The sequence below is a fragment of the Jannaschia formosa genome, assembly GCF_003340555.1.
GTDB classification, from domain to species: Bacteria; Pseudomonadota; Alphaproteobacteria; order Rhodobacterales; family Rhodobacteraceae; genus Jannaschia; species Jannaschia formosa.
This window is the reverse complement of the sequence record NZ_QPLJ01000020.1, coordinates 1-55,075: the sequence shown is the minus strand read 5'-3', so window position 1 is coordinate 55,075 and position 55,075 is coordinate 1. Positions and strand designations below refer to the sequence as shown.

The 55,075-nt window shown below is 69.7% G+C and carries 53 protein-coding genes and 5 pseudogenes (1 of these 58 cut by a window edge); 35 read left to right on the top strand and 23 right to left on the bottom strand.

What is annotated here, in order from left to right; translation table 11 throughout:
• From dxr to DR046_RS17180, 5 genes are all read right to left on the bottom strand, one after another.
• Positions 1 to 113, bottom strand: partial view of a 1-deoxy-D-xylulose-5-phosphate reductoisomerase gene (gene dxr / locus DR046_RS17200; RefSeq protein WP_115383613.1) — the start only. Its footprint begins 1,042 nt before the window's first position; 113 of the gene's 1,155 nt are visible here — the first part of the coding sequence; its start codon is at positions 111 to 113; its stop codon lies off the left edge, out of view.
• Positions 113 to 991 carry a phosphatidate cytidylyltransferase gene (locus DR046_RS17195; protein ID WP_245190986.1) on the bottom strand — a complete coding sequence of 293 codons (879 nt, stop codon included), beginning with the start codon at positions 989 to 991 and terminating at the stop codon, positions 113 to 115. The genes dxr and DR046_RS17195 overlap by 1 nt, the downstream gene beginning before the upstream one ends.
• Positions 988 to 1,704 (bottom strand): polyprenyl diphosphate synthase, encoded by a 717-nt coding sequence (uppS, locus tag DR046_RS17190; RefSeq protein ID WP_115383612.1) that lies wholly within the window; start codon positions 1,702 to 1,704, stop codon positions 988 to 990. The genes DR046_RS17195 and uppS overlap by 4 nt, the downstream gene beginning before the upstream one ends.
• A gap of 175 nt (positions 1,705 to 1,879) precedes the next feature.
• On the bottom strand, positions 1,880 to 2,434 hold the full coding sequence (gene frr / locus DR046_RS17185; RefSeq protein ID WP_115383611.1) for a ribosome recycling factor: 555 nt from the start codon (positions 2,432 to 2,434) through the stop codon (positions 1,880 to 1,882).
• A gap of 165 nt (positions 2,435 to 2,599) precedes the next feature.
• Positions 2,600 to 3,433, bottom strand: a complete 834-nt coding sequence (locus DR046_RS17180) for a universal stress protein (protein ID WP_115383610.1) — start codon at positions 3,431 to 3,433, stop codon at positions 2,600 to 2,602.
• 202 nt (positions 3,434 to 3,635) lie between these two features.
• On the opposite strand from DR046_RS17180, the gene thrS reads away from it, so the two are divergent.
• From thrS to DR046_RS17165, 3 genes are all read left to right on the top strand, one after another.
• A complete protein-coding gene (gene thrS / locus DR046_RS17175; RefSeq protein ID WP_115383609.1) occupies positions 3,636 to 5,582 on the top strand; it encodes a threonine--tRNA ligase in 1,947 nt (648 codons plus the stop codon).
• A gap of 166 nt (positions 5,583 to 5,748) precedes the next feature.
• Positions 5,749 to 6,183 (top strand): MarR family winged helix-turn-helix transcriptional regulator, encoded by a 435-nt coding sequence (locus tag DR046_RS17170; protein ID WP_167767153.1) that lies wholly within the window; start codon positions 5,749 to 5,751, stop codon positions 6,181 to 6,183.
• A 53-nt stretch (positions 6,184 to 6,236) separates the two neighbouring features.
• Positions 6,237 to 6,782, top strand: coding sequence for an SRPBCC family protein (locus DR046_RS17165; RefSeq protein WP_115383607.1), 546 nt, complete (start codon positions 6,237 to 6,239; stop codon positions 6,780 to 6,782).
• Positions 6,783 to 7,358: 576 nt separating this feature from the next.
• On the opposite strand, the gene DR046_RS17160 is transcribed toward DR046_RS17165, so the two are convergent.
• The 3 genes from DR046_RS17160 to DR046_RS17150 all read right to left on the bottom strand — a co-directional run bounded on the left by DR046_RS17160 (position 7,359) and on the right by DR046_RS17150 (position 10,849).
• Complete coding sequence (locus DR046_RS17160) at positions 7,359 to 8,030, bottom strand: SOS response-associated peptidase (protein ID WP_115383606.1); 672 nt, start codon at positions 8,028 to 8,030, stop codon at positions 7,359 to 7,361.
• 6 nt (positions 8,031 to 8,036) lie between these two features.
• Positions 8,037 to 9,140 carry a sensor histidine kinase gene (locus DR046_RS17155; RefSeq protein ID WP_115383605.1) on the bottom strand — a complete coding sequence of 368 codons (1,104 nt, stop codon included), beginning with the start codon at positions 9,138 to 9,140 and terminating at the stop codon, positions 8,037 to 8,039.
• Between the two features lie 134 nt (positions 9,141 to 9,274).
• Complete coding sequence (locus DR046_RS17150; protein ID WP_115383604.1) at positions 9,275 to 10,849, bottom strand: bifunctional metallophosphatase/5'-nucleotidase; 1,575 nt, start codon at positions 10,847 to 10,849, stop codon at positions 9,275 to 9,277.
• Positions 10,850 to 10,966: 117 nt separating this feature from the next.
• Here DR046_RS17150 and DR046_RS17145 point away from each other — a divergent pair, with 117 nt between their 5' ends.
• Entirely contained in the window at positions 10,967 to 11,302 is a 336-nt protein-coding gene (locus tag DR046_RS17145) for a DUF952 domain-containing protein (RefSeq protein WP_115383603.1), read from the top strand.
• Positions 11,299 to 12,339 carry a quinone-dependent dihydroorotate dehydrogenase gene (locus DR046_RS17140; RefSeq protein ID WP_115383602.1) on the top strand — a complete coding sequence of 347 codons (1,041 nt, stop codon included), beginning with the start codon at positions 11,299 to 11,301 and terminating at the stop codon, positions 12,337 to 12,339. Before DR046_RS17145 ends, DR046_RS17140 begins: the two co-directional genes overlap by 4 nt.
• A 16-nt stretch (positions 12,340 to 12,355) precedes the next feature.
• Here DR046_RS17140 and DR046_RS17135 read toward each other — a convergent pair whose 3' ends face one another.
• The 3 genes from DR046_RS17135 to DR046_RS17125 are packed head-to-tail and all read right to left on the bottom strand — an operon-like array spanning position 12,356 to position 14,645.
• Entirely contained in the window at positions 12,356 to 13,705 is a 1,350-nt protein-coding gene (locus tag DR046_RS17135) for an MATE family efflux transporter (RefSeq protein WP_115383601.1), read from the bottom strand.
• Complete coding sequence (locus DR046_RS17130) at positions 13,702 to 14,205, bottom strand: PaaI family thioesterase (RefSeq protein ID WP_115383600.1); 504 nt, start codon at positions 14,203 to 14,205, stop codon at positions 13,702 to 13,704. Before DR046_RS17130 ends, DR046_RS17135 begins: the two co-directional genes overlap by 4 nt.
• Positions 14,202 to 14,645 carry a PaaI family thioesterase gene (locus DR046_RS17125; RefSeq protein WP_115383599.1) on the bottom strand — a complete coding sequence of 148 codons (444 nt, stop codon included), beginning with the start codon at positions 14,643 to 14,645 and terminating at the stop codon, positions 14,202 to 14,204. Before DR046_RS17125 ends, DR046_RS17130 begins: the two co-directional genes overlap by 4 nt.
• A gap of 113 nt (positions 14,646 to 14,758) precedes the next feature.
• Here DR046_RS17125 and DR046_RS17120 point away from each other — a divergent pair, with 113 nt between their 5' ends.
• The 10 genes from DR046_RS17120 (at position 14,759) to DR046_RS17075 (ending at position 23,596) form a co-directional block, all read left to right on the top strand.
• Positions 14,759 to 15,130, top strand: a complete 372-nt coding sequence (locus tag DR046_RS17120) for a MerR family transcriptional regulator (protein WP_115383598.1) — start codon at positions 14,759 to 14,761, stop codon at positions 15,128 to 15,130.
• A gap of 241 nt (positions 15,131 to 15,371) precedes the next feature.
• Positions 15,372 to 15,767 (top strand): MerR family transcriptional regulator, encoded by a 396-nt coding sequence (locus tag DR046_RS17115; RefSeq protein ID WP_115383597.1) that lies wholly within the window; start codon positions 15,372 to 15,374, stop codon positions 15,765 to 15,767.
• Between the two features lie 53 nt (positions 15,768 to 15,820).
• Positions 15,821 to 17,593, top strand: a complete 1,773-nt coding sequence (locus tag DR046_RS17110; RefSeq protein WP_115383596.1) for an acyl-CoA dehydrogenase C-terminal domain-containing protein — start codon at positions 15,821 to 15,823, stop codon at positions 17,591 to 17,593.
• Positions 17,594 to 17,641: 48 nt separating this feature from the next.
• Positions 17,642 to 17,875, top strand: a complete 234-nt coding sequence (locus DR046_RS17105) for a hypothetical protein (protein WP_245190985.1) — start codon at positions 17,642 to 17,644, stop codon at positions 17,873 to 17,875.
• Positions 17,876 to 18,128: 253 nt separating this feature from the next.
• A complete protein-coding gene (locus DR046_RS17100) occupies positions 18,129 to 18,773 on the top strand; it encodes a glutathione S-transferase family protein (RefSeq protein ID WP_115383595.1) in 645 nt (214 codons plus the stop codon).
• On the top strand, positions 18,770 to 19,981 hold the full coding sequence (locus DR046_RS17095; protein WP_115383594.1) for an acetyl-CoA C-acetyltransferase: 1,212 nt from the start codon (positions 18,770 to 18,772) through the stop codon (positions 19,979 to 19,981). The genes DR046_RS17100 and DR046_RS17095 overlap by 4 nt, the downstream gene beginning before the upstream one ends.
• A complete protein-coding gene (locus DR046_RS17090; protein WP_115383593.1) occupies positions 19,981 to 20,433 on the top strand; it encodes a hypothetical protein in 453 nt (150 codons plus the stop codon). The genes DR046_RS17095 and DR046_RS17090 overlap by 1 nt, the downstream gene beginning before the upstream one ends.
• Positions 20,430 to 20,876: a hypothetical protein gene (locus DR046_RS17085; protein ID WP_115383592.1), complete on the top strand. Its 447-nt coding sequence runs from the start codon at positions 20,430 to 20,432 to the stop codon at positions 20,874 to 20,876. Before DR046_RS17090 ends, DR046_RS17085 begins: the two co-directional genes overlap by 4 nt.
• Before the next feature lie 16 nt (positions 20,877 to 20,892).
• Positions 20,893 to 23,085, top strand: a complete 2,193-nt coding sequence (locus DR046_RS17080) for a 3-hydroxyacyl-CoA dehydrogenase NAD-binding domain-containing protein (RefSeq protein ID WP_115383591.1) — start codon at positions 20,893 to 20,895, stop codon at positions 23,083 to 23,085.
• 151 nt (positions 23,086 to 23,236) lie between these two features.
• The gene (locus DR046_RS17075; protein ID WP_115383590.1) at positions 23,237 to 23,596 is read left to right on the top strand and encodes a hypothetical protein; all 360 of its coding nucleotides are present in this window, start codon (positions 23,237 to 23,239) and stop codon (positions 23,594 to 23,596) included.
• 4 nt (positions 23,597 to 23,600) lie between these two features.
• Here DR046_RS17075 and DR046_RS17070 read toward each other — a convergent pair whose 3' ends face one another.
• Entirely contained in the window at positions 23,601 to 24,242 is a 642-nt protein-coding gene (locus DR046_RS17070) for a sulfotransferase family protein (RefSeq protein ID WP_115383589.1), read from the bottom strand.
• Positions 24,239 to 25,120 (bottom strand): DMT family transporter, encoded by an 882-nt coding sequence (locus DR046_RS17065; RefSeq protein WP_115383588.1) that lies wholly within the window; start codon positions 25,118 to 25,120, stop codon positions 24,239 to 24,241. Before DR046_RS17065 ends, DR046_RS17070 begins: the two co-directional genes overlap by 4 nt.
• A 72-nt stretch (positions 25,121 to 25,192) precedes the next feature.
• On the opposite strand from DR046_RS17065, the gene DR046_RS17060 reads away from it, so the two are divergent.
• Together DR046_RS17060 and DR046_RS17055 are read left to right on the top strand one after the other, a co-directional pair.
• Positions 25,193 to 26,824, top strand: coding sequence for an AMP-binding protein (locus DR046_RS17060; protein ID WP_115383587.1), 1,632 nt, complete (start codon positions 25,193 to 25,195; stop codon positions 26,822 to 26,824).
• Positions 26,821 to 27,807: a hypothetical protein gene (locus tag DR046_RS17055; RefSeq protein ID WP_115383586.1), complete on the top strand. Its 987-nt coding sequence runs from the start codon at positions 26,821 to 26,823 to the stop codon at positions 27,805 to 27,807. The genes DR046_RS17060 and DR046_RS17055 overlap by 4 nt, the downstream gene beginning before the upstream one ends.
• 254 nt (positions 27,808 to 28,061) lie before the next feature.
• Here DR046_RS17055 and DR046_RS17050 read toward each other — a convergent pair whose 3' ends face one another.
• Together DR046_RS17050 and DR046_RS17045 are read right to left on the bottom strand one after the other, a co-directional pair.
• Positions 28,062 to 30,290, bottom strand: coding sequence for a glycosyltransferase family 2 protein (locus DR046_RS17050; RefSeq protein ID WP_115383585.1), 2,229 nt, complete (start codon positions 30,288 to 30,290; stop codon positions 28,062 to 28,064).
• Positions 30,287 to 31,375: a glycosyltransferase family 2 protein gene (locus DR046_RS17045; RefSeq protein ID WP_115383584.1), complete on the bottom strand. Its 1,089-nt coding sequence runs from the start codon at positions 31,373 to 31,375 to the stop codon at positions 30,287 to 30,289. The genes DR046_RS17050 and DR046_RS17045 overlap by 4 nt, the downstream gene beginning before the upstream one ends.
• 173 nt (positions 31,376 to 31,548) lie before the next feature.
• On the opposite strand from DR046_RS17045, the gene DR046_RS17040 reads away from it, so the two are divergent.
• Positions 31,549 to 32,529: a phosphoadenosine phosphosulfate reductase gene (locus DR046_RS17040; RefSeq protein WP_115383583.1), complete on the top strand. Its 981-nt coding sequence runs from the start codon at positions 31,549 to 31,551 to the stop codon at positions 32,527 to 32,529.
• Between the two features lie 230 nt (positions 32,530 to 32,759).
• Here the strand turns inward: DR046_RS17040 and DR046_RS17035 are convergent.
• Positions 32,760 to 33,764: pseudogene (locus DR046_RS17035) on the bottom strand (IS5 family transposase).
• A gap of 63 nt (positions 33,765 to 33,827) precedes the next feature.
• Here DR046_RS17035 and DR046_RS17030 point away from each other — a divergent pair.
• The 11 genes and pseudogenes from DR046_RS17030 to DR046_RS16980 form a co-directional block, all read left to right on the top strand.
• A pseudogene (locus DR046_RS17030) lies at positions 33,828 to 34,049 on the top strand (carbohydrate ABC transporter permease); the annotation flags it as partial.
• A gap of 144 nt (positions 34,050 to 34,193) precedes the next feature.
• The gene (locus tag DR046_RS17025; RefSeq protein WP_115383582.1) at positions 34,194 to 35,006 is read left to right on the top strand and encodes a TIGR00282 family metallophosphoesterase; all 813 of its coding nucleotides are present in this window, start codon (positions 34,194 to 34,196) and stop codon (positions 35,004 to 35,006) included.
• A gap of 19 nt (positions 35,007 to 35,025) precedes the next feature.
• The gene (locus tag DR046_RS17020; protein ID WP_115383581.1) at positions 35,026 to 36,804 is read left to right on the top strand and encodes an SLC13 family permease; all 1,779 of its coding nucleotides are present in this window, start codon (positions 35,026 to 35,028) and stop codon (positions 36,802 to 36,804) included.
• 26 nt (positions 36,805 to 36,830) lie between these two features.
• Entirely contained in the window at positions 36,831 to 37,280 is a 450-nt protein-coding gene (locus DR046_RS17015; protein ID WP_115383580.1) for a hypothetical protein, read from the top strand.
• A gap of 80 nt (positions 37,281 to 37,360) precedes the next feature.
• The gene (gene argC, locus DR046_RS17010) at positions 37,361 to 38,272 is read left to right on the top strand and encodes an N-acetyl-gamma-glutamyl-phosphate reductase (protein ID WP_115383579.1); all 912 of its coding nucleotides are present in this window, start codon (positions 37,361 to 37,363) and stop codon (positions 38,270 to 38,272) included.
• A 72-nt stretch (positions 38,273 to 38,344) separates the two neighbouring features.
• Positions 38,345 to 38,659: a hypothetical protein gene (locus tag DR046_RS17005; protein WP_167767152.1), complete on the top strand. Its 315-nt coding sequence runs from the start codon at positions 38,345 to 38,347 to the stop codon at positions 38,657 to 38,659.
• A 72-nt stretch (positions 38,660 to 38,731) separates the two neighbouring features.
• Complete coding sequence (locus DR046_RS17000) at positions 38,732 to 39,763, top strand: FliG C-terminal domain-containing protein (protein ID WP_115383577.1); 1,032 nt, start codon at positions 38,732 to 38,734, stop codon at positions 39,761 to 39,763.
• Positions 39,764 to 40,183: 420 nt separating this feature from the next.
• On the top strand, positions 40,184 to 41,197 hold the full coding sequence (locus tag DR046_RS16995; RefSeq protein ID WP_115383628.1) for a ligase-associated DNA damage response exonuclease: 1,014 nt from the start codon (positions 40,184 to 40,186) through the stop codon (positions 41,195 to 41,197).
• Entirely contained in the window at positions 41,194 to 42,066 is an 873-nt protein-coding gene (locus DR046_RS16990; protein ID WP_167767151.1) for an alpha/beta hydrolase fold domain-containing protein, read from the top strand. The genes DR046_RS16995 and DR046_RS16990 overlap by 4 nt, the downstream gene beginning before the upstream one ends.
• Positions 42,063 to 43,661: an ATP-dependent DNA ligase gene (locus tag DR046_RS16985; RefSeq protein WP_115383575.1), complete on the top strand. Its 1,599-nt coding sequence runs from the start codon at positions 42,063 to 42,065 to the stop codon at positions 43,659 to 43,661. Before DR046_RS16990 ends, DR046_RS16985 begins: the two co-directional genes overlap by 4 nt.
• Positions 43,662 to 43,761: 100 nt before the next feature.
• Positions 43,762 to 43,947: a hypothetical protein gene (locus tag DR046_RS16980; protein ID WP_115383574.1), complete on the top strand. Its 186-nt coding sequence runs from the start codon at positions 43,762 to 43,764 to the stop codon at positions 43,945 to 43,947.
• Between the two features lie 12 nt (positions 43,948 to 43,959).
• Here the strand turns inward: DR046_RS16980 and DR046_RS16975 are convergent, their stop codons facing one another.
• Both DR046_RS16975 and DR046_RS16970 read right to left on the bottom strand, forming a co-directional pair.
• Positions 43,960 to 44,736: a gamma-glutamyl-gamma-aminobutyrate hydrolase family protein gene (locus DR046_RS16975; protein ID WP_115383627.1), complete on the bottom strand. Its 777-nt coding sequence runs from the start codon at positions 44,734 to 44,736 to the stop codon at positions 43,960 to 43,962.
• A gap of 193 nt (positions 44,737 to 44,929) precedes the next feature.
• Positions 44,930 to 45,358 (bottom strand): GlcG/HbpS family heme-binding protein, encoded by a 429-nt coding sequence (locus DR046_RS16970; RefSeq protein WP_115383573.1) that lies wholly within the window; start codon positions 45,356 to 45,358, stop codon positions 44,930 to 44,932.
• A 180-nt stretch (positions 45,359 to 45,538) separates the two neighbouring features.
• On the opposite strand from DR046_RS16970, the gene DR046_RS16965 reads away from it, so the two are divergent.
• Positions 45,539 to 46,057: a hypothetical protein gene (locus tag DR046_RS16965; protein ID WP_135227323.1), complete on the top strand. Its 519-nt coding sequence runs from the start codon at positions 45,539 to 45,541 to the stop codon at positions 46,055 to 46,057.
• Positions 46,058 to 46,078: 21 nt separating this feature from the next.
• Here the strand turns inward: DR046_RS16965 and DR046_RS16960 are convergent, their stop codons facing one another.
• Both DR046_RS16960 and DR046_RS16955 read right to left on the bottom strand, forming a co-directional pair.
• The gene (locus DR046_RS16960; protein WP_115383571.1) at positions 46,079 to 48,232 is read right to left on the bottom strand and encodes a malate synthase G; all 2,154 of its coding nucleotides are present in this window, start codon (positions 48,230 to 48,232) and stop codon (positions 46,079 to 46,081) included.
• Positions 48,233 to 48,262: 30 nt separating this feature from the next.
• The gene (locus tag DR046_RS16955) at positions 48,263 to 48,448 is read right to left on the bottom strand and encodes a DUF2256 domain-containing protein (RefSeq protein WP_209313608.1); all 186 of its coding nucleotides are present in this window, start codon (positions 48,446 to 48,448) and stop codon (positions 48,263 to 48,265) included.
• Between the two features lie 121 nt (positions 48,449 to 48,569).
• Between DR046_RS16955 and pepN the strand changes: the two genes are divergently transcribed.
• Complete coding sequence (pepN, locus tag DR046_RS16950; protein ID WP_115383570.1) at positions 48,570 to 51,134, top strand: aminopeptidase N; 2,565 nt, start codon at positions 48,570 to 48,572, stop codon at positions 51,132 to 51,134.
• Positions 51,135 to 51,441: 307 nt separating this feature from the next.
• Here pepN and rhaI read toward each other — a convergent pair whose 3' ends face one another.
• Positions 51,442 to 52,725, bottom strand: coding sequence for an L-rhamnose catabolism isomerase (rhaI, locus tag DR046_RS16945; protein ID WP_115383569.1), 1,284 nt, complete (start codon positions 52,723 to 52,725; stop codon positions 51,442 to 51,444).
• Positions 52,722 to 53,657, bottom strand: a pseudogene (locus DR046_RS16940) (SDR family oxidoreductase); the annotation flags it as partial. The gene rhaI and the pseudogene DR046_RS16940, both read right to left, overlap by 4 nt.
• A gap of 14 nt (positions 53,658 to 53,671) precedes the next feature.
• Here DR046_RS16940 and DR046_RS16935 point away from each other — a divergent pair.
• Both DR046_RS16935 and DR046_RS16930 read left to right on the top strand, forming a co-directional pair.
• Positions 53,672 to 53,824, top strand: a pseudogene (locus DR046_RS16935) (L-rhamnose mutarotase); the annotation flags it as partial.
• Complete coding sequence (locus DR046_RS16930; RefSeq protein ID WP_115383568.1) at positions 53,824 to 54,216, top strand: acetate and sugar kinases/Hsc70/actin family protein; 393 nt, start codon at positions 53,824 to 53,826, stop codon at positions 54,214 to 54,216. The pseudogene DR046_RS16935 and the gene DR046_RS16930, both read left to right, overlap by 1 nt.
• Here DR046_RS16930 and DR046_RS16925 read toward each other — a convergent pair.
• Positions 54,178 to 54,372 (bottom strand): annotated as a pseudogene (locus DR046_RS16925) (IS481 family transposase); the annotation flags it as partial. The gene DR046_RS16930 and the pseudogene DR046_RS16925 overlap by 39 nt on opposite strands.
• A gap of 85 nt (positions 54,373 to 54,457) precedes the next feature.
• On the opposite strand from DR046_RS16925, the gene DR046_RS16920 reads away from it, so the two are divergent.
• Together DR046_RS16920 and DR046_RS16915 are read left to right on the top strand one after the other, a co-directional pair.
• Positions 54,458 to 54,751 (top strand): transposase, encoded by a 294-nt coding sequence (locus DR046_RS16920; RefSeq protein ID WP_115383567.1) that lies wholly within the window; start codon positions 54,458 to 54,460, stop codon positions 54,749 to 54,751.
• Between the two features lie 8 nt (positions 54,752 to 54,759).
• On the top strand, positions 54,760 to 55,075 hold a 316-nt coding region (locus DR046_RS16915; protein WP_135227322.1), incomplete at its 3' end, for an IS3 family transposase.

Here is a 55,075-nt window from a genome sequence, read left to right as displayed (position 1 = left end):
TTCGACGACCCCGTCAGGGCCACGACCGCATAGCGCTCGGGCTCCCGCGCGATCAGGTCCAGCGTGTTCTGCCCGATGGAGCCGGTCGCCCCGAAGACGCTGATGCGCCGCATCAGATCCCCGGGACCGGCGGGAACTGCGTCAGCGACTCGATCACCAGCAGCATCAGCGCCGCGCCCAGCATCGCGTCGAACCGGTCGAACAGACCGCCATGGCCGGGTAGCAGGTTGGACGAATCCTTCACGTCCATCTTCCGCTTCACCGCGCTTTCGGCGATGTCGCCCATCTGCGCCATCATGGCGAGCGCGACCGAGAAGCCGACCGTCTCCCAGCCGGTATTCATCCAGACCACCCAGATCCAGCCCACGACGGCCGCGCCCACCCAGCCCGCGATCGTGCCGGACCAGGTCTTCTTGGGGCTGACGCGCGGCCAGAACTTGGGGCCGCCCAGCGTGCGGCCCGCAAAGTATCCCGCCACGTCCGACATAACGACCACGGCGATCAGCCACAGCATCCAGGGCAGGCCGAAATGCGTCAGGTGCTGCGTCAGCGACAGTCCCGCAAGCACGATTGCCGTCGAGAACGTGACCATGATGCGCCGGTGACGCCGGATGAAGGCGATGGCCGTCATCGGAACCAGCATCAGAAGCGGCAGGCCCAGGCCCACGGGCAGCACGCTCGCCGCGACCACCGCGCTGCCGCCGACCGCCGCCATCAGGCGGGCGCGCTTGGGGCCGGTGCGGACCATCACCGACAGCTCCCACAGCATGATCGCGACGCAGACCGCGATGAGCAGCGTGAAGACGAGGCCCCCGATCCAGATCGCCGCGCCCCCGATGACGAGCAGCAGGCCCGCCGTGACCAGCCGCGGGGCGAGGTCCTGGAAGCGGCCCGCGACGGCGGGCGCGACCGGTTCGGCATAGTCGAAGTCGAAGAGCGGCGGCTCCTCCTCCTCGGCCTCGGGCCGGGGGCTCTCCGGTTCGTCGATCACGCCGTCGCGCCGCCGTAGCGCCGGTCGCGGCCGGTGTAGCGCGCGAGGATCGCCTCGAAATCCGCGCGCCGGAAATCGGGCCAGAGCGTGTCCACGAACTCGTATTCCGCATAGGCCGACTGCCAGAGCAGGAAGTTCGAGATGCGCGCCTCGCCGGAGGTGCGGATCACCAGGTCCGGGTCGGGCAGCACATGGGTGTCGAGATAGCGCGGCAGCGTCTCGTCGGTGATTTCCTCGGGGTCGAGCCGGCCCGCCGCCACGTCCCGCGCCAGCCGCTTGGTGGCACGGGCCACCTCGTCGCGGCCGCCGTAGTTGATGGCGACGGTCAGGTTGACCCGCGTGTTGTGGGCAGTCAGCGCCTCGACCCAGTTCATCAGCCGTTGCAGCTTCGCGTCCAGCCGCAGCCGGTCGCCGATGAAGCGGATGCGCGTGCCCTCCTTGACGAGGTCCTGCGCCTCGGCCTCGATGTAGCGCCGGAACAGCGACATCAGCCCCGCCACCTCTTCCTGGGTGCGCTTCCAGTTCTCGGTCGAGAAGGCGAAGATGGTCAGGTATTCGACGCCGTTGTCGGGACAGGCCTCGACGATCTCGCGGACGCGCTTGGCGCCGGCGCGGTGGCCCAGCAGGCGCGGGCGCCCGCGCTTCCGGGCCCAGCGGCCATTGCCGTCCATGATGATCGCCACGTGACGCGGGCTCTTGGCGGGGATGCTCATCGCTCGTTCTTCTCGCTCGTCGCGGGCGCTTCGGTCCACTTCGCCGCCGCCGGCCCTTGGGGTCTGGCACGCGCGTCGGGCGCGTGCATGGGGAGGATGCGGGTCAGGAACCCGCCGTTCGGGCCCCTTGCCGGACCATTATGGCACCGGCAGGGCGGCCCGCCCCGGCCGCAGGTCAAACCTGCATGATCTCCGCCTGCTTGGCCTCCAGCGCGGCGTCGACCGCCTTGATGTGGCGATCGGTCATCTCCTGGACCTCCTGCTCCCACATCTTGCGCTCGTCCTCCGGGGGTTCGCCCTTCTTGATCTGTTCCATGCCGTCGCGGCGCACGTTGCGGATCGAGACCCGCGCGCCCTCGGCATATTGCCCCGCGACCTTGGTCAGCTCGCGGCGGCGCTCCTCGTTGAGCTCGGGGATGGGCAGCATGATGATCGTGCCGTTGAGCTGCGGGTTGATGCCCAGCCCGCTTTCGCGGATGGCCTTCTCGACCTTGCCGACCAGCGACTTGTCCCAGACGTTGATCGTCACCATCCGCGGCTCGGGCACGTTGACGGTCCCGACCTGGTTGATGGGCGTGGCCTGGCCGTAGGCATCGACCATCACCGGCTCCAGCATCGAGGCCGAGGCGCGCCCGGTGCGCAGGCTGGCGAACTCGGTGCGCAGGTTGGCCATCGCGCCCTCCATCCGCCGCTCCAGGTCCGCGGTATCCAGATCGAATTCGTCGCTCATGCGTCGTCACCCCGTCGAGGTCTTCCATTGCTTGCCGCTCCTTACCCGCTCGCCCGGGGCATTGCCAGCCTCGTGGCATCCCGGGGTGGGCCGGATGTGGCGGGCCGCCCCTGCAGCGCGCCCGCAGCAGGGGTGCAGAAGATGTGCAGACGGGGGACGCGTCCGTCAGCTCGGCGGCGCGATCAGCACGTCGCAGGCCGCCGACAGCGCCACGTCCTCGGCCGTCGCACCAAGCAGCAGCCGCGCCAGGCCCGAGCGGGAATGCCGCCCCAGCGCCAGCAGGTCGGCCTTACCCTCGCTGGCGCGCTGGCGCAGCGTGTGGCCCGGCGGGCCGAAGACGACCTCGTGCTGCGGCGAAGGGGTCCCGCCCAGCTCCTCGGCGTCCTGCGCAAGCTGCTCGCCCAGCCGGTCGAGCGTCTCCTGCGGGATCGTGCCGCCCGCCTCGAAGCCGTAGGGGCTGCCGGTATAGGGGCTCATCCAGGCATGGACGAGGGTCATCCCGGCCTCGGGCGCGATCTGCCGCGCGAGATGCCCCGCCTCCCAGGCGGCGGGCGAGAAATCCCAGGCCACCGAGACCTTCTTGTAGGGCGCCTCCGCCCGCCCGACCACGATCAGCACCGGCAACTGGGTCCCGCGCAGCAGCCGGACCAGCGTCGGCGTGCCCAGCAGCTCGCCCATCCCGCGGCTGCGGTGGCCGCCGACGACCACCAGGCCCGCCCCGCTCTCGCGCGCGATCCGCGGCAGCAGCACGTCGGCATGCCCGGCCTCGACCGACAGGTCGGGCGAAAGGTCCGACAGCAGCGGCGTCTGCGCGATCATGGCCGTCAGCGCCTCGGCCGCCTGCTCGCAGCGCGATTGCAGCATCGCGGCTGGCAGGTCGTCGTCGCAGACATGCAGGATCCGCAGGGACGCGCCCTGCGCCTTGGCGAGATGCGCCGCCCGCAGCACCGCCCGGTCGGACCGGGCGCTCAGATCGGTGGCGGCTAGGATGGTCTTCATGGCAGTCTCCTCTGCTCCGGTGACCGACCCTGCACCGCCGGCGCCCGCCCCGCCTTGACCGGGATCAATCCGCCGGCCCGGGCCGTCACGGAAGGTCCGGCCTCCGGCCCTTGCCAATCCCGCCCGCCCGCGTCAGAAGCCCCCGACGACATACCCGCAGCCGGGCGTTCCGTGGGCGCCGAACCGACGAGGAGGACACGCGATGTCCCAGATTACCCTCACCTTCCCCGATGGCAACGCGCGCGAGGTTCCCGCCGGGATCACCCCCGCCGAGATCGCCGAGGGCATCTCCAAGTCGCTCGCGAAGAGGGCCATCTCCGCCCGGGTGAACGGCGCCCACTGGGATCTCGCCTGGCCGATCGAGGAAGACGCCTCCATCGCGATCAACACGATGCAGGACGAGGACGCCGCGCTGGAGCTGATCCGCCACGACCTCGCCCATGTCATGGCCCGCGCCGTGCAGCACATCTGGCCGGACGTGAAGGTCACCATCGGCCCGGTCCGCGACTACGGCTGGTTCTACGACTTCGACCGGGCGGAGCCCTTCACCCCCGAGGACCTCGGCCGGATCGAGGCCGAGATGAAGCGCATCATCGCCGCCCGCGACGTGGTCCGCACCGAGGTCTGGCCCCGCGACAAGGCGCGGGCGCATTACGAGGCCGCCGGAGAGCACTTCAAGGTCGAGCTCATCGACCGCATCCCCGGCGACGAGCCGATCCGCATGTACTGGCACGGCGACTGGCAGGACCTCTGCCGCGGCCCGCATCTCGCCCATACCGGCCAGATCCCCGCCGACGCCTTCAAGCTGACCCGCGTCTCCTCGGCCTACTGGCTGGGCGACAGTTCGCGCCCGCAGCTTCAGCGCATCTACGGCATCGCCTTCCGCAACCGCGACGACCTCAAGGCGCATCTGAAGTTCCTGGAAGAGGCCGAGGCCCGCGACCACCGCCGCCTCGGCCGCGAGATGGACCTCTACCACATGCAGGAAGAGGCGCCGGGCCAGGTCTTCTGGCACCCGAACGGCTGGACGATCTACACCACGCTGCAGGACTTCATGCGCCGCAAGCAGCGCGCCGACGGCTATGTCGAGGTCAACACGCCGCAGGTTGTGAACCGCCGCCTCTGGGAAGCCTCGGGCCACTGGGACAAGTACCAGGAGCACATGTTCATCGTCGAGGTCGACGAGGAGCACGCCGCGCAGAAATCGATCAATGCGCTCAAGCCCATGAACTGCCCCTGCCACGTGCAGGTCTTCAACCAGGGCCTGAAGTCCTACCGCGACCTGCCGCTTCGCATGGCCGAATTCGGCTCCTGCAACCGCTACGAGCCCTCGGGCGCGCTGCACGGCATCATGCGCGTGCGCGGCTTCACCCAGGACGACGCGCATATCTTCTGCACCGAGGACCAGATCGAGGCGGAATGCGCGAAGTTCATCCGCTTCCTTTCCTCGGTCTACGAGGATCTCGGCTTCGACCGCTTCGACATCGCCTTCGCCACCCGCCCCGAAAAGCGGGTCGGATCGGACGAATCCTGGGACCACGTCGAGAACGCGCTCGAATCGGCCATCAAGTCGGTCGGCGCCCCCTACCGGATCGAGGAAGGCGACGGCGCCTTCTACGGGCCGAAGCTCGACTTCTACCTGACCGACGCGATCGGCCGCGTCTGGCAATGCGGCACCTTCCAGGTCGACCCCAACCTGCCCGAGCGTCTGGGCGCGACCTACGTGGCCGAGGACGGCGGCAAGCACCGCCCCTACATGCTCCACCGCGCCTGCCTCGGCTCGTTCGAACGCTTCATCGGCATCCTGATCGAGAATAGCGCCGGCAAGCTCCCGTTCTGGCTCGCCCCGCGTCAGGTCGTCGTGGCGAGCATCGTCTCCGAGGCCGACGACTATGTCCGCGAAGTCGTGGCCGCGCTGACGAAGGCCGGAGTGCGGGCCGAGGCCGACACCCGCAACGAAAAGATCAACTACAAGGTCCGCGAGCATTCGGTCGGGAAGGTCCCCGTGATCCTCGCCATCGGCAGGAAAGAGGTCGAAGACCGCACCGTCACCCTGCGCCGTCTGGGCGAGAAGGCGACGGAGGTGGTGTCACTGGACGACGCCGTGCGCGATCTCGGCACCGAGGCGACGCCGCCCGACTTGCGGTGACGTAGGGCGGCCTCGGAAGATTCCGGGGCCGCCAAATTCGCGACAAACGTCCGCCTTTCGGACGCAGCGCACCCATGCTCTGCCATATGTGTATGGCCGCTTCGTCCAGGTTCATGGGACGCACGGGTCGTGCGGACCGTTCACGCCTCCTGCTATGGTGGAAAGCATGGCTGATCTCGCTCAACGGCTCGCCATGTCGGTGTCCAGTCTGGTGGACCGGTTCAAGCTGCGCGCGGACGGCCCCTATGCCGGGCTTGGTCTTGTGGAAGCATCGATGATCGCTCGCGTGGCAAGCAGCGAGACCTCCGTGACCCAGGGCGAGATTGCGGCGGCGCTCGGCCTGCCGAAGACGACCATGACCAGTGCGGTCAAGCGATTGGAGGCGAAAGGCCTGATGGTCCGCGACCGCTCGGAAACGGACGGCCGCGCCCGCGTCCTGTGGCTTACAGACGAAGGAGCCGAACTCGCCTGCCAGCTTCGCGAAGCGCAGGTCCGGGCGAGTGCGGCGATGCTCGCGACCTTGGCGCCGGGCGACCGTGAGACCCTGGTGCGTCTACTGGAGCGGGTCGCCACTTCGTCGGAGGCGGAAGATCGCGGTTGATATAGTGCGGTGTTCGTACTATTTTCCGGACGACGTCGTCCAGGAGCATCTTCATGCCGAACGATCCCGCCGATCCCTCTCCCATCGGTCCCTCGACGTCGGTCTCGGCTTCCGCCGACGTCCCGCTCTCCCTTGCGTGGGAAGGGTTCGTGCCGATCGAACTGCCGGTCGTGTTTCCCGACCGAAAGGGACCGATCCCGCCGGTGGTCGCGGTCGAGGGACAGACCGGCCGATGGGACGAGGTCGGCCGGTCGCGCACGGTCGTCATCGGCGACGGATCGCGGGTTCAGGAAACGGTCACGCTGAGCGAGCCGTCCGGCGGTGCCCCCCCGACCGCCGGAAGAGCGCGGTTTGCCTACACCGTGTCCGGCTTTTCCGGGCCGCTCGGTCGTCTGGCGAAGGAAGCGCGGGGACTTTGGGTGTTCACCGAGCGAGACGGGCGAACGATCATGGAATGGACCTACGCGTTCGTGGCGACCGGCCCGCTCGCCCGCCCCGTCCTGGCCCTTGTCGTCGTGACCTTCTGGCGGGCCTACATGCGCGCCGGCATGGCCAATGTCGTGCGAGAACTGGAGAAGAGCCGGGCATGGCCGATGTGAGGGTGCATGCCCATCCGGAGTTGTCCCGTTGGAAACTCGCAGCAAAGACAACAACACCTTTTTCATCATTGCGGAACGCTCGGCCGGGCAGGTCCGGACCTGCAAGGAACACCCCGCTCCCACCTCAGCACTGACAGCGGGAGAGCAGCCATACGCACACCGCGCAGCAGCGGGTGAAAGGGGCTCCAAGCGGACCACGGCGGCACTCCAAACCGCATCTCGGCATCAACTGCCGCCACCCCCGACCCCGGGCACGCCTTTGACCGGCAACCTCCAGAAGCGAGCAGGCCGTGACATCGTGTCCGGTCCAGCGACAATCTTGCAACTTCCCCGATATTGCCCCGAGCCCGTCCCACCCCTGCCTCGATCCCGCCACAATCGGAAGGCAAGCATGATCCCAAGGCAGCGACGCGGACGGGGTCGACCGAACCCCCCCTCCCAAGTCTCCCCGACCGGGTCCCTGGCTTGACTCTCTCTCCCGAAGACCGGTCGGCCCGCGTGTGAAAGCGCGGGTCGCACCACGTCCGGGGGTCCGCTGCGACGTCCGACGCGGATCACCCGTCCGTCACCCGTGGATCATACGTCGTCTTCGTCGATCAGCGGCTCGATCAGCTCCGGTCCCTCGGCGCGGTTGGAGTTGACCGCCCGTCCCACCCGATGCCGCGCCAGCCGCCCTTCGGGCGCGGCCCGCATCAGCGGCGCGGCCTTCCCCTCGACCTCGCCCAGCCAAAGCGGCCAGTCCGCCTCGGCCAGCGTCACCGGCTCCCTGTGATGGACCTCCGACATGGTCGGCCCGGCGGCGCAGGTGATGATGGCGCAGGTCGGCGCCCGCTCCGGCCCCCAGTCCTGCCAGATCCCGGCAAAGGCCAGAACGTCGCCCTCCACCGGCTTGAAATACCACGGCAATCGCGTGCCGTCCTCGGTCTTGGTCCACTCGTAGAACCCGCTCGCCGGGATCAGGCAGCGCCGCTCCCGGCAGGCGGCGCGGAAGGCGGGCTTCTCGGCCACCGTCTCGGCCCGCGCATTGAACAAAAGCGGCCCATCGGTGGGCGTCTTGTACCAGTGCGGGATGAGACCCCAGCGCATCGGGACCAGCGCCCGCCGCTCTCCGCCTGCGCGCACGACCGGCACCTGGGTGGTCGGACAGACGTTGTAGCGCGGCCCCTCCGGCAGGTCGTTGGCGGGTGCTGCGGCGAAGACCTGCACCATCGCGTCCTGCGGCAGGGTCAGCGCGTAACGTCCGCACATCGCTGACTATTCCACGGGCACGGGCGTGTAGGTAAGGGTCGCGACATAGCCCTTCCCGTCCTCCCGCGGGCCGTGCGTGACGGTCCCCCCGAGGTGCTGGGCCGAGGCCGCCATGAGCCGCCCGCCGAGGCCCTGGCTGCCCCCCTTAGCGGCGCCGCCGATCCCGTCGTCGTTGCAGGTCAGGCGCCATTCGCCGGTCTCGGCGGTCTCGCCCACGACGACGATCCGGCCGGGCCGCTCGTCCGGAAAGCCGTGCTTGACGGCGTTCGACACCATCTCGTTGAGCAGCAGGCCCAGCGACGCGGCCTTCGGCCCCGGCAGGCGCAACGGCTCGATCCGGCAAGAGATGGCGATCTCGTCGGGTGCCATCTCGGCCAGGTAACGCACGATCTGGGCAAGATAATCCGAGACCTCGATCCCGGCCGCGTCGAGATCCTGGCGATAGAGCTCGCGGTGGAGCGCCGAGGTCGCGGCGATCCGCGCCTGGACCTGCTCCAGCGCCGCACGCGTCTCCTCGCTGCGGGAGCGGGAGGCGGTCATCCGCGTCATCGCCGCGATCGAGGCGAGACTGTTCTTCACGCGATGATCCGCCTCGCGCCGCAGCTCGTCGGCCCGGCGCAGGGCCTCGTGAAGCTCCAGCATCCGCATCGCCTGGTCGGCCAGGATGCGCAGCCCCTTGTGCTGCCCGTCGCTCAACCGCCGCGGCTTGCGGTCGAGCACGCAGAGCGAGCCGAGCGCGATCCCTTCCGCCGTCACGATCTGCGCGCCCGCGTAGAACAGCAGCGGGTCCTCCGGATCGGTCACGAGCGGGTTGTCCGCCGTCCGCGGATCCGCGCGCAGGTCGCCGATCTCGAGCAGGCCGTCCTCCAGGATCGCATGCGCGCAGACCGAACGCTGGAGGTCGGTGCCGTCGAGATCGAGGCCGCAGACGGCCTCGAAGGTCTGGCGATCCGCGTGGACGATGGAGACCAGTGCGATCGGGCAATCGGTGATCTGGCTGGCAAGCTCGACCAGCCCGCTCATGCGGCCGGCGTGAATCTGCGCGCCGAGCTCGTAGGTCCGGATCGCGGCGAGTCGTTTGGCCTGATCGGCAGGCGTCGGTGCAAGCATGGGGACGCCTTTCGTTTAAGTTGTAGCGACCGGCAGGGGTCTATACGTCCGACGCTGACGGTCAACGGCGAAAAATGTCCCGGTTTGACGGCGTCGGCAACGGGGCGCCCCGCGCGGGGGCGCCCCGGGCACCATCACTTCGCGGTGATGCGGCCGTCGGTATAGGGCGTGTAGCTGCCGCCCTGATCGGCGATGTAGTCGGCGACCACGACTTCGAGGCCAGGCCCGAAATCATAGGCGTCCTCGGCGTCCAAGAAGATCGAGTAGCCGTCGCCGCCGTTGCGCACGTAGTTGTTGGTCGCGACCTGATAGGTGGCTTCCGGGTCAATGGGCTCTCCGCCGACCATGACGTCGCTGACGCGGTTGCCCGGCTCGGCCGAGGCGTCGAAGGCGAAGCTCATACCCGCGACCTGCGGGAAGCGGCCGGCGCCTTCCTCGATCTGGCTAACCCCGTTCTCGAGCGCGTCGATCAGGTCCTGACCGGAGGCCGAGAAGGTGGCGAGCGTGTTCTGGAACGGCAGCACCGTCAGCACTTCGCCCATCGTGATCTCGCCCGAGTCGATCGAGGCGCGCAGGCCCCCGCCATTGGTGATGGCGACGGTCACGCCCTGGTCGGCGGTGCGGTCCAGCATGGCGTCGGCCACGAGGTTGCCCATCGCGCATTCGCCCGCCCGGCAGACCTCACGCGAGCCTTCGATGGCCTCGGTCGCCTCGCCGATGACCCGGGACTTCAGCTCCTCGATGGGGCCGGCCAGCTCGGCGATCCGCGCGGCGATCTCCGCGTCGGGCTCGACCGAGGCGTCGAGCAGGTTGGTGTCGCCCTCGGCCGAGATCAGGTTGCCTTCCTCGTCGAACTCCAGCGTCAGGTGGCCGACATACTTGGAATAGGCGTAGGCCTGCACGATCGGCACGCCGTTGACCTCGGTCGGATAGGCCTCGGCGCCTTCCTCAGTATTCGAGAACAGCGTGTGCGAATGTCCGCCGACGATGGCGTCGAGCCCGGTGACGGCCTCGGCGATCTCGCGATCCTTCGGCAGGCCGACATGGGTCAGTGCGATGATCTTGTCGACGCCCATCTCGGTCAGCGCATCGACATCGGCCTGAAGCGCGTCGATCTCGTCCTGGAAGATGACGTTCGGCCCGGGGCTGGACGTCTCGGAGGTGTCGGTCGCCAGAGCCGAGACGATGCCGATCCGCTCGCCGCCGATTTCCAGCACGAGGTGATCGGCGACCTGGTCGTCGCCCAGCACGTTGGACTGGCTGAGGTCCAGGTTGCCGGAGACGAGCGGCACCTCGACCTCGCCCGCGAACTCGGCCAGCTGCTCGGGGCCGTCGTCGAATTCGTGGTTGCCCACGGCCATGGCGTCGAAGCCGATGGCGTTCATCATCTCCGCTTCGACGTCGCCCTTGTAGGTTGTGTACATCAGCGAGCCCTGGAACTGGTCGCCCGCGTCCAGCACGATGACGTTCTCGCCGTCCAGCTCGGCGCGCTTGCCGTCGATGAAGGTCTTGATCCGGGCGACCCCGCCGAAGCATTCGCCCGCCGCGTCGTCCTCGGCCGAGCAGGTCGAATCGAAGGCGTTGATCGGCTCGATCCGGCTGTGCAGGTCGTTGATGTGCAGGATGTGCAGCGTATACGCGGCATCCTGCGCCGCCGCGGTCCCCGCGGTCAGCGCGAGCACGGCGGTGGCAGTCAGTAGCTTGTTCATCTTCGTGAACCCCCTGTTGAATGATGGCGGATGGTGCGCAGGTCTCACGGGCGTGTCAAAGCGATATGACGAAGTGCCTCGCTTGACGGCAGGGTATCTGCGCGGCAGACCGCCGGCATGATCTACAAGATTTTCCGCACGCCCGAATGGGAGGCGTTGAAGGCCGACGGCTCGACCCTCGGCGCACCGGTGGACCTGGCCGACGGCTATGTCCATTTCTCGACGGCGGCGCAGGCAGGCGAGACGGCGGCGCGGCATTTCGCGGGCGTCGAGGGGCTCTGGCTGATCGCCTGCGACGAGGCCGCGCTCGGCTCGGACCTGAGGTGGGAGCCGTCGCGCGGCGGGGAGGACTTCCCGCATCTCTACGCGCCGCTCCGGCTGGACCAGGTGGCCTGGGCGCAGCCGCTGCCGCTGGTGGACGGCGCCCACCGCTTCCCCGCCGGGATGGAATGATCGAACGCCTGGGCCTCGCTGCCCTGCGCCGTCTCGACCCGGAGCGGGCGCATGGCCTGGCGCTCGCGGCGCTGAACGCGGGGCTGGGTCCGCGCGGCGGGCCGCTCACCTCGCCGCGGCTGGCGACCAGAGTGGCGGGGCTGGACCTGCCCAATCCGATCGGCCTTGCGGCCGGCTTCGACAAGAACGCGACGGCGCTCGGCGCCCTGTCGCGCGCGGCCTTCGGCTTTCTCGAGGTCGGCGCCGCGACCCCGCGGCCCCAGCCCGGCAACCCGCGCCCGCGCCTCTTCCGGCTGGCCGAGGACCGGGCCGCGATCAACCGTTTCGGCTTCAACAACGACGGCGCGGAGGCCATCGCCGCCCGGCTGGCCCGGCGGCCCCGCGGCAACGTCATCGGCCTGAACCTCGGGGCGAACAAGGACAGCGCCGACCGGACTGCCGACTTCGCCTCGGTGCTGGCGACCTGCGGCCCGCATGTCAATTTCGCGACGGTCAACGTCTCCAGCCCGAACACCGAGCGGCTGCGCGACCTGCAGGGCGTCGAGGCCCTGTCGGCCCTTCTGGCCGGCGTCCTCGCCGCTCGCGACGCCCTGCCCCGCCGCGTCCCCGTTTTGCTCAAGATCGCGCCCGACCTGGGCGACGCCGAACTGGCCGGGATCGCCGCGGCCGCGCGCGGCGTCGACGGCATCGTCGCCACCAACACGACGCTTGACCGGGCCGGTCTGGTCTCGCCGCATCGCGCCGAGGCGGGCGGGCTGTCGGGCCAGCCGCTCTTCGAGAGATCGACCCGCGTGCTGGCCCGACTTTCGACGCTGACCGACCTGCCGCTGATCGGCGTGGGCGGCATCGCCACGCCGGCGCAGGCCTATGCCAAGATCCGGGCGGGCGCCTCGGCGGTGCAGCTCTATACGGCGCTGGTCTACGAGGGGCCGAGCCTCGTCACGCGGCTCGCCACTGGCCTCGACCGGCTGCTCGCACGGGACGGCTTCGCCAACGTGGCCGAGGCCGTCGGCACCGACCGCGATCGCTGGCTCTGACGGCCTTCTTCGCCGCCTAGACGTCCCGGGCGGCTGGCGTCGGAGCGGGCGCTGGCACCCCGGCCTCCGCCGCCTGCTCCAGCGCCGGATAGCGCATTCCCAGCGTCACGGCCCGGGCGAGGAACGACACCGTCAGCGCCGCCCAAAGCCCGTGATTGCCGAACATCGGCACCAGGGCCAGCGCCGCCAGGACATAGATCGCGAAGCTCACCGCCATCATGTCGCGCATGTCCCGCGTGCGGGTGGCGCCGATGAAGATGCCGTCCAGCATGAAGGACCAGACCGCGACCAGCGGCCCCAGAACCGCCCAGGGCAGGAAGGCGCGGGCGGCCGCGCGGACCTCGGGGTCGGTGGCCAGCGTCTCGATCAGCGCGGTGCCGCCGAAGCCGTATGCCAGCGCCATCGCCGCCGCCATGCCCGCGCCCCAGGCGCCGGTCAGCACCACCGCCCGCCGGAGCCGCGCCCGTGCCCGCGCGCCGAAGGCATGGCCGACCAGCGCCTCGGCGGCGAAGGCGAAGCCGTCGAGCGCATAGGCGGTGATGTAGACGAATTGCAGCAGCACCTGGTTGGCCGCCAGCACGGTCGTCCCGAACCGCGCGCCGACGAAGACGAAGGACAGGAACGTCGCCTGCAGCAGGACCGACCGGATCAGGATGTCCCCGTTCACCGTCAACATCCGCCGCAGTCGCACCGGGTCGAAGACCCGCGCCGGGTCGCGCCAGGCCGGGACGGCGAGCACCCCGCGGCAGAGCCAGAGCCCCAGCGCCGCGCCCCCCCATTCGGCGGCGAAGGTGGCCCAGGCGATGCCCGGCACGCCGAGCCCGAGGCCGAGGCCCAGCCACAGGCTCAGCGCCATGTTCGTCCCGTTCATGACCAGCTGCAGGACCAGCACCGCGCCCGTCCGCTCCGCCGCGATCAGCCAGCCGGTCAGGCCGTAGACCGCGATGGCCGCGGGCGCCGACCAGATGCGGACCGCCATGTAGTCGCGCGCCAGCGCCTCGACCGGCGGCGTGGCGGGCGACAGCGCGAAGGCCGCCGCGAAGAGCGCCGGTTGCAGCAGGATCAGCGCGACTCCGGCCGCCGCCGCGATCAGCAGCGCGCGCGACAGCAGCGCGACGGTCTCGTCCGCGTCGCCCGCACCGATGGCCTGCGCGGTCATGCCGGTCGTGCCCATCCGCAGGAAGCCGAAGATCCAGTAGATCGTCGTCAGCGCGATGGCGCCGATGCCGACGGCGGCGATCGGCACGGCCTCTCCCATACGGCCCGCGACCCCGGTGTCGACCGCGCCGAGAATCGGGACCGTGGCGTTCGAAAGCACGACCGGAATGGCGATGCGAAGGACGCGCGCGTGGGTGAGGTCGCTCACTCCTCGCGCCGGGGCATCAGGAAATGCCCGGTCGCCTGCGCGAAGAGCCGGTCGCGATTGTCCTGCCAGCCCTCGACATGGATCGAGGCATAGCGCCGCCCCGACCGGTTCACCCGGGCCCGCGCATAGGCGTCGCGCGGCAGGCCCGAGCGCAGGTAGTCGACCGAGAAGTCGATCGTCTTCGGCAGGCGCGGCAGGGTCTCGGGCGTCAGCCCCTCGGCCGCCAGCCGCCCCGCCTCGAGATCGTCCCAGAGCATCGCCCAACTCAGCGTGACGATGGCCGTGACCTCGAGGAAGGCGGCCGTGACGCCCCCATGCAGCGCCGGCAGCGCCGGGTTGCCGATCAGCTTCTCGTCGAAGCGGAGCACGCCGGTCAGCTCGTCGCCCCGCCGGTCGAACGAGATGCCGAGGAAGCGCGCATAGGGCACGCCCCCCACCAGCGCGGCCAGCGCTCCGTCGCGGCGTTGCTTGACGACCTGGATCGGCTCGGGGCGCTTCATCGGTCGCCCCCGCGGTCCAGCGTGAAGGCGCCGTTGGCGACGGCGACGGGGCCCTCGCCGCTCTCGTCGAAGGCCTCGGCGCGCACGAAGGCGACGGAGCGGGTGACGTGGTGGCAGACGGCGCGGGCGGTGATCCGCTCGCGCGGGGCGGCGGCGCGCATGTAGTCGATCCGCAGATCCATCGTCGCGGTCGACATCGCCGCCGCCGGGTGGCACAGCACCGCCGCGCCGCCCGAGGTGTCCATCAGCGCCGAAATCGCGCCGCCATGGATGACGCCGGTGATGGGATCGCCCACCAGCTCCTCGGCCCAGGGCATCGACAGGACGGCGACGCCGTCCGCCGCCTCCTCGACGCGCATAGACAGCGCCCGACAATGCGGCAGGGCCGAGATGAATTGCTGCGCCAGGCGGTTTCGGGAGTCGGAGGTCGGATCGCTCATGCCCCGTTCCTGACCGAGGCCGCGCGCGGCGGCAAGCCCGCGCCGCTCCGCCCCCGGGACGTAGACAGCCGCGGCGGGCCTGTGGCACCCTCCGCCGCGGAGGGGGGAGCGCGATGACCGAACGGCTCGACTTCAAGCAGATGTGCGCACGCTTCGAGGTGACGCCGCGGACCCTGCGGCACTACGAGTATATCGAGCTGCTCACCCCCGAGCGCGAGGGTCGCGCACGGTTCTACGGCCCGCGGGAGATCGCGCGGATGACGCTGATCCTGCGCGGCCGCAAGTTCGGCTTCTCGCTGGAGGAGATCCGGCAATGGCTGGAGCTCTATGATGCCGATCCCGAGGGGCGGACCCAGAAGCTGCGCTGGATCGAACTCGCCGAGAGCCAGCTTGCCGAACTGGCCGAGCGCCGGCGGCACATGGACGAGGCCATCGACGAGCTGTCGGCCCTGCGCGATGCGGTCAGAGAGGACCTCGGCTCCTGAGGACCTGCGGCGCGCCGACGCAGCCCTTTGATCACGCGAAGCTTTGGACTGCCTCCGGGGCAGGCTGACGGTAAGGAAACTGCGCAACTTGAGGTTGTATTCGACAGGATGTTACGTCGCCTTCCAAGATGACGTAACGTCCGGGTTACGTCAACGTCACCGTCTCTTGTATGAGGAGCCCGCGAGTCGCAGATCGCCCCGGTCAATGGGAAATCGTGACTCACACGGGAAGACACACGCGATGCAAGACGTTCTGATGACGATACGACAGATGTGCGACGAATTCGAGGTGACGCCGCGCACGCTCCGCTTCTACGAGGCGAAGGAACTGCTGTTCCCCAAGCGCGAGGGACAGAAGCGGCTGTTCACCCGGCGCGACCGCGCGCGGCTGAAGCTGATCCTGCGCGGCAAGCGCTTCGGCTTCTCGCTCGAGGAGATTCGCCAGCTGCTCGATCTCTACGATCTCGGCGACGGCCAGGCGACGCAGCTCGCCCGCAGCCACGAGATCGGGCGTCAGCGCCTTGCCGCGATGATCAGCCAGCGCGACGAATTGAACACGGCCATCGAAGATCTCGAAGAACAGCTGCGTTGGGGTGAGAAGATGCTCTCGCAGATGCAGCCCCGCAAGGCCGGCTGAGACACCAGACAGTTCCGGGCGCCCGGCGCCCGGCCCCCACCAGGAGGACCACGATGCCCAGCTACACCGCCCCCGCCAAGGACATGCAGTTCGTCCTGCACGACCTCCTGAAGGTCAGCCAGCAGGACGTCCCCGGCTATGCCGACATGGATGCCGAGTTCACCGGCGCCATCATCGAGACGCTGGGCCAGCTTGCGACCGAGGTGATCCACCCGCTCAACGTCGTGGGGGACCGGCAGGGCTGCACGCTGGAGAACGGGATCGTGCGCACGCCCGACGGCTTCAAGGAGGCGTTCGACCAGCTGCGCGACGGCGGCTGGACCTCGCTCGACGCGCCCGAGGAATACGCCGGTCAGGGCCTGCCCTATCTGTCCTACACGATCGCGGGTGAGATCCTGTCGGCCTCGAACATGGCCTTCAACATGTATTACGGCCTGACCCATGGCGCCGCCTCGGCAATCATGGCGCACGGGACGGATGCGCAGAAGGCCAAGTGGCTGCCGAAGATGACGTCCTGCGAATGGACCGGCACCATGAACCTGACGGAGCCGCATGCCGGCACCGATCTCGGCATGATGCGCACCAAGGCCGTCCCGCAGGAGGACGGCACCTACAGGATCACCGGTCAGAAGATCTTCATCTCGGCCGGCGACCACGACATGGCCGACAACATCGTCCACCTCGTGCTGGCCAAGATCCAGGGCGGGCCCGAGGGGATCAAGGGCGTCTCGCTCTTCATCGTGCCGAAGTTCCACGTCGATGACGACGGCAATATCGGCGCGCGCAACGGCGTCTCGGTCGGCAAGATCGAAGAGAAGATGGGGATCCACGGGAACTCCACCTGCGTGATGAACTACGACGAGGCCACGGGCTATCTGCTGGGGCAGGAGCACAAGGGCATGCGCGCCATGTTCACCATGATGAACGAGGCGCGGCTGGGCGTCGGCCTCCAGGGCTATGCCCAGGCCGAGATCGCCTACCAGAACGCGCTGGCCTATGCGCTGGACCGCCTGCAGGGCCGCGACGTGACGGGGGCGAAGAACCCCGCCGGCCCGGCCGACCCGCTGATCGTGCACCCGGACATCCGTCGCAACCTGATGGACCAGAAGTCCTTCGTGGAGGGCGCCCGCGCCTTCACCTTCTGGGGCGCCACGCTGATCGACCGCCACATCCGCATGGGCGACGCCGATGCCGAGGGTCTGGTCTCGCTGATGACCCCGGTCCTGAAGGGCTTCCTGACCGACAAGGGCTTCGAATACGCCACGGCGGCGCAGCAGATCTATGGCGGCCACGGCTACATCGAAGAATGGGGCATGTCGCAATTCGCCCGCGATGCCCGCATCGCGATGATCTACGAGGGCGCGAACGGCGTGCAGGCGCTGGACCTCGTGGGCCGCAAGCTGGCGCAGGACGGCGGCAAGCACGTCATGGCCTTCTTCGAGATGGTGAAGTCCTTCTGCAAGGAGAACGACACCGACGAGATGAAGGGCTTTGTCGAGCCGCTGAAGGCGGCGTCGAAGGACCTGCAGGCGGCGGGGATGTACTTCATGCAAAATGGAATGAAGAACCCGAACGCCGCGCTGGCGGGAAGCTACGACTTCATGCACATGATGGGCCATGTCTGCCTCGGCCTGATGTGGGCGCGCATGGCGAAGGCCGCGATGGAGAAGCTGAAGGAGGACGGCGCCGACCGCGACTTCCTCGAGGCCAAGATCGCGACCGGCCGCTACTACATGGCGCGCCAGCTTCCGGCGACGGCGATGCATCTTGCGCGCATCCAGACCGGCCCCGAGACGATCATGGGCCTGGAGGCGACCGCATTCTGAGGGAGCGGTGGGCAGGCAGCCCGCCCGACGCAGCCAGGAGGAAGGCCCGTGACCCATCCCGTCCCGCGCATGACCCGTCCCTCCCGCGCACGTGTGACGGAGCCCGGCCACCGCCGGCTCCGCACCTTCGCGGCGGAGACGGGGCTCAGCGAGGACGAGGCGCTGACCTTCCTTCTGGAGAACCTCGACCGCATCGCGGAGCCGACGGCGCTTGCCCGGCGCCTGAAGGAGTTCCGGGCGGCGCGGGTGGATCGGCCGGATGCCCCCGGCGGGGATGTCTGAGCCGGGAAGACGGCCCGGAGACGGGACACGCGGTGACGCCGCCCCCGGGCCGGAGAAAGCGTCGCCTTCTCCCCTCACGGTCATCGGCGTCCCCGCCTGTACCGCGGGACGAGGATAGGGACCGAAAGGTTGCATCAGGGTTAACGGCCCCCTTTCTTCCCTCCTGAAATATCCTCCGGGGGGTCCCGGGGGGTGGAAAACCCCCTGGACCGGACCGGGGCACATGGACGACCCGGCGAAAGGACGCGCAGCAATGACCATCAAGCTCCACTGCTTCGGAGAATCCGGCAACAGCTACAAGGCCGCGCTCGCGCTGGAGCTTGCGGGCCTCGACTGGGAGCCGGTCTTCGTCGACTTCTTCGGCGGCCAGGCCCGGACGCCCGAATGGCGCGCCGAGAACCCGATGGGCGAGGCGCCGGTGCTGGTCGAGGGGGACTTCCGCCTCAGCCAGTCGGGCGCCATCCAGCAGTGGATCAGCGACCGGTCGGGCAAGTTCGGCGGCCGCCCGGAGGACCGCTACGACATCCTGCGCTGGGTGCTCTGGGACAACCACAAGCTCAGCTCGATGGCGGGCACGACCCGCTTCCTGATGAACTTCCTGCCCGAGGCGAAGCGTCCGCAGGAGGTGATCGCCTTCTCGCAGGGCCGCCTCAAGGCCGCCTACGACACGCTGAACCGCCACCTGGAGGGGCGCGACTGGATCGTCGGCGACGGCCCGACAAACGCCGACCTCAGCTGCTGCGGCTATCTATACTATCCCGAGCCCTTCGGCTTCGACCGCGCCGACTGGCCCCATATCGACGCCTGGCTGGACCGCATCGCCGCCCTGCCCGGCTGGAAACACCCCTACGACCTCATGCCCGGACGCCCGTCCGACCGCGAAGGAGCGACCCAATGACCGAAGCCTATATCTACGACGCCATCCGCACCCCGCGCGGCAAGGGCCGTGCCGACGGCTCCCTCCACGAAGTCACCGCCGCCCGCCTGTCCGCGCAGGTGCTCGACACTCTGGCAGAGCGCAGCGGGCTCGAGGGTCATGCCGTCGAGGACGTGATCTGGGGCAACGCCACCCAGGTCGCCGAGCAGGGCGGCTGCCTCGCGCGGACCGCCGTGCTGGCCTCGAAGCTTGACGAGCGCATTCCCGGCCTGTCGATCAACCGCTTCTGCGCCTCCGGAATGGAGGCGGTGAACCTTGCCGCCAACCAGATCCGCGGCGGCGCGGGCGAAGGCTACATCGCCGGCGGCGTCGAGATGATGAGCCGCGTCCCGATGGGCTCGGACGGGGCGGCGGTGGCCGTGGACCCGTCGATCGCGATGAACAGCTATTTCGTGCCGCAGGGAATCTCGGCCGACATCATCGCCACCGAATACGGCTTCAGCCGGGACGACGCAGACGCCTTCGCCGTCGAGAGCCAGAAGCGCGCCGCCCGCGCCTGGGAGGAGAAGCGGTTCGCAAGGTCCGTCGTCACCGTGCGCGACATCAACGGCCTGCCGATCCTCGACCACGACGAATATATCCGCGCGAACACCGACATGCAGTCGCTGGGCGCCCTGAACCCCGCCTTCGAGACGATGGGCACGACCATGCCCGGCTTCGACAAGGTCGCGCTGATGAAATACCCGCATCTGGCGCGCATCAACCACGTCCACACCGCCGGCAACTCGTCCGGCATCGTCGACGGCGCGGCCGGCGTCCTGCTCGGCTCGAAGGAGTTCGGCGAGAAGTGGGGCCTGACGCCCCGCGCCCGCATTCGCGCCACCGCCAAGATCGGGACCGACCCGACCATCATGCTGACCGGCCCGGTCCCCGTGACCGAGAAGATCCTCGCCGACAGCGGCATGCAGATCGGCGACATCGATCTCTTCGAGGTGAACGAGGCGTTCTCCTCGGTCGTGCTGCGCTTCATGCAGGCCTTCGACATCGATCACGGCAGGCTCAACGTCAATGGCGGCGCCATCGCGATGGGCCACCCGCTTGGCGCCTCGGGCGCGATCATCCTCGGCACCCTGCTCGACGAGATGGAGCGGTCCGACAAGGAAGTCGGCCTCGCCACGCTCTGCGTCGCCTCGGGCATGGGCGCGGCCACGGTCATCGAGAGGGTCTGATGCGCGACCCGCGGGACATCTATCAGGAGAATCTCGACCGGGTCGCCGTCCGGCTCTGGGCGCGCGACTTCGACGGGGTCTGCGACCTGCTGCTCGTGCCGCCCCCGGTCGGCACCGGCGCCGGGGTCGAGGACGGGGGGGCGATCCGCCGGAACCTGGCGGACTATTGCCGGTCACTCGACGAGTTCGGCGCCCAAGGGTACCATCGGCTCTGTCTCGAGGCGGCCTACACCTCGGATGAGGGCGTCCAGATCAGAGGCCGCCACCGGACCTTCGTGCTGGCCGGGGGAGCGCATGTGATCCCGCCCTACGACTGCGAGATGGACCTGCTGATGACGCCGCATGGCTGGAAGGCAGCGCGGCTGAGGCTGCTGGCGGACAGCGTCGCGATCCCGATCATCGATCCGGCGGAGTTCCGTCCGCGGGAGAATGCGACGGAGAGCCTGCCGTGACCGAAAATGCGTGGCAGATCTATCAGGACCATCTCGACGCGGTGTCCAAAGCCTTCTGGGCGCGGGACTACGACCGCGTCGTGACGATGATGTCCTACCCTCACAAGATGCGGTCCGGCCGACTTTGCCAGGTCGTCCAGACCCCGGGCGAACTGATCGAGGTGGCCGAGATCGCGCGCAGCTCGATGCAGCGCCTCGGCGGAACCGCCTATCACCGCGTCTGTCTGGAAGCCGCCTTCAATCCCGACGATCCCGACCATATCCGGGGCCGTCACCGCGTCTTCCTGCTGCGCGGCGGCAGCTACGTCATCGATCCCTACGAGAGCGAGATGTGCCTCGTCCGCGTCGACGGCAGCTGGCTCAGCATGGGAGTTTCGAACGAGAACAACATCGCGATCGTCACGACGCTCGACCCCTCGCGGGCCGAGCGCATCGCCAACTGATCCATCCGGAGACGACATGACCGACTTCACCCTCTCCACCGATGCCGAGGGCATCGCCACCATCACCTGGGACGTGAAGGGCAAGTCCATGAACGTGCTGAGCCTAGAAGGCTGGGACGATCTGGACGCCTGCGTCACCGAGGCGCTGGCCGACGACGCCGTCAAGGGCATCGTCATCACCTCGGGCAAGCCCGACAGCTTCGCCGGCGGCATGGACCTGAACGTCATCGCGAAGATGAAGGACAGCGCCGGCGACGACCCCGCCCGCGGCCTGATGGACGGGCTGATGCGCAGCCACGCCATTCTGCGTAAGATCGAGCGGGCGGGCATGGACCCGAAGACGCTGAAGGGGGGCAAGCCCGTCGCCTGCGTCCTGCCGGGCACCGCGCTCGGCATCGGGCTGGAGATCCCGCTCGCCTGCCACCGCATCTTCGCGGCAGACAATCCGAAGGCCAAGATCGGCCTGCCCGAAATCATGGTCGGCATCTTCCCCGGCATGGGCGGCACCACCCGGCTCGCCCGCAAGCTGGGCGCCATGGGCGCCTCGCCCTTCCTGCTGGAAGGCAAGCTGTCTGACCCGCAGAAGGCGAAGGCCGCGGGCCTGATCGACGAGGTCAGCGACGACCCGATGGCCGACGCCCGTGCCTGGGTGCTGTCGGCGAAGGACGCGGACCTCGTGAAGCCCTGGGACCAGAAGGGCTACAAGATGCCCGGCGGCGCGCCCTACCACCCCGCGGGCTTCATGACTTTCGTCGGCGCCTCCGCCATGGTGAACGGCAAGACCCAAGGAGTCTACCCGGCCGCCAAGGCGCTGCTGAACGCCGTCTACGAGGGCGCGCTCGTGCCCTTCGACACGGCGCTGAAGATCGAGGCGCGCTGGTTCACGCATGTCCTGATGAACCCCTCCTCCGAAGCGATGATCCGCTCGCTCTTCATCAACAAGGAGGCGCTGGAGAAAGGCGCGAACCGGCCGGACGTGCCCGACCAGAAGGTGAAGAAGGTCGGCATCCTCGGCGCCGGAATGATGGGCGCGGGCATCGCCTATGTCTCGGCCAACGCCGGGATCGAGGTCGTGCTGATCGACCGGGAGCAGGCCGCCGCCGACAAGGGCAAGGGCTATTCCGAGGGCATCCTCGACAAGGGGATGAAGCGCAAGAAGGTCACCGCGGAGAAGAAGGCCGAGGTTCTGGGCCGCATCAACGCCACGACGGAGCTCGAGGCGCTGTCCGATTGCGACCTGATCGTCGAGGCGGTCTTCGAGGACGTGGGCGTCAAGGCCGAGATGACGAAGAAGGTCGAGGCCGTCGTCGGCCCCGACTGCATCTTCGCGACCAACACCTCCACCCTGCCGATCACCGAGCTGGCCAAGGCCAGCGAACGACCCGAGCAGTTCATCGGCATCCACTTCTTCTCGCCGGTCGACAAGATGCTGCTGGTCGAGATCATCAAGGGCAAGCAGACGGGCGACCGCGCGGTGGCGAAGGCGCTCGACTACGTGCGCCAGATCCGCAAGACTCCCATCGTCGTCAACGACGCGCGGTTCTTCTACGCCAACCGCTGCATCATTCCCTACATCAACGAGGGGATTCGCATGGTCGGCGAGGGCGTGAACCCGGTGCTGATCGAGAACGCGGCGAAGCTCCTGGGCTTTCCGCTCGGGCCGCTTCAGCTGGTGGACGAGACCTCGATCGACCTCGGCGTGAAGATCGCCAAGGCCACGCGCGCCGCGATGGGCGACGCCTATCCCGACAGCGCGGTGGACGAGGTGCTGTTCGCCTTCGCCGATGCGGGCCGGCTCGGTCGCAAGTCGAACGCGGGCTTCTACGACTACGACGAGAGCGGCAAGCGCCAGAACCTCTGGTCTGAACTGGGCACCCGCTATCCTTTGGCGGAGGAGCAGCCCGACCTGCACGAGGTCCAGAACCGGCTGATGTTCGCGCAGGTGCTGGAAGCCGTGCGGGCGCTGGAGGAGGACGTCCTGCTCGACATCCGCGAGGGCGACGTGGGCGCGATCCTCGGCTGGGGCTTCGCGCCCTGGTCGGGCGGCCCGTTCTCCTGGCTCGACATGGTCGGCGCCGCCTGGGCGGTCGAGACGACCGAGGCGCTCACCGCAAAGCATGGCAAGCGGTTCGAGACGCCGGCGCTGCTTCGCAAGCTGGCCGCCGAGGACGAGGGCTTCTACGCCGCCGCCCGGGCCGCCGCGGCCTGAGCCCTTCGCGGGCCGCTTCGGCGGCCCGCGTGACCCATCTGCATCAATCCCCGAAACGGTCTGCGTGAAATTCCTCGGATCGTTTCAAATTCTGGCCCCATTCCGGTGCCATCCTGTTTCCCGAAGCCCCCCAATCGAATGGGAACGGGAAATGAAACAACTGGCACTCGCCACGCTCGCGGCCCTGTCGCTGGCCGCCACCGCCCATGCGGGCGACTTCGCCCGGATCGCCTCCGAAGAGGCGTTCCGGGCATATGTCGCCGACCGAACCCTGGTCGACGAGTTCGGCGGCACCCGGGTCTTCGGCGGCAATGGCGGGCTCGGCGGACGGCAGGACAGGTCGGTCATCACCGGTGGCTGGGTCTGGCACAAAGACGCGCTCTGCCACCGCACGCGGATGGACGGGATCGAGGTCGAGAACGACTGCGTCCATCTCTGGATGCGCGGTACGACGGTGGTGATGCAAACCAAGCGCGGCCGCTCGACCGAAGTCGCCTGGACGCTGCGCTGACGCGTCAGGCCGGATCGAAGCGGTAGCCGAAGCGCGCGATGTCCTCGCCGCAGATATCGCCCACCCGCGCCTGCGTGCGCGCGTCGTAATAGCCGCGCCAGTCGGCCTCGCGGTCGGAGCGGTTGGCCACCGGCATCTCGACCCTGAACCCGAGCAACGCCTCGAACGGGGCGAGGTCCTCGGACAAGTGTTCCAACCTTATGAAGATCGGGTCGCAACCACCTGATACGTATGAAGTGTAGGGGTTGCGCCGCATGCTCTCGCCCGTCTCGGGGGCCATCAGGAACCCCGCGAAATCCGTGCGCTTGGCAAGCGCGACCGCCGGATGGGCGAAGTCCTGCACCCGCAGCCAGTGGTAATAGCTCACCATCCGGTCCCACGGATTGCGGACCAGCGTCACCGGCCGCAGCGCGGTGAGCTGAACGTCGGGCAGCAAACCCTTGATGTCGCTCAGCCTGGAATGCTTCCAGAGCCGCCCCTCGGCCTGCATCCCCTGCAACCGCCGCCGTCTGCGTCGGGCCTTCGGCGTGTCCCCGATCAGGATGTCGTCGGCGCGCGCCCGCGCCTCCAGCGCCAATGCCATCGCGGTGCCGCCGGTCTTCGGGATGTGCACGAAGACATAGCCGCGCCCCGGCGAGACGATCATGCCACCGCGCGCTCCGAGCGTAGCACCACCACGCTTCCGGCCGTGGCGATCAGGACGAGGCCCAGCAGGCCGGTCGGCCCCAGCGACTCGCCCCAGAGGAACCAGCCGAAAACCGCGGAGAAGCCGAGCACCGAGTACTCGAAGATCGAGGCGACCGAGGCCTCGGCCAGCTGGTAGCCCCGCGTCAGCAGCAGCACCGCGACCAGCGAGCCCACCGCCTGAATCGCGATCACACCCCAGACCGTCGCGTCGGGCACCACCCAGCCGCGCGTCAGGAACCCGTCGCCAGTCCCCATCACGAGGACACCGAGCAGCCCCCAGAGACCCATGCAGGTGAAGACGCCCATGCTCAGCTCCAGCGTGCCCTCGCCCGCGCACCAGGCGCGGGTGGCCAGCGCCCCGACCCCGTAGAACGCCCCCGCGAGGACCGGCGCCAGCACCAGCGGCGACAGTCGCGACGGGTCCGGGGCGAGCACCAGCATCACGCCGAGAAACCCGACGGCGACCGCGGCGATGCGGACCGGGCCGATGCGCTGCCCGAACGCCGTCGACATCAGCAGGATCCAGAGCGGCGCGGTGAACAGCCCCGCCGCGACCTGCGCCACCGGCAGGAAGCCCAGCGCGCCGAAATAGAGGATCATCGCGACCGAGATCGTCAGCGACCGCCCCGCCAGCCCGCGCCAGCTGACCACGCGCAGGCGGCGTCGAACGGCCACGGCCCAGGCCAGCACGATCGTCCACATCAGAAGGCTGCGCAGCAGGTGGAAGGTCCAGAGGCTCGATTGTTCGGCCAGAAGTCGCACGAACTGGTCGATGAAGCCGATGATCGCCATCGCCGCGAGGATCGAGAGGGCCGCGGCCAGAGGTTTGTCGCTCATATGCCTTGTCCTCCCCGGGCGCGCGCGCGACTATCGGCGCGCCGCAGAGCACTTGCAAGACGGGGGGAGGCGATGGGCTGGCTGACGGACGAGACCGGGTTGGAGCGATGCGCCGCCAACCATGTGGCGTTGACGCCGCTGTCGCATCTCAACCGCGCGGCCCTGGTCTGGCCCGGCCGCGAGGCGCTTGTTCACGGCGCCACCCGCCGCAGCTACGCCCAGCTTCGGGAGCGGGTGACGCGGCTCGCCTCGGCGCTCGCCGCGCACGGGATTGCGCCGGGCGACGTGGTCTCGACCATCCTGCCCAACGTCCCCGCGCAGGTCGAGGCCGCCTTCGGCGTGCCGGCCTGCGGCGCGGTGCTCAACACGATCAACACGCGGCTCGATCTCGACACGGTCAGCTACATCTTCGGCCATGGCGGGGCGAAGGCGGTGCTGGTCGACACCCAGTTCCTGAAGCTGGCCGAGGACGCCGCCGCCGCGCAGGAGGCGCCGCCGCTGATCGTCGAATGCCCCGACCCCGAGGCGGGTTTCGACGCGACCGGACGCCACCTGACCTATGAGGACCTGCTGGCCGAGGGCGATCCCCGCTTCGCCTGGATCATGCCCGAGGACGAATGGGAAAGCCTCGCGCTCAACTACACCTCCGGCACGACGGGGCGGCCGAAGGGCGTCGTCTACCACCATCGCGGCGCCTACCTGATGACGATGGGGACCGTGATCTCCTGGCGGATGGTTCTCTACCCGAGGCTTCTGACCATCGTGCCGCTGTTCCACTGCAACGGCTGGTGCCACGCCTGGATGATGCCGCTGGTGGGCGGGACGGTCGTCTGCTGCCGCGACATCTCGGCCAGGGCCATCTTCGGCGCGCTGGCCGACGAGGGGGTGACCCATTTCGGCGGCGCGCCCATCGTGCTCAACATGCTGGTGAACGCCCGGGCCGAGGACCGGCGGGACTTCCCGCAGCATGTCGAGGTCTTCACCGCCGGCGCCCCGCCGGCCGCAGCGACCCTGGCCAAAATGGCCGCGCTCGGCTTCGAGGTGACCCATGTCTACGGGCTGACCGAGACCTACGGCCACGTCTCCGAGAATGTCTGGCAGCCGGGCGAGTGGGACCAGCGGCCCGCCGAAGAGAAGGCCGCGATGCGCGCCCGCCAAGGCGTCGCCTTCCCGATGATGGAAGGGCTCGACGTGTTCGGCGAGGACGACCTTCCGATCGCCGCCGATGGCAAGGCCCAGGGCGAGATCGCGATGCGGGGCAACTCGGTCATGAAGGGCTATTACCGCAATCCCGAAGCCACGCAGGAGGCGTTTCGCGGGGGCTGGTTCCGCTCCGGCGATATCGCGGTCAAGCATCCGGACGGTTATGTCCAGATCGCGGACCGCGCGAAGGACATCATCATCTCGGGCGGCGAGAACGTGAGCAGCGTCGAGGTGGAGGGCGTGCTGATGCATCACGACGCGGTCGACCTCTGCGCCGTGGTCGCGCAGCCCGACGAGACCTGGGGCGAGGTGCCCTGTGCCTTCGTCGAGCTGAAGCCGGGCGCCGAGGTCACCGCCGAGGAGCTGATCGCTTTCGCCCGCCAGCGGCTCGCGGGCTTCAAGACGCCGAAGCGCGTGGTCTTCGGCGAGTTGCCCAAGACCTCGACCGGCAAGATCCAGAAGTTCGTCCTGCGGGATCGGGCCCGCGCGGTGCCCGCTTGACCGCCATCGACGGGCTGGAACGGCTGGAGACGACGGCCCTGTGGCGCCCCGAGGCGGGAGCCCAGAGGCGGGACGTCTATGTCTCGATCGGCGAGGCGGAACTGGTGATCCAGGACAATGCCGGGACCGCGCTGACCCACTGGTCGCTGCCCGCGCTGGTCCGCGTGAATACCGGCACGCCCGCGCGCTATGCCCCCGACCAGGGCACCGGAGAGGAGCTGGAGGTCGAGGAGCCGGAGATGGTCGCCGCGCTCGACCGAGTTGTCGCCGCCGTCGCCAAGGGCCGGGCCAAGCCGGGCAGCCTGCGCCGGATCGCGACGGGGCTGATCCTGGGCCTTGCGACGGGCTTCGCGATCATGTGGCTGCCCGGAGCGCTGCGCGACCAGGCGGCCGGGCTGCTGCCGCTGGTCAAGCGACAGGAGATCGGAGAGCGGATGCTGGCCGAGCTGACGCTGCTGACCGGCCCGCCCTGCGGGACGGTGACGGGGCGCGAGGCACTCGACCGGCTGAAGGCGCGGCTCCTGCCGACGACGCCGGGCCGGATCGAGGTCCTGCGCGACCTGCCGCACCCGGCGCTGGCACTGCCCGGCGGGCTGCTTCTGCTCTCGGACGGCCCGCTCGTCACCCGTGACGACCCGGACGTCGCGGCGGGCCATGTCCTCGCGGCGGCGGTCACGGCACAGGGCGGGCGCCCGCTGGAGGCATTGCTCCGCGACATGTCCACGGTGGCGCTGATCCGTCTGCTGACGGCGGGGGTGGTCACCGACGAGGAGATCACGGGCCATGTCGAGAACCTGCTGCTCGACGCGCCTCCGCTGGCGGAGGACGAGACACTGCGCTCGGGCTTCGCGGCGGCGCGCCTCGCCTGGGCGCCCTGGGCCGAGGCGACGGGGCGGCCAGCGGGCGAGGCCCCGGCCTCGCAGATGCCCGCCGCGCTAGACGACGAATCCTGGCAACGGCTGCGCGAGATCTGCGACGGCTGAACAGTCGGAACAGGTCCTCGGGTCAGGATCTTCCGCGAAGGTCGCGGAAGGCCGAACCCAGTCCGCGCCCTTGCGGGCCCCCATCACCGTCTGCCGCTAAAGACTCCCGCGCATCCGCACACCCTCTTCCCTCTCAGCAAGTCAAGCCTGACGCCCTCTCATTCTTCCAGCCGGACATCCTGCTCGGGCCCGGCGGCCGGTCCCCGGTCTCGCCCCGTCAGCCCGTTCGCCGGTCGGAAACAAGCCTCAGGCGGTCAATGCGCCGTCTCGCCCACCTCGCCCAGAGTCCAGAAGAAGTCCGGCGGATGGTCTCCGAAGACGACGTCGTCGGGCACCGCATCCGGCCCGGCGAGGAAGACGTTCGCGCCGAAGGCCCCGTGCATCCGGCTCAGCCGTCTCATCCGCTCCGACGTCAGCGCGGCGTGGAGCGCGGCATAGTCCGGCCGCGCCCGGAGTTCGGAGATCTTGGCGCGGTGCGCGGCGACGCTGGCCTCGTGCTGCGCGGCGACGCCGGGCAGAGCCTTCAGCGCCGCGACCTCCGCCGCCATCGCGGGCAACGCGCGGTGCAGCGAGCTGTCCCGCTCCGCGTTGTTGTTCATCCGGAACCAGTAGCCCAGCCCCTGGTCCCGGTCGACATGGTTCACCCGGCCCCTGTCCCGCTTGACGAGGAAGCTCTCGGCGTCGCGCACCGCGTAGTGGTTCAGCGTAACGAGGTCGTAGCCCACGGTTTCGACCGTCGAGCGCCAGCCTGTGCGCAGCATCGCGCGCGGCATCCGCGCGCCCGACCCGTTGACCCATTGCACCCGATCCCACATCTCGGGCTGCAACCCCTTCGGGCGGTGCACGCCCAGCTTTCGGTAGATGCCGAGGTTCCGGGCCAGCGTCTTGAACCCCCAGGCCTGGTGCGGCTTGCGCGTCATCTTCGGCGCGCAGCGGTCGAAGCGAAGCGGCACGGGGAGATCCTCGTAGGTCCCGAGATCGGCATTGCCGAACAGCCGCCAGGTGGCGGAGATCATGTTCGCATCGCCGACCGCGGCATAGAGGTCGGCGAGGCGTCCCTCCCCGACATGGACATTCAGGAACTCGTCCACGTCCATCGAGATCACCCAGCCGGCGCGGGCGATCACCCGCTCCTCCTCGGCGGCGGCGAGCGCGGCGTGCTGCGGCTTCAGCCCGGTGCCGGGGAAGGGGTTGGCCCGGTGCTGGACGATTCCGTGATCCTGGAGCAGGTCCAGAAGCCTGTCGGTCCCGTCGGTGCAGTCGTTCGTGTAGACCAGCACGTCGTCCACGCCGATGGCCCGGTGATGGGCGAGCCAGTCGAGGATGAAGGGCCCCTCGTTGCGCATGCAGGTCACGATGGCGGTGCGGCCCGGCAGCGACGCCGGAAGGCGCGGCGCGAGCGCTTCGGCGTCCGGGCTCGGCGGCAGCACGGGCTCGTGGCCGAAACCCTCGCGGGCCAAGGTCAGCAGTCCTTCGTCGAGCCGGAGCGCTGCCTTGGGGGCGAGCGGGGCGTCGCCGGCCTCGTTGTGGCGCGCGGCCATAGCCCGCAGGAAGGGGACGGGCGGGCCGGGATCGGGCTCCAGCTTGCCGACGCGGACCATCCGGAAGGCCGCCGACTCGGGCAGGCGCGCCGGGGCGGCGGCCCAGCGGCGATTGCCGCCCATCGGCTCGAACGGGGCGCAGACATGGTCGCCGAAGGCAGGCGCCGCACCGTCGCGGACGCGCCACGGGTAGACGCGCCGCCCGGCCAGCGCGACGACGCCGGACGGCGCCTCCGCCAGCCGCGGCCAGAGATCGGCCTCGGGCGCGAGCAGGTCCGAGACGTCCAGCCAGGCCACGCCGCGCACGGCGCCGAGGAAACGCCAGCGCAGCGCCTCCAGCACCGCGAGGCGTCCCAGCCGCGAGGTCCAGGGGTCGTCCGGCAGCGGCGGCATCCGGTCCCGTCCCGGCGCGTCGGGGGCGGTTTGGGCCGACCGTTCCGACGGCTCCGCAAGGCCGAGGGGAAGCGGCGAGGTTACGACGATCACGGGACAAGGCGCGTCGGCCAGTTTCAGGCCGGGCTCGCCGGGCCGCTGCCGGTCGAGGATCACGGCGCCCTGGACCCCGTGCCGCGCGACGTGCCAGGCCAGCCAGTCCGCCACCAGGGAGTCGGATTCGCCGTTGCGGGTCGCCATCAGGACATGGCGCCCGGCAAGCAGCCCGGGCTCCGGCGCGGCCCAGTCCAGGGAGTCCGTCGCGCGCCCCAGCAGGAGCGGCAACGCCCCCTGCCCGTCCCACTCCGCACGCAGCACCATGGACGACCCGAGGACCACGACCTGCCGCGGCACGAGCCCCTTTCTCGCGACGAGGGCGTCGGGGTCTATCGCCCCGGAAAGGAACAGCCGCACCTCGCGCCGCCCGTCGGCACCGGGCGGCCCGGCCTGGGCGTCGAGCACGTCGCAGCCGGGCAGCGACACCCCGCAGAGCGCGCGGCGCAGGATCATGCGCGGCGCCCCGCCAGCGCCGCGCGGCGCAGCGCGATCAGATGGCGTCCGAGCCTCGGCTCCGGCGCGACACTGCCTGCGGCCAAGACCAGCCGTCCGCAGAGCGCGGCGCCCTCGGGCTTGGCCAGCACGGCCTCCAGCGCGGCGGCATGCCACGCCCGGCTCTGCGCTTCCGCTTCGGCGACGCCGTCCAGCGCCCGCAGGCCCTCGGCCACGCCGCGCACGACCGGCAGCAGCGGCTCGATCGCACGGCAGCGCACGGCGTTGAAGTTCCGCTCCACCCAGTAGGTCAGGTCGATCTCCTTGCCCGTATGGTTGGGCAGCCCGCGCCCGCGCTTCACCAGGAACTCGTGGATCGACCGTATCGAGTAATGGTTGAGTTGCACCAGCCGGCCCGGCACCGGGTCGCCCCCCCGCCACAGCAGGATGCGGCCGGGCGCGCGGGCCAGCGCCGCGTCGGGGCGGCCGGTTTCGTCGGCGAAGACGGGCGGGGCGATCTGCTCCGGCCGGTGGATGCCGAAGCCGGTGAAGGGGCCGTCACGCCGGAACAGCGTCTTGAAGAAGGAGCCGAGCGCCGGGAAGGCCATCGCCTCGGGCGCGGCGCGGGTGAAGCGTTCGGGCACCATGCCCTCGCCCGGCTCGAATCGCCCGTCGCAGCCGAAGAGCCGCCAGGGCAGCGCGATCGCCTGCGCATCGCCGCAGGCGTCGATCAGGTCGGGCAGGCGTGCCGGGCCGGTCAGGGCGATCCATTCGTCGACGTCGAGATGCAGCAGCCAGTCCGCCTCCTGCACCGCCGGATGCGCCCAGGCGGCGCGCAGAGCGCGCCATTGCGGCGCCGGCCCCTCCAGGCCACGGCAGGCGCCCTGCGGAACATGGATCACGCCCGCGGGGGCGAGCGCGTCGAGCAGCCGCTCGCTGCCGTCGGCGCAGTCGTTGGTATAGGCTAGCATCCGGCGTACCCCGAGCGCCTTCAGATGGGCGATCCAGTCGGTGACGTAGGGCCCCTCGTCGCGCAGGCAGGTGACGACGACGATATCAGGCGAGGGCTCGCCCTTAGCTTCAGATCTGGTCACCGATTGGGGCATGATGGGCGCGGCTCCGGTCCGTTCGGGGCGACGATGCAGGGGGCGGCCCGCGACCGTCGCCCGGGCGGCGACAATGGACCGACGGTATCTAGGAATAGGGGCAATTTTGTGCCGGAATGTTAATCCTTCTGGGGCTATGTTCCGGGGACGGTCCCTAAGTCGGAGGATACGCCATGCCTGCCTCTCGCCCCGAATCGGCCTCGACCGATCCGCTCGCGCCGCTGCGCGGGCAGCTCGGCGACGATGGCTGGCTGGAAGAGCTGGGCCCGAAGCATCTCGCGATGTTCCGGCCCCGGGGCGACACCCTGCTGGTCGAGTTCGAGGCGCTTGCCCCGCTTCTGCGCCGCAGGTCGGCGGAGCCGTGGTCGGCGGGCATCGCAGGCAAGCGCGGCTGGTCGACCCTGACGCTGATCTCGCGCGGGCGGACCTGGTTCCGGGACGATGCAGTGTTCGACTTCTTCGACGACCTGACCGATGGCGGCTTCTTCGACGGCTACGACAGGGTGATCTTCGCGGGCGCCGGGGTGAAGGGATATGCCGCCGCCGCCTTCTCGGTCGCGGCCCCCGGCGCCACCGTGTTCCTCTGCGCGCCCTTCGCCACGCTCGACCCGGAGGAGACCCCGTGGGAGCATCGGTTCCGAGGCGACCGCTCGCTCGCCTTCGGACCGCGCTACGGCTACGCGCCCGACATGGTCGACGCGGCGGCGCGCGTCTACCTCGTCACCGACCCGACCGAGGCGGCGGACGCGATGCATGCCAGCCTCTTCCGGGGCGACCATGTGGTGCATCTGAAGGCCCGGCACGGCGGCCCGCGCCTCGGTGCGCGGCTGGAGGCGATGGGGATCCTCGACGATCTCGTCGCCGGAGCCGAGGAGGGAAGCCTGACGCCCCTGCGCTTCGCGCGGCTCTGGCGGGCGCGGCATCGCGACGAGGTCTGGCTCTCGAACGTGCTGCGCAAGCTGGACGCGATGCGCAGGCCCTGGCTGCAGGCCGTCTTCGCCGGTACGATGTGGGACCGCACCCGCTCCGCCGCCGCGCGCCGCCGCCTGAACGACGCCCTGGCCCGCCTGAAGGAGGTAGGCGGCAAGCCCCCCGCCGGCCGTCAGCCCTTGCCGGACGAGACCCGCGAGGGGATGCTGCTCGCCGGGGAATGACCGGCGCCCGTTCGGACCCGCGTGGTGCGGCGGCGGGGGCGGGTCTTGTCGCGGATTGCTCAGAACCCTCCGCTGCGTCCTTGTCGGATTTGACCCGGCGCTCCGCCTCCCTTGATCGCTGAAGGGGGCGGCATTGAGTCGAGGAAAATGATGCAGAGATGCTCCACGGGCGACGCTGGCCTTGTTGTCCGGAACGCCTGGAGGCTGAGTTCCCCCTTACCCGGAGCGGCTCAGAGTACAGGTTCTGTGACGGGGATGCCGGGGGTAGTGAAGCGGTTCAGGATGGCGATGCGGCCTTGGAGCTCTGCGGTCTGGCGATGGAAGTCTCGGGCCATGGGCTTCTGGCCGAGCAGCTTCATGCAGTTCATCTTTGTTTCGGCGCGGCTTCGGCGGTGATAGCCGCTCCAGTGTCGCCAGATAGTCCTGCCGAGGCGCTTGATGGCGCGCAGGGCCTCGTTCCTGCCTGCCGCCCCGGGGCTCTCCTTCTTCCAAGGCTTGGCGTTGCGCCTGGGTGGGAGCGAGCCTTGTGCGCCATCGGTTCAAGCACAAAGGCGAGCGCGTCTGCGCCTCGGTTCGCGATGGCGTCGCGGCAGCCGCGAGTGTCGTAGGCGCCGTCGGCTGTGACGGATGCGATTGCTTCGGCCTCGGGGATCTGGGCGAGCAGATCAGGCAACACGGGCGCATCGCCCACGCCGCTGCCGGTGATCTCGACTGCACGGACCTTCAAGGTCGCCTCGTCCATGGCCAGACGGACCTTGCGCCAAACCCGCCTGCGCACGCCGCCATGCGTGCGTGCATGCCATTCGCCCTCTCCGCGAACCTTGATGCCGGTGCTGTCGATGAGCAGGTGCAACGGGCCGCCGCTGCCACGGTAGGGCAATTGCACAGCCAGCGTCCTCTGCCGCCGGCAGAGCGTCGAGAAATCCGGGACCGGCCAGTCGAACCCCGCGAGCTTCAGAAGGCTCGCGACGAAGCCGTTCGCCGGCCGGCTCGGACCGGTGGCGCCGTGCCGGCTCACCTGGCGAAGCGGCAGGCCGAAAAAGGACCTCGATCGCAAGGCAAGCCTGGATCGCGGCGGCGCTGTAGACCGGCTGGCCGCCGCGCTTCCCCGATGGCGCCGCCCGCCAAGGCGTCGAAGGGTCGAACCAGACAGTCAGCGATCCACGCTCACGCAGCGATGCGTTGTAGGCAGACCAGTTCAGGGTGCGGTAGCGGGCCGGGACAGGCTTGGACATGCCAGCCAGCTATGCCGCTGGAATCCCGATGTGAATCCCGGGCAGGCTTCGCGCAACAAGGCCCTGGCCTATAGCCACTTCCTCGTGACCTCGCTGCTGCTTGGCGCGTTGAACCATACGATGGTCGCGGCCATCGCGGGCTATTTCAACCGCGAGACGGCGACGACCGACCAGGTCGAGGCGGTGGCCGCGGCCGTGTCGAACGCGGCGCCGCTGTTCCTGCTGGTCATGATCTTCCAGCGCCAGATCGTGTCGGGCCTTACCGCCGGTGCGGTGAAAGTCTGATCGCCAAGTCACCGCGGTCCGGCAGAAAATGCCGCCGGACCTTTCGCTGGAAACTCCGGCGGCCGCTCTTTCCGGAAAGGATCGGCCCGGAGATTTGGCCGAAATCCCTTCCCTGTCCCCGGCGGGCCGCGTAACCCCCGCTCCATGCGTATTCTCTTTCTCGGCGATGTTATGGGGCGGACGGGCCGGACCGCCGTGGCGGAGCGGTTGCCGGGGCTGCGCGCCGCGTGGCGGCTGGATGCCGTCGTGGTCAACGGCGAGAACGCCTCCTCGGGCCGCGGGCTGAACGCGGCGCAGGCGAAGGATCTCTTCGAGGCCGGGGCCGACGTGATCACGCTGGGCGACCATGCTTTCGATCAGAAGGACATGATGCAGGCCGTCGAGCAGGAGCCGCGCATCCTCCGCCCGATCAACTACGCCAAGGCCGCCCCCGGCCGGGGGGCGCGGATCTACGAGATCGGCGGCAGGCGTCTGCTCGTGGCGCAGGTGCTGGGGCAGGTCTTCATGTCGCGGGTCTATGACGACCCCTTCGCCCCGATCGACGCGCTGCTGAAGGGGCAGGTGCTGGGCCGGACCGTCGACGCGATCCTGATCGACATGCATTGCGAGGCGACCTCCGAGAAGATGGCGATGGGCCATTTCTGTGACGGCCGCGCCTCGGCGGTAGTGGGCACCCATACCCATGTCCCGACGGCGGATGCGACGATCCTCCCGGGGGGAACGGCCTATCAGACCGACGCGGGCATGTGCGGCGACTACGACTCGATCATCGGCATGGAGAAGTCCGAGCCCCTGCGCCGCTTCGTCACCGGCATGACCAAGGCCCGGTTTGAGCCGGCGGGGGGCGAGGCCACGCTCTCGGGTCTCTTCGTCGAAACCGACGACGCCACCGGCCTCGCGCGGTCCGTCGCGCCGGTCCGGGTCGGCGGGCGCCTGGCGCAGGCCTCCCCCGGATGAGACAGGGCCGGGTTCCGCGATGACGTGGATCGACCTGCCGCAACAGGCGGAGGCCTGGATCACGCTGGCGACGCTGGCGGCGATGCTCGTCCTCTTCGTGCGCGAGACCTATCCGACCGAGGTCGTGGCCATGGCCGGGGCCGCGTTCCTGCTGATATCGGGCATCCTGCCCTACGAGGCGGGGGTGGCCGTGCTGTCCAACCCCGCGCCCTGGACCATCGCGGCGATGTTCCTTCTGATGGGCGCGCTGGTGCGGACCGGGGCGCTCGACTGGTTCACGCGCTTCGCCGAGGCGCGCACGAAGACGCGGCCCCGGCTGGGAATCGGCATCCTGCTGGGTTTCGTGCTGCTCGCCTCGGGCTTCGTCGCCAACACGCCGGTCGTCGTCGTGATGATCCCCGTCTTCGTGCAGCTGTCGGTCTCGATGGGGATCGCGCCGTCGAAGCTGCTGATCCCGCTCAGCTACGCCTCGATCCTCGGGGGCATGATCACGCTGATCGGAACCTCGACGAACCTTCTGGTCGACGGGGTGGCCCGGGAACGCGGGCTCGCCCCCTTCACCATCTTCGAGGTCACGCCGCTCGCCATCCCCGTAGCACTGGCGGGCCTCGGCTATCTCTATCTCATCGGGCGCCATTTCCTGCCGGAGCGCAGTTCCATGGCCGCAACCCTCGGCAACCGTCGCGGCGCCAAATTCTTTGCCGAGGCGGTCATTCCGCCCGAGTCCAACCTGATCGGGCGGCAGGCGACCGACGTGAAGCTGTTCCAGCGCGAGGGCGTGCGCCTCATCGACGTGCTGCGCGGGGACGCCTCGCTGCGCCGCAACCTCAAGGAGGTGACGCTTCAGGTGGGCGACCGCGTGGTGCTGCGGACGCCCATGACCGAGCTGCTGACGCTGCAGCGCGACAAGTCGCTCAAGCGGCTCGACCAGGTCGGCGCGGTCGAGACGACCACGGTCGAGGTGCTCATCACCCCCGATGCGAAGCTGGTCGGGCGCCGTCTGGGCGCACTGCGCCTCAGGCGGCGCTACGGCGTCTATCCGCTGGCGCTGCACCGGCGGGACAAGAACATCTCGGGCCAGCTCGACGAGATCTTCCTGCGGGTGGGCGACACGCTGCTGCTGGAAGGATCGGCGGACGACATCTCGCGGCTCGCCGCCGACCAGAACCTGGTCGAGGTCAACCACCCGACCGAGCGCGCCTTCCGGCGCGAGAAGCTCTGGGTGCCCGTCGCCGCCGTCGCAGGGATCGTGGCGTTGTCGGCCTGGGGCGTGGCACCGATCTTCGCGCTGGCCGTGATCGGCGCCGTCGCCGTCCTGCTGACCCGCAGCGTGGACGCGGACGAGGCCTTCGGCTTCGTCGACGGGCGCCTTCTGGCGATGATCTTCGCCATGCTGGCCGTCGGCACCGCGCTGGAGACTTCGGGGGCCGTCAAGATGATCGTCGATGCCGTGGCCCCGCTGCTGACGGGCCTGCCCGGCCCGCTCCTTGTGCTGGCGGTGTTCCTGCTGACTTCGGTCCTGACCGAGGTCGTCTCGAACAACGCCGTCGCGGTGGTCGTGACCCCGATCGCCATCGCGCTGGGCCAGACGCTGGGGGTTGATCCGCGGCCCCTCGTGGTGGCGGTTATGGTCGGGGCCAGCTGTGCCTTTTCGACACCCATCGGTTACCAGACCAACATGCTGGTCTACGGGCCGGGGGGCTACAGGTTTACGGACTTCGCCAAAGTGGGTATCGGCATGAACGTTATCGTCGCGCTCGTCTCGACGGCGCTGATCCCGGTGATCTGGCCGTTGTGAACGTGCCTGCCCACCGGAGGTCTGCCATGCGCCCCGCCCTACTCCTCGCCCTGCCCTTCCTGGGGGTCGCCTGCGTGCCCATGACCGAAGGCCTCGGGACCGAAACCCGAGCCGAGCCCGCGGGCCCGCCGCGCGTGACGGGTGTCGAAGCCTCGCCCAGCCGCGTCGTCATCCGCGTCTCCGACGGCGCGCGCTGCACCGCCGACCGGCCCGAGGGCGTGCCCGGCGGCTGGACCGGCACGACGGCGCCGGATTGCGGCTACGTCATCCCCTTCACCGTCGAGTTCCACCAGGGCGGCAGCCGCTCGCGCTTCATCATCGAGGACCCGACCGGCGTGCCGCTCGGCCCCGATGGCGCCCCCGGTCCCCGGGCCGAGGTCTTCGTCACCGATCTCGACGGTCAGCGGCGCCTGTTCATCGCCCCGCTCGGTCCCAACGTCCGGTTCGAGACGCTGGCCTCGCCGCCGCCCGCCTGACGCCCGCGCGCAGCCTGTTGCCAGGTCCGGCGGGACGGCATATCCCCGGCGGACAGACCTCAACCGGAAGAGGAAATCCCATGCCCACTCGCGTGTTCATCGACGGCGAAGCCGGAACGACCGGCCTTCAGATCCGCGAGCGCCTCAGCGCCCGCAAGGACATCTCGCTGATCTCGCTGGACGACGCGCGCCGCAAGGAGACAGGGGCCCGGCGGGAGGCCTTCGACGAGGCGGATATCGCGATCCTCTGCCTGCCCGACGAGGCCGCGCGCGCGGCGCTGGCGCTCGCCGGCGACACGCGGCTGATCGACGCCTCCACCGCCCACCGCACCGCCGGGGGCTGGGTCTACGGCATGCCCGAACTGCCCGGCCAGCGCGACCGCATCCGCGGGGCCTCGCGCGTCGCCAATGTCGGCTGTTATGCAACCGGCGCGATCTCGCTCATCCGGCCGCTGGTCGATGCGGGCGTGATCCGGCCGGACTATGCCGCGACGCTCACCGGCGTGTCGGGCTATACCGGCGGCGGCAAGTCGCTGATCGCCGAATACGAGGCGGGCGGCGCGCCCGACTACTACCTCTATGCCCTCGGCCAGACCCACAAGCACCTGCCCGAGATCATGCTGCATGGCGGCCTGACGCGGACGCCGCTGTTCCAGCCCGCCGTGGGCAACTTCGCGCAGGGCATGATCGTGCAGCTTCACCTCCATGCCGACCTTCTGCCCGGCGGCATCGCGGGCCATGCCCGGATCGAGGCGGCGCTGCGCGACTTCTATGCCGGCGATCCCTTCGTGCGCGTGCGCGCGCCCGGGGAGCGGATCGACCCGCAGGCGCTCAACGGCACGAACCGGATGGATCTTTCGGTGCAGGGAGACGGCAAGGGCCGCGTCACGGCCGTGGCCGTCCTGGACAACCTCGGCAAGGGCGCCTCGGGGACGGCGGTGCAGAACCTGAACCTGATGATCGGCGCGGACGAGGGCGAAGGTTTGTCGTGACTGCGCCATGACGGCGCCATGTTTCCTTGCGACGGTGACGGCGCCCTACCCTCCTGTTGAAGGCCCGCCCCGATGCGCCTGTTCGTTCTCGCCCTCTCCGCCTGCCTGATCGCCGCGCCCGCGATGGCGCAGAAATTCGTATCCGTGACCGGAGAGAGCACGCGCATGACCATCGGCGCGATCGCCGCGGGACAGACCGAGACCGCCGAGCCGGTGCCCGAAGCCGATGCCGAGACCGAGACCGACGAAGCGGAGGTCGCCGAGGCGGAGGTCGGGACCGAGGCGGAGGAACTCGCCGCGCCGGTCAACAGCTTCATCGACGGCGCGGGCGTCTGCAATCCGGGCCTGGCCTGGAACCAGACGACCGGGCGCTGCGAGACCTTCTGATCCCGCCCGTAAGGTAACGGATCCTTCAGACTTCCGGTGCAAACCGGGCCCGTGCATCCGCCCGAGGCCCCCATGTCCCATCTGCCGTCCTTTCCAGATCAGCCGCGCGCCGGCGGGCTGACCCGCGGCCAGAAGGCGGCCGTGGTCGTCCGCCTGCTCATGATGGGCGGCGCCGATCCGGGCCTTTCCCGACTGCCGCGCGACCAGCAGCGCCGCCTCGTGCGGGAGATGGCGTCGCTGCGGTTCGTCGACCGCCAGACCCTGGCCGAGACGGTGGCCGAATTCTCGGCGGAGCTGGACGGGATCGGGCTGCACTTCCCGCGAGAGGTGGACCGCGTGCTGCAGGCGCTGGACGGGGCGCTGTCGCAGGATGTCGTCGATGCCCTCCTGTCCGAGACGGGGGGCGACCCGGCGCTGGTGGGCGGCGCCGCCTGGACCGCGATCTCGGCGATGGAGGCCACCGCGCTGACCTCCCTGCTTGAAGGAGAGACGGACGAGGTCTGCGCCATTGTCGTCTCGAAGCTGCATCCCGACCGCGCCGCCGCGCTCCTCGCCGCCTTCGCGCCCGACCGGGCGGACGCCATCGCCTCGGCTCTGGCGCGCACCGAAGCGGTCCCCCCCGACGCCGTCGCCCGGATCGGCACCTCGCTCAGCCGGAGCTCGGCCGGCCGTGTGCGCGGCGCCTTCGACGCGAACGCCGTCGTCCGGATCGCGGCCATCCTCAACGTCTCCACCACCCGGCTGCGCCAGAACGTCCTCGCCCGGCTGGAGGAAGGAGACCCCGACTTCGCCGCCCGCGTCCGTGCGGCGATCTTCACCTGGGAAAGCATCCCCGAACGGCTCGACCCGCGCGATCTGCCCAAGGTCCTGCGCGGGATCGAGACGCCGCTGGTGGTCACGGCGCTCGCGGGTCCGGAGGACGAGGTCTCCGCCTTCATGCTCGGCTCCATGTCGGGGCGCATGGCCGGGCAGATGCGCGAGCAGATTGACGAGACGCCGACCCCGGTCCAGGACGCCATCGACGAAGCCCGCGGCAAGATCGTGCAGGAAATCCGACGGCTGGAGGACGAGGGGGACATCAGCCTGATCGCCGCCAAGCGCTAGGAGCGGAGCGCGCCGCAGGGCGGCCTGCGCGAAAGGTCGAGAGGATAGGCGTAGCGTGTCAATCATGGTGGGGTCACGCGGCGAACATCGCGAAGGTTCGCTGCAAGACCGGACGGGACGCATTGCCGGGAGATTCACTCACGACGGGCACCGCCGATAAGATTTCGCTCCGGGCTCGGATCGTGTCGCCGCGGGCCCTGAACTCCACGGCCCGTCCATCCGGGCTCGACCCGCCAATCCGAGGAGGCAACCGAGAAGGTCGCTTCGGGGACCCGGCCGCGTCACGCCCACCGCTGACGGCGGAAGGTCGCGCAGGACGAGCCCGCATTGCGCACGGACCCGCGCGGCGGCCCCGTCGCCAGGCCCCGTTCCGCGAAGACCCCCTATCGCCGCATCCGGACGCCGCACTATTCTCCGGTCATGGTTCTCGAATTCCGCGACAGCGGCATCTACTGCCCCTCGGGCGACTTCTACATCGACCCCTGGCGCCCGGTCGGCCGGGCGCTCATCACCCATGGCCATGCCGACCACGCCCGCCCGGGGCACGGCCGCTACCTCGCGACCGAGGCCGCCGCCCCGGTCATGCGCCATCGCCTCGGCGGGCTCGCCATCGAGACCATCGCCTATGGCGAGACCCGCAGCATCGGCGGCGCGACAGTCAGCTTCCACCCGGCGGGCCATGTCCCCGGCTCGGCCCAGATCCGGGTCGAGCATCGGGGCGAGCTCTGGGTCGTCTCCGGCGACTACAAGACGACCCCCGACAGCCTGTCCGAGCCGTGGGAGCCGGTGCGCTGCCACGCCTTCATCACCGAATGCACCTTCGGCCTGCCGGTCTTCGACTGGCGCCCCGAGGCGGAACTGGCCGCCGGGCTGAACGACTGGTGGCGCGCCTGCGCCGCCGACGGTCGCCACGCCGTCATCGGCGCCTACGCGCTGGGCAAGGCGCAGCGGGTCATGACCATGGTCGACGCCTCGATCGGGCCGATCCTGACCCATGGCGCGGTCGAGAACACGAACGAGGTGCTGCGCGCGCAGGGCATCCCCCTGCCCGCCACGACCCGGGTGACGCCCGAGACGGACCTTAAGGCGCTGACCGGCGCGCTGGTCGTGGCCCCGCCCTCGGCGCTGGCCGGTCCCTGGCTCCGGCGCTTCGGGGCCGTCTCGACGGGCATCGCCTCGGGCTGGATGGCGCTGCGCGGGGTGCGGCGCAGGCGGGCGGCCGACCGGGGCTTCGTCATCTCGGACCATGCCGACTGGAAGGGGCTCGACGCCGCCATTCGCGAGACCGGCGCGACCCGTGTCTTCGCCACCCATGGCTACACCGCGACTTTCCGCCAATGGCTGGAGGAGCAGGGCTACGAGGCCGCCATCGTCGAGACCGAATACGAGGGCGAGTCACTCGACGCGCCCGAGCCGGAGGAGCTGCCCGCGTGACCGATAGCCTGACTTTCCGCGACCGGCTTCTGGCGGCGAGCGCCCGCTATGCAATGCGCCCCTTCCTGTCGCTGCCGCTGCCGTGGCGCTTTCACCGCCGGGGCGTCGAGCTGGTGGCCCCGCTCAGCCCCGTCGGCCCCTGCACCGAGCACTGGGAGGAGGTGGCGGGCGTGCCGACCCTGTTCTTCACGCCCGACAGGATGCGGGGCACGTTGCTCTGGCTGCATGGCGGCGGCTTCGTGCTCGGCTCGCCGCTCAGCTATCGCCGCCTCGCCCATCGTCTGGCGCAGGCGTCGGGCCTGCGCCTCGCGCTGCCGCGCTACCGGCTTGCGCCCGAACACCCGTTTCCCGCCGCCCTCGACGACGCGCTGGCCGTCGCCGCGACGCTGGAGGGGCAGGGCGACTGGTGGCTGGGCGGCGACAGCGCGGGCGGCAACCTCGCCCTGGGTGTCCTGTCGGAGACCCTCGCGAAGGGGCACGGGCCGGAGAAGGTGGTCCTCGTCTCGCCCGCGGCAGACCTCGACCCCGGCCGCGTGGTGCCCGACGGCATCGACGAGATGCTGCTGTCGGAGCGCCTGCTGCGCCGTGCGGTCGCCGACTATGTCGGCGGGTCCGATCCGGCCGACCCGCGCATCTCGCCCCTGCGGGCGGCCTATCCCGACCCGCCTCCGGTGCTGATCCAATGCGCGCGAGGGGAGTTCCTCGAAGCCGACGCCGACGCGCTGGCGGCCCATCTGGCCGAGGCCGGCGCCGAGGTTCGGGTCGAAAAGGCCGGGGGCCTGCCCCATGACTACCAGATCTTCGCCGGGATCAGCCCTGCCGCCGACCGGGCGGTCGACCGGATGGCCGCCTTCCTGACCGACGCATGAACCGCTTCGCCGCCCTCTTCACCGCGCTGGACCAGACGACGAAGACCGGCGCCAAGACCGCGGCGCTGGCCGCGTATTTCCGCGACGCGCCGGAGGACGACCGGCTCTGGACGATCGCGCTGCTCTCGGGGCGGCGGCCGAAGCGCACGGTGACGGCGACGCGGCTGGCGGAATGGGCGGCGGCGAAGGCGGGCCTGCCCGACTGGCTGTTCCGCGCCAGCTACGACGTGGTGGGCGATCTTGCCGAGACGATCCATCTCGTCCTGCCGCCCCCGCGCGAGGCGAGCGACCGCAGCCTGTCGGACTGGATCGGCGACATCCGCGCCCTCTCCCGCGCCGAGGAGAGCGAGAAGCGCGCCTTCGTTGAAAGCGCCTGGGACCGGCTGGCGGGAACGGAGCGCTTCGTCTTCAACAAGCTCATCACCGGCGGCTTCCGCGTCGGGGTCAGCCAGAAGCTGATGACCCGCGCGCTGGCGGAGGCGACCGAGATCCCCGAGGCGGAACTGGCGCATCGCCTCATGGGCGACTGGACGCCCGAGACGACCAGCTATGCCGTGTTGATCGAGGCCCCGGACCCGGAGGCCTCGCTCAGCCGGCCCTACCCGTTCTGCCTGGCCTACGGCGTCGAGGGCGGGCCGGAGACGCTGGGACCGGCCGAGGACTGGCTGGCCGAATGGAAGTGGGACGGCATCCGGGGACAGCTGATCCTGCGGGGCGGTCAGCACCACCTCTGGTCGCGCGGCGAGGAGCTGATGACCCACCGCTTCCCGGAACTGGCCCGCGCCATGGACTTCCTGCCCGAGGGTACGGTGATCGACGGCGAGGTCCTCGCCTGGGATGCCGCGACCGCGCGCCCGATGTCCTTCGCCGCGCTGCAGAAGCGGATCGGGCGCAAGACCGTCCCGAAGACCCTGCTGCGCGAGGCGCCCGCGATCCTCTACGCCTATGACCTGCTGGAGCAGGATGGCGCTGACCTGCGCACCCTGCCCCTGGTCGAGCGGCGCGCACGGTTGCAGGCGATGCTGGCCGGGCTGCCGCCAGAGGCGCCGATCCTGCTCTCTCCGCTGGTCGATCACTCGGACTGGGAGGAACTGGCGACGCTGCGTGCGGGCGCGCGAGACATGGGCGCCGAGGGGCTGATGCTGAAGCGCAAGACCTCGCCCTACCATGTCGGCCGGAAGAAGGGCGACTGGTACAAGTGGAAGCTCGACCCGCTGACCATCGACGCGGTGATGGTCTATGCCCAGGCCGGGCACGGGCGGCGCGCGAACCTCTATACCGACTTCACCTTTGCCGTGGCGAAGGGCAACGAGCTGGTGCCCTTCACCAAGGCCTATAGCGGCCTGACGGATGCGGAGTTCCGCAAGATCACCGCCTGGGTCCGCCGCAACACGCTGGCCCGCTTCGGCCCGGTCCGGCAGGTCCCGCCCGAGCAGGTCTTCGAGATCGGCTTCGAGGGCATCCAGGAAAGCACGCGGCACAAGTCGGGCGTCGCCCTGCGCTTTCCCCGCATGCTGCGCTGGCGCCACGACAAGAGGGCGGACGAGATCGACACGCACGAGCACCTGCTGGAGATGCTCGCGCAGTACGGCTGAGCCGGACCTGCCCCCGGACGGGTGCCGTCATCGGCGGCGAAGGTGGTCGAAATCAACCACAGAATGTGTTACGGTGGCAGCCCATCGAGGAGGAGAGACCATGATCGACAGACATGTCGCCTTGCACCAGGCCAACGCCCTGCACGACGTGATGGGCCAGCGGGCCGAAGCCGCCGCGGCCGCCCGCGCCCTGCGGGAACGGGAGGCGGGCCATCCTCAGGAAGCCGAGAACTGGGAGCAGATCCGCAGCGTCTTGCGGGAGCGGCGGGCGCCCCACCAAGGCTGACCCAACCGGCGGTCAGCCCACCGCGCGCAGGGGCTGGCCGCCGCGGGCCCGCCAGGCGCGGCAGGCGTCGCCGAAGGCCGCGAACAGAGGCCGGGACACCGGGTCCTCGGCCGCGTTCGCCTCGGGATGCCATTGCACCGCCATGGCGAAGCCGGGCGCGCCCTCGATCGAGATCGCCTCGGGCGTGTCGTCCTCAGCCCAGCCGTCGATCCGCACGCGCGGGCCGGCGACCTTGATCCCCTGCCCGTGCAGCGTGTTCGTGCGCACCCGCTCCGCTCCGAAGACGGTCGCATATTGCGAGCCGGGGGCGAGGATCACGTCGTGGCGCAGGGCGAACTTTTCTTCCAGCGTGCCATCAGGCGGCATGCGGTGGTTCATGCGCCCCGGCAGCTCCCGGATCTCGGGGTGCAGGGTCGAGCCGAAGGCGACCGCCACCTCCTGAAAGCCGCGGCAGATGCCGAGGATTGGCTGCCCCCGCTCTACCGCGGCCCGGATCAGCGGCAGGGCCACGCGGTCGCGGTTGCGATCGAAGGCGCCATGGGCGTCGGTCGGGTCCTCGCCGTATTCCTCGGGGTGCACGTTCGGACGGCCGCCGGTGAACAGGAAGCCGTCGAAGGTGTCGAGCAATTCCGGGATGGTCACGACGGCAGGATCGGCCGGGAACGTCAGGGGAAGCGCACCGGAAACCTGCGACACCGCATCCGTGTTCATCGTCCCGTTCACGTGCGCGGGGTACTGGTCGTTGATCAGGAAGGCATTCGAGATGATGCCGACGAGAGGTCTGGTCATGAACCTGACATACAGCGTCAAGGCGCGCGACGAAAGCTCAAGGGAAGCAGAGCCTCCCCTGCATGCGCGCACGGTATGGCCATTGGGCGGACGAGGGCCCCGCCTGCCGCGATGTTGCGCGGAAGGCGGATGGTGGTGGGCGCGCGGGACGCCGCGCCTCGTTCCGCGGCGCGTGCCGGGCCGCGGCCGGTCGTCAGCCCTCGGCGGTAAGCCCGGCGGCCTCGACTCCGGCCGTGCCCGCCTTCAGGTCGTTGTCGGAACTGTCGCCGGTCACGCCCACCGCGCCGATCACCGCGCCACCGCCGTCGCGCACGAGGATGCCGCCCGGCACCGGCACGACGCGGCCGCCGAAGGCGCCATTCACCGCGGCCATGAAATAAGCCTGCTGCTCGGCCCGCGCCATCTGCGCGGCCCCGCCCATGCCCAGCATGACGGCACCATAGGCCTTCCCTTCCGCGATGGCGAAGCGGCCGGGCGACGCGCCGTCCTCGCGCTCGAATGCCTTAGGGTGGCCGCCCGCGTCCAGCACGATGACCGAGAGGGGCTTCAGCCCCATCTCGCGCCCCTTCTCCAAGGCGACGCGGACAATGGTGCGGGCTTGGTCGATGGTGATGCCGGTCATTGGACCCTCCGTATTGGCAGGCAGGAAAGGGCGGCCCCGGACCGCCATTAGCATTGACTTGAAAGAGATCTGACGGGTAGCTGACCTAAGGACAACTCAACTCCGAGGAAGTGCGCCATGAGACCGACCCTTACCGTTCTGGCCGCGTCCGCCCTCGCGCTGACCGCGGCCACTTCGTCCATGGCTTCGTCGCTCATCATCGACTTCGAAGGGGTAGCGCTTGAGAACGTCAGCAATCTGTCGCCCTTGAACGTCGACGGGTTCACGTTTTCCACGACCGATGCCGAGTCAGCGGTGTTCGGGGCTGGCTCCGGCGTCCTCTTTCCCCCGCAGGAGACCACCTTCCTCGCCTTCGCCGAGTCGAACACGATCACGCTGACGTCTGGCGGCATCTTCGACCTCGTCTCTCTCATCGCCGGGCCGACCTCCCTCGCGGCCGGGTCCACCGTCGACTTCACCGTCTCCTCGACCTTCGCGAACAGCACGACATCCTTCCAGACCTTCGAGGAACTGGGTGAGGCCACCCTCCTGTCGCTGAACCTGACCGGTTTGACCTCCGTCGCGTTCACCACGACCGACGATGCGGCAATCGATGAACTCGTCATCGGCGCGATCCCGACCCCGGGCCCTGCGATCCTGCTCGGATCCGCGCTGCTCGGGGCGTTCGGGTTGCGCCGTCTCGCGCGCCGGGCAAGTTAAGTCCGGCCGAGGCCGCAGGGTTCATCCCGCGGCCTTCCGCTCCTGCCGCCGGCGGTGCAGCACCGGTTCGGTATAGCCAGAAGGCTGCACGCGGCCCTCGAACACGAGATCCTGCGCAGCCTTGTAGGCGACCCCGTCATAGCCGGGCGCCATCGGCCGGTAGCCCGGCGTCTCGGCGTTCTGCGCGTCGACCTTGGCGGCCATCTTGCGCATCCCCTCCTCGACCTGCTCGCGCGAGACGACCCCGTGATGCAGCCAGTTGGCCAGCGCCTGCGACGAGATCCGGCAGGTCGCCCGGTCCTCCATCAGGCCCACGTCCTCGATGTCGGGCACCTTGGAGCAGCCGATCCCTGCGTCGATCCAGCGGACGACATAGCCGAGGATGCCCTGCGCGTTGTTCTCGATCTCGGCGGCGACCTCGGCATCCGAGAGGTTGCGCCCCTCCATCACCGGGATCGTCAGCAGGTCGTCGAGCGAGGCGCGCGGGCCGCCCTGCGCGAGCTCTTCCTGCCGGGCCAGCACGTCGACCTCGTGGTAATGCGTAGCATGCAGCGTGGCGGCGGTGGGGCTGGGCACCCACGCGCAGTTGGCGCCGGACTTGGGGTGCCCGATCTTCTGCTCCAGCATCGCTTCCATCATGTCGGGCATGGCCCACATGCCCTTGCCGATCTGCGCCTTGCCGCGCAGGCCGCAGGCGAGGCCGATATCGACGTTGCGGTCCTCGTAGGCCTCGATCCAGGGGGTCGACTTCATCTCGCCCTTGGGCAGCATCGGCCCCGCTTCCATCGAGCTGTGGATCTCGTCACCGGTGCGGTCGAGGAAGCCGGTGTTGATGAAGGCCACCCGCGATCTGGCGGCACGGATGCATTCCGCCAGGTTTGCCGAGGTCCGCCGCTCCTCGTCCATGATGCCCAGCTTGACGGTGTTCGCGGGCAGACCGAGGAAGCCCTCGACCCGCGTGAAGATCTCGTCGGCGAAGGCGACCTCGGCGGGGCCGTGCATCTTGGGCTTCACGACATAGACCGACCCTTCGACGGAGTTGCGGCGCCCTTCCGTCTTCTTCAGGTCATGCATGGCGATCAGCGTGGTGACCGCCGCGTCCATCAGCCCCTCGGGGATCTCGGCGTCGTCCTGCATCAGGATGGCGGGGTTGGTCATCAGGTGGCCGACGTTGCGGACCAGCATCAGCGCCCGACCCTTGACGGTGACGACCTCGCCGGAGGGTGCGTTGAACTCCATGTCCGGGTTCAGCGCGCGGGTGAAGGTGGTGCCGCCCTTGGTGACCTCTTCAATCAGGTCGCCCTTCATCAGGCCCAGCCAGTTGGCATAGGCGCCGATCTTGTCCTCGGCATCGACGCAGGCGACCGAATCCTCGCAATCCATGATTGCCGAGACCGCCGATTCGAGGTGCAGCGCGTCCAGCCCCATCGGATCGTCGCGCCCGATCGCGCCCTCATGCGCGATGACGAGCACGATGCCGAGCCCGTTGTTGCGCAGCAGGACGCGCAGCGTGCCGTCGGTCTGGACCCAGCCCCGGTAGGCGCCGGGCTCGGCCAGCGCGACGGTGTCGGCGCCGGTGCGGATCACGGGCCGCCCGTCCTCGATCCGCAGATCGGTGACGTCGGACCAGAGCCCGACCTCCAGCGGCACGGCCCGGTCGAGGAAGCGCTTGCCCCAGGCGATGACCCGCGCGCCGCGCTCGGCGTCGTAGCCTTTACCCTCAGGCAGGTCGCCCAGCGCGTCGGTGCCATAGAGCGCATCGTAGAGATTGCCCCAGCGCGCGTTCGCCGCGTTCAGCGCGTAGCGCGCATTGGTGATCGGCACGACGAGCTGCGGACCGGGAATGTCGGCGATCTCGGGGTCGACATTCGCGGTCTCGATCCGGAACGGCGCGCCCTCGGGGACGAGATAGCCGATCTCGGTCAGGAACGCCTTGTAGCCCGCCGCGTCGTGCGGCTGGCCCGCGCGGGTGCGGTGCCAGTCGTCGAGCTTCGCCTGCATCTCCGCGCGCTCGGCCAGGAGGGCGGCGTTCTTCGGGGCGAGATCGGCGACCATCGCGGCGAACCCGTCCCAGAAGCTCTGCGGATCGACGCCGGTGCCCGGAAGGGCGGCGTCGTCGATGAAGCGTGCCAGCGCGCTGTCGACCTTCAGGCCGGACTTGTCGATGCGGGTCATGGGGCCTCCTGATGCGTCTTCCCGCCGCAGTTAGCGCGGAAGTTTCCTATCGGCAACAGGATTGGTCAGTTTTCCTGACCGGTTTCGGCGGCAGGCATCGGAGCAATAGCGCACCTCTTCCCAGACCTTCTCCCACTTCTTCCGCCAGGCGAAGGGGCGTCCGCAGGCGGCGCAGGTCTTCTCGGGCAGCTCGGCCTTGCGGCGCATCTTCGGCATGTGTCGTTCCCCCGCCAACCGATCGAGAGATAGGGACGCGACCGGGGAAGGCGAGCCGTGCCGCGCTTCCGGGTGGCAGCGGCGGTCCGTCTCCCCTACCTCTGGCGCAAAGGAGATCCCGATGCGCGACGCGACCCCTGCCCCGGCCGACGAGGCCGTCTTCCTCAAGGACTACACCCCGGTTCCCGTGACCGTGACCCATGTCGACCTGCATTTCCGTCTGGACCCCCGCGCGACCGAGGTCTCGGCGCGGCTGACCTGCAAGCGCCAGGGCCCCGGCGAGTTCGTGCTGGACGGCGAGCATCTGGAGATGGTCTCGCTCGGCATCGACGGCGAAGCGCTGGGCGCGAACCGCTACACGCTGACGGACCGGACGCTGACGATCCACGACGCCCCCGATGCGTTCCTGCTGGAGACGGTCGCCCGCATCTCGCCCGAGACGAACAAGGCGCTCGAAGGGCTCTACATGTCGAACGGCATGTACTGCACCCAGTGCGAGGCCGAGGGCTTCCGCCGCATCACCTGGATGCTCGACCGGCCCGACGTGATGGCCACCTACGACGTCGAGATCGAGGCCGAGCTGCCCGTCCTGCTGTCGAACGGGAACGAGGCAGGCGACGGCGCGGGCAAGGGCGTCGCCCGCTGGCATGACCCCTGGCCGAAGCCGACCTATCTCTTCGCGCTGGTCGCGGGGAACCTCGTCGCCACCTCCGACCGCTTCACCACGATGGAGGGGAAGGACGTCGCGCTCAACATCTGGGTGCGGCCCGGGGACGAGGGGCGCACGGGCTATGCGATGGATGCGCTGAAGCGGTCGATGGCCTGGGACGAGAAGGTCTATGGCCGCGCCTACGACCTGTCGGTCTTCAACATCGTCGCCGTCGACGACTTCAACATGGGCGCGATGGAGAACAAGGGGCTGAACGTCTTCAACTCCAAGTATGTCCTGGCGTCGCCCGAGACGGCGACCGACACCGACTACGCCCTGATCGAGGGCATCGTCGCACACGAGTATTTCCACAACTGGACCGGCAACCGGATCACCTGCCGCGACTGGTTCCAGCTCTGTCTGAAGGAGGGGCTGACGGTCTTCCGCGACCAGCAGTTCAGCGCCGACATGCGATCGGAGGCGGTGCAGCGGATCGGCGACGTGCTGCAACTCCGCGCGCGCCAGTTCCGCGAGGATGCGGGGCCGCTCGCCCACCCGGTCCGGCCCGAGAGCTTCGTGGAGATCAACAATTTCTACACCGCGACCGTCTACGAGAAGGGCGCCGAGGTGATCGGCATGCTGCGCCGGCTGGTCGGGCCCGAGGGCTATGCCGCAGGCTGCGACCTCTATTTCAAGCGGCATGACGGGCAGGCCTGCACCATCGAGGACTGGCTCGCCTGCTTCGAGGAAGCGACCGGCCGCGACCTGTCGCAATTCGCGCTCTGGTACTCGCAGGCGGGCACGCCTCGGCTCGCGGTCGAGGAGAGCTACGAGGATGGCATCTTCCGCGCGACCTTGCGGCAGACCGTGCCGGACACGCCCGGGCAGACGGACAAGGCGCCCATGGTCATCCCGGTCGCCTGGGGCCTGCTGGACGCCGAGGGGACGGAACTGCGCCCGACGGAGATGTTCGAACTGGCCGGGGCCGAGGGGGTGATCGAGGCCGAAGTGCCGTCGCGCCCCGTCCTTTCGGTGCTGCGCGGCTTCTCGGCCCCGGTGATCCTGGAGCACGAGCAGTCCGACGCCGACCGGCTGGTCCTTCTCGCCTCCGACACCGACCCGTTCAACCGCTGGGAGGCCGGGCGCACGCTGGCCAAGCGCCGCCTCGTTGCGATGATCGTCGAGGGGTCGGAGCCGGATGCGCCGTGGCTCGACGCGATGGCGACGCTCGCCCGCGACGAGTCCGCCGACCCCGCCTTCCGCGCGCTGGCACTGGCCCTGCCGTCCGAGGACGACCTCGCGCAGACGCTGCATGCGGGCGGGGTCGTCCCCGACCCCGACGCGATCCACGCCGCGCGCGAGGCGGCCGCCGCGGCCGTCGCCCGGACGCTGGCCGACGACCTGCCCGCCCTGCGCCGCGCGATGCGCGTGAGCGGGCCCTACGATCCGAACGCCGAGGATGCGGGCAAGCGGGCGCTCGACGGGGCTCTGCTGAGGATGCAGACCCGGCTCGACGGAGGCGAGGCCGCCCGCGGGGCCTATCGCGCCGCCGACAACATGACCGACCGCATGGCCGCCTTCGCCTGCCTGCTGGAAGCGGGCGATCCCGAGGTGGCCGCCGCCTTCGAGGAGGACTGGAAGCACGACCGTCTCGTGATGGACAAGTGGTTCGCGGCGCAGGTCATGCATGCCGCCCCCGACCGCGCCGTTGGCATCGCCACCGGCCTCACGCGGCGCCCGGATTTCGACGCGGCCAATCCGAACCGCGTGCGCTCCGTGATCGGCGCGTTGACGGCCGGCAACCCCGCCGGCTTCCACGCGCGCGACGGGTCCGGCTATCGCTTCCTCGCGGACTGGCTGCTGAAGATCGACGCGATGAACCCGCAGACGGCAGCGCGGATGTCGACGGCCTTCGACACCTGGCGCCGCTACGATGCCGACCGGCAGGAACTGGTCGCCGCGCAGCTCGCCCGGATCGCCGAAGAACGCATCAGCCGCGACCTCGCCGAGATGATCGGCCGCATGCGCGCCGCCTGACGGGGGCGCCGGGGGCGGCGCCGGCGTGCTACCTCGCCGGCCGAGCCCCGCGGGCGGAACGGGTGGGGGCCAGCGGCGGGTTCGGTTCCGGGGGTGATTGCGCGCTCCACCGAGGGCCTGCGACTTGTGACTGCGGCCCAGCCGAACCCGGAGATCGGCCAACGCCTCGCGCTGGCGGAGGGAGCCGAGAGGCGGCACATGACCGGGATCTGCCACCGCCTCGGCGTCCGGAACCGGGCCGAGGCGGTGGCGCGGCCGGGACCGCCGGGGCGAAGGGCAGCTCGAGACCAGCCCCGGCGGTGCGGCCTCAGACGATGCCCCCACCGGCCACTTGGGAGACGGGCCGCGTCCGCGCGACCGCCGCGCGGTAGCCCGAGGCGCGGAAGGCGGCCACCGGGTCGAGCGCGCCGCCCGCGCGGCGCCGCGCCTCGGCCAGGATCGGCTCGACATCGGTGCGGAAGGCGGCCTTCAGCGCCTGGCTGGCGGCGAGCGCGTCGTTCCCCGCCTGCGCCGCGGCCAGCCGGTCCTCGTCCACGATCAGCGCCTGCGCATAGGCCCGCCGCGCCTCGGCCCCCGAGACGATCAGCGACTCGATCGGGTCCGTCACGTTGTGGCTCTGGTCAAGCATGTGGGCCAGGTCGGCGCCCCGCCGCTCGGCCGCGAGCACCTCGCGCATGACGAGGAACAGGCGGAACGGGTCGATGGCTCCGGTGTCCAGATCGTCGTCGCCATATTTCGAGTCGTTGAAGTGGAAGCCGCCCAGCTTCCCCGCCCCTGCCAGCCGCGCGACCACCATCTCGACATTCACCGTCGGCGCGTGGTGGCCGAGGTCGACGAGGCACTCCGCCTTCTCGCCCAGCTCCTTCGCGATCATGAGCGAGGTGCCCCAGTCCTGCACGACGGTCGAATAGAAGGCGGGCTCGTAGATCTTGTGCTCGGTGAACATCCGCCAGCCATCGGGCAGAGCGGCATGGATGGCGTGCGCGGCGTCGAGATAGCGGTCGAGCTGCGCCGTCAGGTCCTGCTGGCCGGGGAAGTTGGTGCCGTCGCCGACCCAGACCGTCAGGGCGCGCGAGCCGATGGCCCGCCCGATCTCGATGCAGCGCAAGTTGTGGGCGACGGCCTGCTCGCGCACCTCCCGGCTGACATGGCTGAGCGATCCGTGCTTGTAGCTGAGCGCCTGCCCCGGCTGGTCCTGAAAGGTGTTGGAGTTCACCGCGTCGAAGCCCAACCCCAACGCCTCGCCCTTCTGGCGCAGGGCCTCTGGGTCGTCGCCGTCCCAGGGGAAGTGCAGCGAGACCCGGGGAGAGGCGCGGCCGAGCCGGTCGATGACGGCGCAGTCGTCGAGCTTGTCCATCACGTCCGCGGGCTCGCCGGGGCCGGGGAAGCGGGCGAAGCGGGTGCCGCCGGTGCCGGTGCCCCAGGACGGGACGGCGACGGTGAAGCCCGAGACACGGGCGATCAGATCCTCGGCATCGACGCCCCGCCGGGCCAGCCGCGCGGCCAGCGCGTCGAGATCGGCGTCGTGGTCGGCGGCGCGGTCGGCATTCGTCGCTTCGATGGCGCCCGGAAGGAGGTCGAGCGCGCTCATCGCGTGAAGGCCTCCTTGTTGCCGGCATCCACGTTCAGGATGTTGCCCGTCGACTTGGAGGAGGCGTCGGAGACGAGGAAATAGGCCGCCTCGGCGATGTCCTCGGGCAGCACCTCCCGCTTGAGCAGGCTGCGCTCGCGGTAGTGCTCCGCCAGCCCCGCCGCGTCCTTGCCATAGGCGTCCGCCCGTTCCTTCAGCCAGTCGCCCTGCCAGATCCGGCTGCCCTTCAGCACCGCGTCGGGGTTCACGACGTTGACGCGAATGCCCTTCGCCGCGCCTTCCAGCGCGAGGCAGCGGGCGAGGTGGATCTCGGCCGCCTTCGCGGTGCAGTAGGCCGAGGCGTTGGGGCTGGCCGCGAGCCCGTTCTTCGAGGCGACGAAGACCATGGCGCCTCCGATCCCCTGCGCGCCCATCAGCCGAAACGCCTCCCGCGAGACGAGGAAATAGCCCGTGGCCAGGATCGACATGTTGCGGTCCCAAAGCTCCAGCGAGGTCTCCTCGATCGGCGCCGAGGAGGCGATGCCGGCGTTCGAAACCAGGATGTCGAGCCCCCCGTATTCCAGCGCCGCCGCCCGCAGCCCGCCGGCCACGGCCCCCTCGTCGGTCACGTCCATGCGCACCGTGCGCACCACGTCGGCCGAGAAGGCGCCGGAAAGCTCTGCCCCGACCCGCTCCAGCGCTTCGTCCGAGATGTCGGCCAGCACCACGCAGGCGCCTTCGCGCAGGTAGCGCTCGGCGGTCGCGCGCCCGATCCCGCCGGCGCCGCCGGTGACCAGCGCGACCCGGCCCGCGAGCGCCTTGGGGCGCGGCATCCGTTGCAGCTTCGCCTCCTCGAGCAGCCAGTACTCGATGTCGAAGGCCTCCTGCTCGGGCAGGCCGCGATAGGTGCTGACCGCCTCGGCGCCGCGCATGACGTTGATGGCGTTGACGTAGCTCGCTCTTCGGCCACCTGACCCGGACCGGCGACCACGGGATGGACGACCTGCCTGCCCATCCGGTGCTGAAGCGATGGTGGCCCCATATGGCCCCGCTGATGGAGGTGAACGACGACCTGAGTCCCGTTGCGGTTCCGCTGCGCCGCGTGTTCCACCTGCCCTGATGGCCACCGCGGTCATCGACATCGGCAAGACGAACGCCAAGGTCGTGCTGCTCGACAGCGAGGGGCGCGCGCTGGAGGAGCGCCGACGCCCGAACGCCGTCCTGCCCGGCCCGCTCTACCCGCATTTCGACGCCGACGGCATGTGGCGCTTCGTGCTGGACGCCCTGCGCGCTTTCGCGCCACGGGTCGAAGTGATAGTCCCCGTCATCCACGGCGCCTGCGACGCGCTGGTAGCCGGGGACGGCACGCTCGCCCTGCCCGTGCTCGACTACGAGCACGACGCGCCGGACATGCGCGAGGGCTATGACCCGCCCCCCTTCGAGGAGACAGGCTCGCCGCCCCTGCCGGGCGGCCTAGCTGTTCAGTCCCGGCATCTGGTGGATCAGATTTAGGATGAATCGATCCGGCTCCGACGTCCAGATTCTGCAGATGTATTCGTAGGGTGTGAGGTCTCCGAGCGTCTTCAAGCGACGCGCGAAGTTGTATGCGGCCATGAAGTCAGCAAGCTGGGTGCGGAGCTGGTCGTGGCTGTCGTAGTGGAAGCGCCTCTCGTGAGCTACTCCCCGAAAACCGGACAGTGACGGAAGCTACGATCTGACGTCTGCTGGTCTTCAACGACGATGAGATCAGAACATGTCGAGACGCAGGAACCACGACGCGGGCTTCAAGGCGCGCGTGGCGCTGGAGGCCGTGAAGGGCGAGCGCACGGTGTCGGAACTGGCCGCCGCATACGGCGTGCACCCCACGATGATCCACCAGTGGAAGAAGGCCCTGCTTGAGGGGGCGTCGGACATCTTCGAACGCGGTGGGAAGAAGACGGCCGCAGTCGACGAGGAGGCGATGCGGGCCCTGCATGCGAAGATCGGGGAGCTGGCCGTGGCCAACGATTTTTTGTCACGAAAGCTCAAGCCCTGGACCGGCAAGTGAGGCGCGGGATGATCGAGACGAACCACCCGAGCCTGTCGGTCGGAGCCCAGTGCCGTCTGCTGTCGATCTCGCGGTCATCGTTCTCCTACGCGCCGCAGGGCGAGAGCGTCATGAACCTCGGCCTGATGCGGCTGATCGACAAGCAGTTCCTCGACACCCCGTTCTACGGGGTCCGACAGATGACATGGCATCTCCGGAACGAAGGCCATGCCGTGAACCAGAAGCGCGTCCGGCGGCTGATGCGCCTCATGCGCTTGATGCCGATCTACCAGAAGCCGAACACCAGCAAGCCCGTGAAGGGGCACAAGTCCTATCCCTACCTGC

Excerpts from the sequence above, each read along its gene's own strand:
- DR046_RS17170 (WP_167767153.1), top strand. The coding sequence starts at position 5,749 with ATGGCTGATCTCGCTCAACGGCTCGCCATGTCGGTGTCCAGTCTGGTG.
- DR046_RS17090 (WP_115383593.1), top strand. The coding sequence starts at position 19,981 with ATGCGCGACCCGCGGGACATCTATCAGGAGAATCTCGACCGGGTCGCC.
- DR046_RS16930 (WP_115383568.1), top strand. The coding sequence starts at position 53,824 with ATGGCCACCGCGGTCATCGACATCGGCAAGACGAACGCCAAGGTCGTG.
- DR046_RS17065 (WP_115383588.1), bottom strand. The coding sequence starts at position 25,120 with ATGAGCGACAAACCTCTGGCCGCGGCCCTCTCGATCCTCGCGGCGATG.
- uppS (WP_115383612.1), bottom strand. The coding sequence starts at position 1,704 with ATGAGCATCCCCGCCAAGAGCCCGCGTCACGTGGCGATCATCATGGAC.
- DR046_RS17160 (WP_115383606.1), bottom strand. The coding sequence starts at position 8,030 with ATGTGCGGACGTTACGCGCTGACCCTGCCGCAGGACGCGATGGTGCAG.
- argC (WP_115383579.1), top strand. The coding sequence starts at position 37,361 with ATGCCCACTCGCGTGTTCATCGACGGCGAAGCCGGAACGACCGGCCTT.
- DR046_RS16980 (WP_115383574.1), top strand. The coding sequence starts at position 43,762 with ATGATCGACAGACATGTCGCCTTGCACCAGGCCAACGCCCTGCACGAC.
- DR046_RS16960 (WP_115383571.1), bottom strand. The coding sequence starts at position 48,232 with ATGACCCGCATCGACAAGTCCGGCCTGAAGGTCGACAGCGCGCTGGCA.
- DR046_RS17155 (WP_115383605.1), bottom strand. The coding sequence starts at position 9,140 with ATGCTTGCACCGACGCCTGCCGATCAGGCCAAACGACTCGCCGCGATC.
- DR046_RS16965 (WP_135227323.1), top strand. The coding sequence starts at position 45,539 with ATGGCTTCGTCGCTCATCATCGACTTCGAAGGGGTAGCGCTTGAGAAC.
- DR046_RS16985 (WP_115383575.1), top strand. The coding sequence starts at position 42,063 with ATGAACCGCTTCGCCGCCCTCTTCACCGCGCTGGACCAGACGACGAAG.
- DR046_RS17180 (WP_115383610.1), bottom strand. The coding sequence starts at position 3,433 with ATGAAGACCATCCTAGCCGCCACCGATCTGAGCGCCCGGTCCGACCGG.
- DR046_RS17120 (WP_115383598.1), top strand. The coding sequence starts at position 14,759 with ATGACCGAACGGCTCGACTTCAAGCAGATGTGCGCACGCTTCGAGGTG.
- DR046_RS17025 (WP_115383582.1), top strand. The coding sequence starts at position 34,194 with ATGCGTATTCTCTTTCTCGGCGATGTTATGGGGCGGACGGGCCGGACC.
- DR046_RS17130 (WP_115383600.1), bottom strand. The coding sequence starts at position 14,205 with ATGAAGCGCCCCGAGCCGATCCAGGTCGTCAAGCAACGCCGCGACGGA.
- DR046_RS16970 (WP_115383573.1), bottom strand. The coding sequence starts at position 45,358 with ATGACCGGCATCACCATCGACCAAGCCCGCACCATTGTCCGCGTCGCC.
- DR046_RS17050 (WP_115383585.1), bottom strand. The coding sequence starts at position 30,290 with ATGATCCTGCGCCGCGCGCTCTGCGGGGTGTCGCTGCCCGGCTGCGAC.
- DR046_RS16920 (WP_115383567.1), top strand. The coding sequence starts at position 54,458 with ATGTCGAGACGCAGGAACCACGACGCGGGCTTCAAGGCGCGCGTGGCG.
- DR046_RS17070 (WP_115383589.1), bottom strand. The coding sequence starts at position 24,242 with ATGATCGTCTCGCCGGGGCGCGGCTATGTCTTCGTGCACATCCCGAAG.
- DR046_RS17060 (WP_115383587.1), top strand. The coding sequence starts at position 25,193 with ATGGGCTGGCTGACGGACGAGACCGGGTTGGAGCGATGCGCCGCCAAC.
- DR046_RS17165 (WP_115383607.1), top strand. The coding sequence starts at position 6,237 with ATGCCGAACGATCCCGCCGATCCCTCTCCCATCGGTCCCTCGACGTCG.
- DR046_RS17100 (WP_115383595.1), top strand. The coding sequence starts at position 18,129 with ATGACCATCAAGCTCCACTGCTTCGGAGAATCCGGCAACAGCTACAAG.
- rhaI (WP_115383569.1), bottom strand. The coding sequence starts at position 52,725 with ATGAGCGCGCTCGACCTCCTTCCGGGCGCCATCGAAGCGACGAATGCC.
- DR046_RS16975 (WP_115383627.1), bottom strand. The coding sequence starts at position 44,736 with ATGACCAGACCTCTCGTCGGCATCATCTCGAATGCCTTCCTGATCAAC.
- DR046_RS17040 (WP_115383583.1), top strand. The coding sequence starts at position 31,549 with ATGCCTGCCTCTCGCCCCGAATCGGCCTCGACCGATCCGCTCGCGCCG.
- DR046_RS17005 (WP_167767152.1), top strand. The coding sequence starts at position 38,345 with ATGCGCCTGTTCGTTCTCGCCCTCTCCGCCTGCCTGATCGCCGCGCCC.
- DR046_RS17125 (WP_115383599.1), bottom strand. The coding sequence starts at position 14,645 with ATGAGCGATCCGACCTCCGACTCCCGAAACCGCCTGGCGCAGCAATTC.
- DR046_RS17015 (WP_115383580.1), top strand. The coding sequence starts at position 36,831 with ATGCGCCCCGCCCTACTCCTCGCCCTGCCCTTCCTGGGGGTCGCCTGC.
- DR046_RS17075 (WP_115383590.1), top strand. The coding sequence starts at position 23,237 with ATGAAACAACTGGCACTCGCCACGCTCGCGGCCCTGTCGCTGGCCGCC.
- frr (WP_115383611.1), bottom strand. The coding sequence starts at position 2,434 with ATGAGCGACGAATTCGATCTGGATACCGCGGACCTGGAGCGGCGGATG.
- DR046_RS17095 (WP_115383594.1), top strand. The coding sequence starts at position 18,770 with ATGACCGAAGCCTATATCTACGACGCCATCCGCACCCCGCGCGGCAAG.
- thrS (WP_115383609.1), top strand. The coding sequence starts at position 3,636 with ATGTCCCAGATTACCCTCACCTTCCCCGATGGCAACGCGCGCGAGGTT.
- DR046_RS17020 (WP_115383581.1), top strand. The coding sequence starts at position 35,026 with ATGACGTGGATCGACCTGCCGCAACAGGCGGAGGCCTGGATCACGCTG.
- pepN (WP_115383570.1), top strand. The coding sequence starts at position 48,570 with ATGCGCGACGCGACCCCTGCCCCGGCCGACGAGGCCGTCTTCCTCAAG.
- DR046_RS17110 (WP_115383596.1), top strand. The coding sequence starts at position 15,821 with ATGCCCAGCTACACCGCCCCCGCCAAGGACATGCAGTTCGTCCTGCAC.
- DR046_RS16955 (WP_209313608.1), bottom strand. The coding sequence starts at position 48,448 with ATGCCGAAGATGCGCCGCAAGGCCGAGCTGCCCGAGAAGACCTGCGCC.
- DR046_RS17150 (WP_115383604.1), bottom strand. The coding sequence starts at position 10,849 with ATGAACAAGCTACTGACTGCCACCGCCGTGCTCGCGCTGACCGCGGGG.
- DR046_RS16995 (WP_115383628.1), top strand. The coding sequence starts at position 40,184 with ATGGTTCTCGAATTCCGCGACAGCGGCATCTACTGCCCCTCGGGCGAC.
- DR046_RS17000 (WP_115383577.1), top strand. The coding sequence starts at position 38,732 with ATGTCCCATCTGCCGTCCTTTCCAGATCAGCCGCGCGCCGGCGGGCTG.
- DR046_RS17115 (WP_115383597.1), top strand. The coding sequence starts at position 15,372 with ATGCAAGACGTTCTGATGACGATACGACAGATGTGCGACGAATTCGAG.
- DR046_RS17145 (WP_115383603.1), top strand. The coding sequence starts at position 10,967 with ATGATCTACAAGATTTTCCGCACGCCCGAATGGGAGGCGTTGAAGGCC.
- DR046_RS17080 (WP_115383591.1), top strand. The coding sequence starts at position 20,893 with ATGACCGACTTCACCCTCTCCACCGATGCCGAGGGCATCGCCACCATC.
- DR046_RS17140 (WP_115383602.1), top strand. The coding sequence starts at position 11,299 with ATGATCGAACGCCTGGGCCTCGCTGCCCTGCGCCGTCTCGACCCGGAG.
- DR046_RS17045 (WP_115383584.1), bottom strand. The coding sequence starts at position 31,375 with ATGCCCCAATCGGTGACCAGATCTGAAGCTAAGGGCGAGCCCTCGCCT.